We start from the raw sequence: 56,380 nt of genomic DNA, 5'->3' as shown, positions 1-56,380 counted from the left end.
CGGCGGCCATCCCAGTTGTTGAAGTCACCCACCACCGACACCCGCCGGGCGTTGGGTGCCCACACCGAAAAGCACACGCCGGCAATGCCATCGACCTGGACCGGCTGGGCGCCAAAGCGCCCGGACAGGTCGCGATGGTTGCCTTCGGCGAACAGGTGCAGGTCCATGTCACCCAGTTGCGGGCCAAAGCTGTAGGGGTCTTCGGTGACTTGCTCGCCACCCGCCCAGCCGACCTGCAGCAGGTATGCCTGTGCATCATCCAGGTGCGCGGTGAACAAGCCCGGTACACCCCCCTGCACCATTTCGGCCAGCACGCGCCCATCATGGCGCGCCAGCACCCGGGCACTCAGCGCATCGGGCAGGAAGGCGCGGATGAACACCCCGCCCGCCCCGTCGCCATGAGGGCCTAGCACTGCAAAGGGATCGGCGTGCTCGGCGCGGGCCAGGGCATCCAGGTCCCGTTCCCGAAGGCCGCCGTTTTCACGCGTTGTAGCATTCATCTATGACTCTCCCCAGGTACTGATCAGTCCATGCAGGCCATGCAAAGGCACGGCCAGCCAGCTTGGACGGTTCTCGGCTTCGTATGTAATTTCGTAGGCGGCTTTTTCCAGGCAGAACAGTTCCAGTGCGGCGCGCTCGCCCTCGGCCTGTTGCCAGGCGTGGGGCATGGCGGCGGTGGCCAGGCCATAGGCTTCGACGAAGGCGTGGCGCGACTGGTGCAGGTACTGCCGGGCAACCCGCTGACGTGCCTGGCGCGCCGGGCCGGAAAGGTCGACCGCAGACGCGCTGCGCAGAATCATGGCAGCAGCATAGTCGAAGGATCGCAGCACGCCGCTCACATCCTTGTACGGGCTGTGTTTTGCCCGGCGCTCTTGGAGTGGCCGGGACGGTTCGCCTTCGAAATCGATCAGGTAGGCGTCGCCCTGCACCACCAGCACCTGGCCCAGGTGGAGGTCGCCGTGCACGCGCATCAGCAGGCCGCCCTGGGCCTGCCCGGCAAGGTGGCTGATGTGCTGGGCCAGGCCGTCGCGCTGTTGCTGCAAGTCGTCGACCAGGGCCTGGCTGTCACTGTCGAGGTTGTCGCGGTGCTGGGCCAGCAGATCGAGGGCATGGGTCAGTTCGGCGCTGATCTGCGTGGCCCAGCGCTGGCTGTCGTCGGCATCGCTGGGGCGCGGCCGGAACGCTTCATCGTCGGTAGGCGCCGCCAACAGCAGGTGCATCTCGCCCAGGCGCTGGCCAAGCAAGGCGGCGAAACCGCTGAGTTCGGCCAGCGCATCGGTGTGCACTTCGGCATCCTCGGCGGTGGCTTCCATCTGGTCGCGGATGGCCCGCTCCAGGGTGTTCTGGGTCCAGGCCCAGGCGTCGCCCTGGTTGTTCAGGTAGCCCTGGGCAATCATCAGCAGGTGTGGCGCGTGTTGTTCGTCCACCCGGCTGACCCAGGCCAGCAATGGCGAGATATTGGCAAAGCCGGCGGCGGTCAGGTAGGCGCTCATTTCAAGCTCGGGGTGGATGCCCGGGTTGACCCGGCGGATCAGCTTGAGCACCACCCGGTCGGCGATCACCACCGAGCTGTTGGACTGCTCGGCGCTGAGGTAGCGCACTGTGCTTTCATCATTGAGCGCAAGGGCTGCCAATTGCCCGGTGCTTTCGAAACGCAGTTCTCCTTCGCCGTTACCGCATGGCAGGCGCATACCCTCCTGGCAGGCACGCAGCACTGCACGAATGAAGGGTTCCAGAACGAAGGCGTCGGTGATCAGGCCCACCTGATGGGCACGGCGCACCCGCGACAGGGCCAGTTGCTGCGGCAGCGCGGTGTTGATGTCTTCCTCGCGCAGCAGGCCGAACGGCAACTGGTAGCGGTTGGCCGTGCCATCGCTGAGCACTTCGATTTCGCTGAGCAGAACCGGTGTGGTGGCGGTGCCGAAGCGCACGCCGTAGCACAACCGCACGGCGTCGATCGGCCCTTCTTTGCCAGCGAACCAGCGCCGCTTTGGCAAGTACTGCGGCAGGATGCCGGTTTCCAGGATATCGCTGGACGGTGCTTCCAGCAGTTCTTCCATGCGTTTGCGCAACACCAGCGTAGTCAATTCGGGTAACCCCTCGGTGGCCTGGACGTGCCAACTGGGCATGCGGTCGTGCGAAGCCAGCAGGAACCAGTAGAAGGCATAAGGTGGCAAGGTGAGCAGGAACGGCAACTGGCCAATTGGCGGGAAGGCGCTGCCGCCGAGCATCTCAACCGGTACTTTGTCGGCGTAGTGTGACAATTCCAGTTCTGCGGCCTGGGCAGCGCGGGAAACGTTGGCCACGCAGAGGATGACCTCGGTATTACCGTCGGCATCGGTGTACTCGCGGATGTAGGCGAGGATGCGCCGGTTGCTGGGTGTGAGGGTGCGCAGGCTGCCGCGGCCAAAGGCCTTCTGCTGCTTGCGCACCGCCAGCATGCGCCGGGTCCAGTTGAGCAGCGAGTGCGGGTCGTGGCTTTGGGCTTCGACGTTGACGGTCTGGAAGCCGTACAGCGGGTCCATGATCGGCGGCAGCACCAGGCGCTGCGGATCGGCGCGGGAAAAGCCGCCGTTGCGGTCCGGCGACCATTGCATGGGCGTGCGTACGCCGTCGCGGTCGCCCAGGTAGATGTTGTCGCCCATGCCCAACTCGTCGCCGTAGTAGAGGGTTGGCGTGCCGGGCATCGACAGCAGCAGGCTGGTGAGCAGCTCGATACGCCGACGGTCACGCTGCAGCAGCGGCGCCAGGCGCCGGCGGATGCCTAGGTTGATGCGGGCGCGGCGGTCTTCGGCGTAGTAGTTCCACAGGTAGTCGCGCTCGCGGTCGGTGACCATTTCCAGGGTTAGCTCATCGTGGTTGCGCAAGAAGATCGCCCATTGGCAGTTGGCCGGAATTTCCGGCGTCTGGCGCAGGATGTCGGTGATCGGGAAGCGGTCCTCCATGGCCAGGGCCATGTACATGCGCGGCATCAGCGGGAAGTGGAAGGCCATGTGGCATTCGTCGCCCTCGCCTTCGCCAAAATAGGGACGGGTGTCTTCGGGCCACTGGTTGGCCTCGGCCAGCAACATGCGGTCGGGGTAGTTGGCATCGATTTCGGCGCGAATCGCCTTGAGCACCTCGTGGGTTTCGGCGAGGTTTTCGTTGTTGGTGCCGTCGCGTTCGATCAGGTAGGGGATGGCGTCCAGGCGCAGGCCATCGACGCCCAGGTCGAGCCAGAAACGCATCACATCGATCACCGCCTTGAGCACCTGCGGGTTGTCGAAGTTGAGGTCGGGCTGGTGCGAATAGAAGCGGTGCCAGAAGTACTGGCCGGCGACCGGGTCCCAGGTCCAGTTGGACTTTTCAGTGTCGAGGAAGATGATGCGCGTGCCGTCGTATTTCTGGTCGTCGTCCGACCACACGTAGAAGTCCCTTGCCTTGCTGCCACGCTTGGCATGGCGGGCGCGCTGGAACCACGGGTGCTGGTCGCTGGTGTGGTTGATGACCAGCTCGGTGATGACACGCAGGCCGCGCTTGTGAGCCTCGGCGATGAAGCGTCTGGCGTCGGCCAGGCTGCCGTAGTCAGTGTGCACGGCCTTGTATTCGGCGATGTCGTAGCCGTCGTCGCGCCGTGGCGAGGGGTAGAACGGCAGCAGCCACAGGGTGTTGACGCCCAGCTCGGCAATGTAGTCGAGCTTGCTGATAAGGCCGGCGAAGTCGCCGATGCCATCGTTGTTCGAATCGAAGAACGACTTGATGTGCAGCTGGTAGATAACGGCGTCCTTGTACCACAGCGGGTCGTCGATGAAGGCTGCCGGGCGGGAACGCTTGGCCATGGGTGACTCCTTTCTGTGCTCGGTTCAGCGCGGTCACCTGTAGGAGCGGCCTTGCGTCGCGAAAGGGTCGCAGAGCGACCCCGGCAATCATGCGTGATACGCAAATCCTGGGGCCGCTTCGCAGCCCTTTCGCGACACAAGGCCGCTCCTACAGGGGATCGCGCCGCGTTAACGGGCCTTTTCGATACGCCAGATACCAAACGGCAGGTGCCAGGGCTCGATGCGCATGAACTGGGTCTTGCCGTACCACGACCAGCGGTGGCCGTTCATCAGGTCTTCGCCGTGGGTTTCGGCATTGTCGTCCAGCCCAAGCTCCCACAGCGGCAACTCGAAATGCGCCTCCTGGGCGTTGTGCGGATCGAGGCTGATCGCCACCAATATGAAGTTGTCGCGCTCGGGCGTGCGCTTGGCGAAGTACAGGATGTTGTCGTTCCAGCAATTGAAGAACGCCACCCCCAAGTGGGTTTGCAAAGCACGGTTCTGCCGGCGAATGCGGTTGAGCTGGGCGATCTCGGCAATGATGTTGCCGGGCTGGGTGAAGTCCCGTGGGCGGATTTCGTACTTTTCCGAATCCAGGTATTCCTCCTTGCCCGGCAGCGGCGTGCCTTCGCACAGCTCGAAGCCCGAATACATGCCCCACAGGCCCGAGCCCATGGTGGCCAGCGCGGCGCGAATAAGGAAGCCGGCGCGGCCAGAGGTGTGCAGGAAAAACGGGTTGATATCCGGCGTATTGACGAAGAAGTTGGGCCGGTAGCACTGGCTCCACGGCGGCTGGTTGAGTTGCTCGTAGAATTCGCGCAGTTCCTGCTTGGTGTTGCGCCAGGTGAAGTAGGTATAGCTTTGCGCGTAGCCGACCTTGCCCAGGCGCGCCATCATCGCGGGCTTGGTGAATGCCTCGGCCAGGAAGATCACATCCGGGTAGCGAGCGCGCACATCGGCGATCATCCATTGCCAGAACGGCAGTGGCTTGGTGTGCGGGTTGTCGACGCGGAAGGTTCTGACGCCCTCCTCCACCCAGCCAATGATCACATCGCGCAGGGCCAGCCACAGGCTGGGCACCGCGTCGGGGGCGTAGAAGTCGACGTTGACGATGTCCTGGTACTTTTTTGGCGGGTTCTCGGCATAACGGATGGTGCCGTCGGGGCGCCAGCTGAACCAGCCCGGGTGCTCCTTGAGCCAGGGGTGGTCTTGGGAGCACTGGATGGCAAAGTCGAGGGCGATTTCCAGGCCATGCTCGGCGGCGGCGGCCACCAGCCGGCGAAAATCGTCGCGGCTGCCCAGTTGCGGGTGGATCGCGTCATGGCCACCTTCGGCACTGCCGATGGCATAAGGGCTGCCTGGGTCGCCCGCCTCGGCCGTGAGCGCGTTGTTGCGGCCCTTGCGGTGCTGCATGCCAATGGGGTGGATAGGCGGGAAGTACAGCACGTCGAAGCCCATGTCACGGATCATCGGCAGGCGTTCGTGTACATCGTTGAAAGTGCCATGACGTTTGGGGTCGTCAGTGATCGAACGCGGGAACAGTTCGTACCAACTGGCGAACTGCGCAGCCGGGCGATCGACATCGACGGGGAATTCGCGGCTGCGGGCCAGGTAGCTACGGTGCTCGGCTTCGCTCATCAGGCGCGCCGTAGTGGGGTCGAGGAACAGCGCCACCTGGTCGTCTGTGCCCAGCGTGGCAAGGCGTTGCTGCGTGGCCTGCAACTCTTCGCGCAGGGCGCCGTGGCACAGGTCGATCCCCTTGCCCAGCATCAACCGGCCCTCTTCCAGCTCCAGCGTCACCTCGACACCGGCGTGGTACTTTTTCTCCAGGTCATGGCAGTAGGTAGCGTAGGGGTCGACCCAGGCTTCGATGCTGAACAGGTGTGGGCCCAGCTCGGTCGGGGTGAAGTCGGCCAGCCACAGGTCGTTACCCGGCGACTGCATGGGCACGCAATGCCAGCGCCGGCTGTTGGCCTGGCGCCAGTTGAGCATCACGGCCAGGCGGTCGTGGCCATCGCAATAGACCTTGCTGCTGACGGCCACCGGCTGGCCGCTGATGGCCTTGGCGGCGAAGGTGCCGGCTTCGAGTACAGGTTGGGTGTCTTCGATCACGATACGCGGCGCCAGCAGCGCCTGGGACAGACCAATGGCCTGGTCTGTGTGATCGTTCGCCATGGGCACGCTTTCAAAGGGCTCGTTACGTGACATCGACCTTGCTCCCTCAGGCTGGTGGCGGTAAGGGTTCAGAGCCGGGCACAGGCGTGGGGTTCAAAAAAATTGAGCGAACGGCAGCTGCCAGCGGTCACAGCCTGCAGCACCTCTTCAATCCACCCACGCGAGGTCAGGCAATGAACATTCCCATTCCACCGGAGACACCCGACCCCAACATCGACGACCCGAGCTTGCCGCCGCCCGTGCCCGAGGAAGACCCGGACGAGCTGCCGATCAAGCCGACTGTGCCGCCGACGGTGGGGGATCCGCCGAGTGATGAACCACCGGTGAATGCTTAAGGGTAGACGACGGCACCTGATATTTTTGCCAGTTGGCAGTTACTTGCTCGCGCGCAACGATTGAGCTCCTTTAATCCCCGGAGTGCGAGCTATGAGCGATACCCTCAAAGACTTCAGCGATGTCGTCAAAGAAATGATGGGCGACCCATCCAAATTCGACCCGTCGAAACCACTGAATGAATTAAAAATCGATCTGACGAAATTTGAAACCTACTGTGACAACAACCTTCAGGACGGGTATGAGAGCGTCATCAATTCCGGAGCAGTGAGGCTGGCAATGATCCGAAAGGTTTTGGAGGAACTTTGGCAACTGAAAGCGTTGCAGGGAAAGACGGTGGCTGAACTGGCGGATGAGGCCAACACATACCTTAAAAACATGTGACCCTGCGTGAGCACCTCACTGCGAGACGTGCTGCGCCGGACGCACATTCGGCGCAGCACGTTGGGGTGCGAGAAGAACCTGCAGAGCAGGCCCCGTCAGCCACCGGAATAAGCTGAAATTTCAGTCGCACCGATCTCCCGCATCCTGAACTTCTGCACCTTACCCGTCACCGTCATCGGGAACTCGTCAACGAAGCGGATATGCCGCGGCACCTTGAAGTGGGCAATGCGTGACTTGCACCAGCCCTGCAACTCTTCGACCGTGGCGCTGTGCCCTGGGTGCAGCTTGATCCAGGCGACGATCTCCTCACCGTAGCGGCTGCACGGAATACCGATTACCTGCGCATCGGCCACGGCCGGGTGGGTGTAGAAGAATTCTTCCAGCTCACGCGGGTAGATGTTCTCGCCGCCGCGAATGATCATGTCTTTGTTGCGCCCGACAATGCGCACGTGGCCATGCTCGTCCATCACCGCCAGATCGCCGGAGTGCATCCACCCTGCCGGGTCGATGGCATCTGCCGTGGCTTGGGGATTGTCCCAGTACCCGAGCATCACGCTGTAGCCGCGGGTACACAGTTCGCCGATCTCGCCGCGCGGGACGATGCAGCCGTCGGTGTCCACCAGTTTGTTTTCCAGCTGTGGCTGGGTGCGGCCGACGGTGGTCACGCGCAATTCCAGCTCGTCGTCCGGCCCTGTTTGCAGCGACACCGGGCTGGTTTCGGTCATGCCGTAGGCAATCTGCACTTCGGCCATGTGCATCTGGTCGATGACCCGGCGCATTACCTCGATCGGGCAAGTGGCACCGGCCATGATGCCGCTGCGCAGGGTCGACAGGTCCATGCCCTGGCGGGCCGGGTGGTCGAGCATGGCAATGAACATGGTCGGCACGCCGTACAGGATGCTGGCGCGCTCCTCGGCGACGGCGCGCAGGGTGAGCTCGGCGTCGAAGGCGTCGTTGGGGTAGATCATGGTGCTGCCGTGGGTGATGCAGCCAAGGTTGGCCATGACCATGCCGAAGCAGTGGTATAGCGGTACGGGGATCACCATGCGGTCGTGTGCGGTCAGGCCCAGGCTTTCGCCGACCATGAAGCCGTTGTTGAGGATGTTGTAGTGGCTGAGCGTGGCGCCCTTGGGCGCCCCGGTGGTGCCTGAGGTGTACTGGATGTTCACCGGCTGGTCGAACTGAAGGCTCTGCTGCCGGGCGGTATAGGCCTCGTTCGAGGTTTGCCCTGCCCGCTCGGCCAGCGCTTGCCAGGGCAGGAAGCCGGCAGGTGGGTTGGCGCCCAGGCTGATCACACCGCGCAGGTCCGGCAGGCGCTCGCAAGCCAGTTCACCTGGCATGGCGCACGCCAGTTCCGGCGCCAGTTCCTGGACCATGGCGTGGTAGTCGGACGTTTTGAACGCATCGGCGCACACCAGCCAGCGGCAGCCGGACTGGCGCAACACGTATTCCAGCTCGCCCACGCGATAGGCGGGGTTGATGTTGACCAAAATGGCGCCGACCTTGGCACTGGCCAGTTGCAGGATGCACCACTGGGCGCAGTTGGGTGACCAGATGCCGACGCGGTCGCCGGTGTTCACGCCCAGGGCCATCAGCGCGCAGGCATGCACTTCGACCTGTTCGGCCAGCTGGCGCCAGCTGTAACGCAAGCCTTGGTGGCGCGACACCAGCGCCTCGCCGTCGGCACAGCGGGCTACGGTGGCATCGAAGGCCTGGCCGATGGTCTGGGTCAGCAAGGCTTGGTCCTGACGACCGCGGGTATAGCTCGGTTGACTCATGGGTGTCCCTTCTTGTGGTTGTTCTGGGCACGGCTGAAGCAGCGGGAATACTCTGGCGCAGATTTACGTTTACGTAAAGGTGACGATTGGATTGACAGTCACTTCACTCAGGTTTACGTTAACGTAAAGGTGATGAACAACACCGACCCTCAGGCATGACGCCGAACCCTGTGGGAGCGGGCGTGCCCGCGAATGCGATCATTCAGGCAATGACGGTGGCCCTGCTGATGCATTCGCGGGCACGCCCGCTCCCACAGGGTCCGGCGACAGCTCCTTGAGCTACGGTGTAACCCAATTTCAAGAACAAGAAGGTGCCCCAGCATGCATTACCCCTCCCTGAACTTCGCCCTGGGCGAAACCATCGACATGCTTCGCGACCAGGTTCGCGCCTTCGTCGCGACCGAACTGGCCCCACGCGCCGCGCAAATCGACCACGACAACCTGTTCCCCGCCGACATGTGGCGCAAGTTCGGCGACATGGGCCTGCTGGGTATCACTGTTTCGGAAGAGTACGGCGGCGCCGGCCTGGGCTACCTGGCCCACGTGGTGTCGATGGAAGAAATCAGCCGTGGCTCGGCCTCGGTGGCACTGTCGTACGGCGCTCACTCCAACCTGTGCGTCAACCAGATAAACCGCAACGGCACCCACGAGCAGAAACTCAAGTACCTGCCGAAGCTGATCAGCGGCGAGCACATCGGCGCGCTGGCCATGAGCGAGCCCAACGCGGGCTCCGATGTGGTGTCGATGAAACTGCGCGCCGAAAAACGCGGTGACCACTACGTGCTCAACGGCAGCAAGACCTGGATCACCAACGGCCCAGACGCCAACACCTATGTCATTTACGCCAAGACCGACCTGGACAAGGGCCCGCACGGCATCACAGCCTTCATCGTCGAACGTGACTGGAAAGGCTTCAGCCGCAGCAACAAGTTCGACAAACTGGGCATGCGCGGGTCCAACACCTGCGAGCTGTTCTTCGACGGCGTGGAAGTGCCGCAGGAGAACATCCTCGGCCAGCTCAACGGTGGCGTACGCGTGCTGATGAGCGGCCTGGACTACGAGCGCGTGGTGCTGTCCGGCGGCCCGACCGGCATCATGCAAAGCTGCATGGACCTGGTGGTGCCCTACATTCATGACCGCAAGCAGTTCGGCCAGAGCATCGGCGAGTTCCAGCTGATCCAGGGCAAGATCGCCGACATGTACACCCAGCTCAATGCCAGCCGTGCCTATCTCTACGCCGTGGCCCAGGCCTGCGACCGAGGCGAAACCACCCGCAAGGACGCCGCCGGGGTCATCCTGTACACCGCCGAGCGTGCCACGCAAATGGCCCTTGAAGCGATCCAGATTCTGGGCGGCAACGGCTACATCAACGAGTTCCCGGCTGGGCGCCTGCTGCGCGACGCCAAGCTATACGAGATCGGTGCCGGCACCAGCGAAATCCGCCGGATGCTGATTGGCCGCGAATTGTTCAACGAAACCCGCTGAGCACAAGGGACGGGCGCACATGGCTACCTTGCACACCCAGATCAACCCGCGTTCGGCAGAGTTCGCCGGCAACAGCGCGGCCATGCTTGAACAGGTCCAGGCCCTGCGCGGCCTGCTGGCCCAGGTGGCCCAGGGCGGCGGCCCCAAGGCCCAGGAGCGGCACACCTCACGGGGCAAGCTGCTGCCACGCGAGCGTATCGACCGCCTGCTGGACCCGGGCTCGCCATTCCTCGAAATCGGCCAGTTGGCCGCCCATGAGGTGTACGGCGAAGACGTGCCGGCTGCAGGCGTGATTGCCGGCATCGGCCGCGTGGAAGGCGTGGAATGCATGATCGTGGCCAACGACGCCACGGTCAAAGGCGGTTCGTACTACCCGTTGACGGTGAAAAAGCACCTGCGCGCACAGACCATCGCCCTGCAAAACCGCCTGCCGTGCATCTACCTGGTGGATTCGGGCGGCGCCAACCTGCCGCGCCAGGACGAAGTGTTCCCCGACCGCGAGCATTTCGGGCGGATCTTCTTCAACCAGGCCAACATGAGCGCGCAAGGCATCCCGCAGATTGCCGTGGTGATGGGCTCGTGCACGGCGGGCGGTGCCTATGTGCCGGCCATGGCCGACGAAGCGATCATGGTGCGCCAGCAGGCGACCATTTTCCTGGCCGGCCCGCCACTGGTAAAAGCCGCGACGGGTGAGGTGGTAAGCGCTGAAGACCTCGGCGGTGCCGATGTGCACTGCCGCACCAGCGGCGTCGCCGACCATTACGCAGACAACGATGAACATGCCCTGGCCATTGCCCGGCGCAGCGTGGCGAACCTCAACTGGCACAAGCTGGGCAAGCTGCAACGCCTGGCCCCGGTGGCGCCGCTGTATGCCGCAGAGGAGCTGTATGGCGTGGTGCCGGCCGATGCCAAGCAACCGTTCGACGTGCGTGAGGTGATTGCGCGCCTGGTCGATGGCTCGGTGTTCGATGAGTTCAAGGCGCTGTTCGGCACCACCCTGGTGTGCGGCTTTGCCCACCTGCATGGCTACCCGGTGGCGATCCTGGCCAACAACGGCATCCTGTTTGCCGAAGCCGCGCAAAAAGGCGCGCACTTCATCGAACTGGCCTGCCAGCGCGGCATTCCGCTGCTGTTTTTGCAGAACATCACCGGTTTCATGGTTGGCAAAAAGTACGAAGAGGGAGGCATCGCCAAGCATGGCGCCAAGCTGGTGACTGCTGTGGCCTGCGCCCAGGTGCCCAAGTTCACGGTGATCATCGGCGGCAGCTTTGGTGCCGGCAACTACGGCATGTGCGGCCGGGCCTACGACCCGCGCTTGCTGTGGATGTGGCCCAACGCGCGCATCGGCGTGATGGGCGCTGAACAGGCCGCCGGGGTGCTGGCCCAGGTCAAGCGCGAGCAAAGCGAGCGCAGCGGCCAGCCCTTCAGTGCCGAGGACGAGGCCCGGCTCAAGCAGCCGATCCTCGACCAGTACGAGCACCAGGGCCACCCCTACTACTCCAGCGCCCGCCTGTGGGACGACGGCGTCATCGACCCGGCGCAAACCCGTGACGTGCTCGGCCTGGCGTTGTCTGCCGCGCTGAACGCACCGATCGAACAGAGCCGCTTCGGCATTTTCCGGATGTGACCCATGAGCGATTTCAGCACCCTTGAAGTGACTCGCGACCCACGCGGCTTTGCCACCCTGTGGCTTAGCCGCGAGGAGAAGAACAACGCCTTCAACGCGCAGATGATCCGCGAGCTGATCGTGGCCATCGACCAGCTGGCCGAAGACACCGGCCTGCGTTTTGTGCTGTTGCGTGGCCGTGGCCGGCACTTCAGCGCCGGTGCCGACCTGGCCTGGATGCAGCAGTCGGCGCAGCTGGACTTCAACACCAACCTGGATGACGCCCACGAACTGGGTGAGCTGATGTACGCCCTGCACCGCCTCAAGGCCCCTACCCTGGCCGTGGTGCAAGGGGCAGCCTTTGGCGGCGCGCTGGGCCTGATCAGCTGCTGCGACATGGCCATTGGTGCCGAAGACGCCCAGCTGTGCCTGTCGGAAGTACGCATCGGCCTGGCCCCGGCGGTGATCAGCCCGTTCGTGGTCAAGGCCATTGGTGAGCGCGCTGCGCGCCGCTACGCCCTCACTGCCGAGCGTTTCAGCGGTGTACGGGCCCGCGAGTTGGGCCTGTTGGCCGAGGTGTACCCGGCCAGCGAACTGGACGCGCAGGTCGAGGCCTGGGTGAACAACCTGCTGCAGAACAGCCCGCAAGCGTTGCGCGCGACCAAGGACCTGCTGCGCGAAGTGGACGACGGCGAACTCAGCCCGGCCCTGCGCCGCTACTGCGAAAACACCATCGCCCGCATCCGCGTCAGCGCCGAAGGCCAGGAGGGCCTGCGCGCCTTCCTGGAAAAACGCCGCCCCGCCTGGCAAACCGATGACAAGAAGGAGCCGCGCCCATGAGCCGCCCCGTTTTGACCACCCTGCTGGTCGCCAACCGCGGCGAAATCGCCTGCCGGGTCATGCGCACCGCCAAGGCCATGGGCCTGACCACCGTCGCCGTGCACAGCGCCACCGACCGTGACGCCCGCCATAGCCGCGAAGCGGACATTCGTGTCGACCTGGGCGGCACCAAGGCTGCCGAAAGCTACCTGCTGGTCGACAAGCTGCTGGCCGCTGCCAACGCCAGTGGTGCCCAGGCCATTCACCCGGGCTATGGTTTCCTGTCCGAGAACGCCGGCTTCGCCCGCGCCATTGAGCAAGCCGGGCTGATCTTCCTCGGCCCACCGGCCAGCGCCATCGACGCCATGGGCAGCAAGTCGGCAGCCAAAGCGCTGATGGAAGCTGCCGGGGTGCCGCTGGTGCCGGGCTACCACGGCGAAGCGCAGGACCTCGACACTTTCCGCGCAGCTGCCGAACGCATTGGCTACCCGGTGCTGCTAAAGGCCAGCGCGGGTGGCGGCGGCAAGGGCATGAAAGTGGTCGAGGACGAGAGCCAACTGGCCGACGCCCTGGCCTCGGCCCAGCGTGAGGCGCAGTCGTCGTTCGGCGATGCGCGCATGCTGGTGGAAAAGTACGTACTCAAGCCGCGTCACGTGGAAATCCAGGTGTTTGCCGATCAGCACGGTAATTGCCTGTACCTCAACGAACGCGACTGTTCCATTCAACGCCGCCACCAGAAAGTGGTTGAAGAAGCCCCTGCCCCGGGCCTGTCGCCTGAACTGCGCCGGGCCATGGGCGAGGCAGCGGTGCGCGCTGCCCAGGCCATCGGCTATGTGGGCGCGGGCACTGTGGAGTTCCTGCTCGATGCCCGTGGCGAGTTCTTCTTCATGGAGATGAACACCCGCCTGCAAGTGGAGCACCCGGTCACCGAGGCCATCACCGGCCTGGACCTGGTGGCCTGGCAGATTCGCGTGGCCTGCGGCGAGGCGCTGCCGATCACCCAGGAGCAGGTGCCATTGATCGGCCATGCCATCGAAGTACGGTTGTATGCCGAAGACCCGGCCAATGAGTTCCTGCCCGCCACTGGCAAGCTGGCGCTGTACCGTGAATCGGCACCTGGCGAAGGCCGGCGGGTGGACAGCGGGGTCAGCGAAGGCGACGTGGTGTCGCCGTTCTACGACCCGATGCTGGGCAAGCTGATTGCCTGGGGTGAAAACCGCGAACAGGCGCGCCTGCGCTTGCTGGCCATGCTGGACGAATTCGCCATTGGCGGGCTGAAGACCAACATCGCCTTCCTGCGGCGCATTCTGGCCCACCCGGCGTTTGCGGCGGCAGAGCTGGATACTGGCTTCATTCCACGCCACCAGGACGTGTTGCTGCCGGCGCCACAAGCGCTACCGGCCGACTTTTGGGAAGCGGCGGCCGAGGCGTGGTTGCAGGGCCAGGCTGGACACCAGCGGGATGACGACCGCAATTCGCCGTGGGGGGAGCGCAATGGCCTACGCCCGGGCCTGCCGGCACGCAGCAGCCTGCATCTGGTGAGCGGCGGGCAGAACCAGGCGGTAGCCCTGGAGCGCAGCGCTGCGCCCACCTGGCAGCTGGCCGACGAGCATCTGGTGCATGACCAGGCAGGTGTGCGCCGCCAGCACTTGGCGATCCGCCGTGGTGGCACGCTATACCTGAACTGGGAGGGTGAAATGCATGCCATCGAGGCTTTCGACCCGATTGCCGAGGCCGAGGCCAGCCATGGCCATCAGGGCGGTTTGGGTGCGCCCATGAACGGCAGCATCGTGCGTGTGCTGGTGGAGCCGGGGCAGGTGGTTGAAGCGGGTGCGGCGCTGGTGGTGCTGGAGGCCATGAAGATGGAGCACAGCATTCGCGCACCGCATGGCGGGACGGTGAAGGCGCTGTTCTGTCAGGAAGGGGATATGGTCAGCGAAGGGACGGTGTTGGTCGAACTGGCCGAGTAAAGTAAACACCAACCCTGTGGGAGCGGGCGTGCCCGCGAAGAAGGCGACGCAGTGCATGGCACCGGCTTTGCCGGTGTTCGCGGGCATGCCCGCTCCCACAGGGACCGCGCAATGTTTGAGGTCTGCGCCGTACCTGTGGGAGCCCGGCTTGCCGGCGATGGGCTGCGCAGCAGCCCCGGCAATCTAGAATGCCCCGTGCATCCGCACGACCACACCCAGAAACTCGCAACCCTCTTCACACAGGATTGTCGGATAGCGCGTATTCAACGGCTTGAGCATCTTGTCGCCACCCTCCTCGACCAACTGCCGCAACACCGCAGGCCGCCCCGGCTGCCGGGCAATTACCAACCTGCCGGGTTCGGCCGGCAGGCCAGTGTCCACCAGTACGCGCATGCCCTCAGGCACACTCTTGCCGCTGGCCGCATTCATCGAATCGTTTTCCACCATCAGCCAGAACGCATTGCCGGCTGGCATGTAGTCCGTCTGTTCGTGGGCTTTGCCCGCCTCGGGTAATGGCCCCTGCAAGTCGGCCCAAGCCAATACCGGGAAACGAAAGCTGGCATAGAGCAGCGCTTCACCTGAAACCGGCTGCTCGACGGCATAGCGGCCAGGTGCCTCACGTACGATGTCACGTTCTACCACCATGACTTGTGCTTCCAGAAACACCAGGCCAAGTTTTTCGAGCTTTTCGTTGATGGTTTCCAGCGTCGGACGCCGCGTGCCGCGCAGCCAATGCCCCACGCCACCCTGAGTCATGCCTAGGCGTTCGGCCAGCTTCAGCTGGCTGAGGTTGTGTTCGCGCTTGTAGCGCTTGAGAAATGCGTTCCAGTTTTCCATGAGCGGCAACAATACGGACTGTATTACCCGCAGCAATACACAATCTGAATTATTTATTTGAGCATAGTCAGTACAGATTGACCTATCCTCTGATTCCAGTGTGTTTGAAGGGAAATCAGAAGGTATCGCGATGAAACCACCGAAAAACGACGAAACAGATCTCGACAGCGAAGCCGCCCGCCGCGCGCTCGACTACTACCTAAACCCCAAGCCCCAACGCCCCACCCTGGACAACAAGATCTGGACCCTGCACGAGAACGTCACGGGCGACCAGGCCCAGGAACATGCCATCGCCCTGTTGCGCTGCGCAGCTGCCACCGCACAGGAAACTGCCGCCCACCAGCACGGCAGCCAGCGCGAGCTGACTTACGCATTGATGCACATGATGGACATGGCCCGCGCCCTGCTGGAGCACAAGCGCGCCGCAGACCCGGATTTCTGAGTAGAAAGAAGGGAGAGAACGTGATGGCCGGGAACGGCAGAGGCCCCGATTGCCGGGACAAGGAAGCGCATCGGTAAAACTTTTTTACCGAATTGACGAAAATTCATTTGACTGGCAAATGATAACGATTATTATTGCACTCAGCTGATCGCGAGATCTGCTGGATAACCTGAAGCTTAGGTCGCTCTCAGATTATCTCCTCATCAGGCTAATCACGGTTTTTGACCCGGCTTTTTGCCGGGTCTTTTTTTTGGCTCTTCAGGCTAATGAAGATCGTGATGGCGCGCATGATAGCAAAGGTGTTTCAGGGCGTGAACGCTCATTACAAAACTTTGCGGAATCAGCACTTGAGAATCAATCTCGTTTCGCCTACGCTGGTCTCGCATCAAGGAAGATGCCCCCACCCCTTCCCCCTTTGTAAGCAAGGAGCTGTCCATGACCCGTCTGCTACTGCCCCTTGAGCACCCGACACCTGCTGCCGAACACGATGCCGAACACGCACTGCTGCATGCCCTGAAGCGGCTGCCCCGGCGCGTGCAACAAGTGTTCCTGCTAAACCGCCTCGACCAACTGGACTTCGCCAGCATCGCTGCTCGCCTGGACCTTCCCCTGGCCAGCATCGAGCGGAACATGGACCAGGCGCTGCAGGCCGGCCGCTCGCGCCGGGATGTACTGGCGAGTGTTGCCGGGCAATGGTATGTGCGCTTGCAAAGCCCCCAGGTGACGGCATGCGAACGGATCGACTTTCGTCGCTGGCTGGATGCGGATACAGCAAACCTTCAAGCGTTTCACGAAACAGAACTGCGCTGGCGCAGCCTGCTTGCACCGGCACGTCAGCTGGGCCATGACGGCTGGTACCGTCAAGGCCGGGCAGCACTGTCGCTGGGCGGATGTTCGATTGCAGTCGGGCTTGGTGTGGCGGCGTTGGTACTGTTTGGTTTCTGGGCCTGATCCCAGCGCGGGGCACTTACGTCAGTTTGACCGCTAGCCAGCAGGGCACCGCGGGCAAAACTGGACCGGTAAGCCGCATTACGCCAACGGATACCGACATTCTTCAACGGGCAGGCGGTGGCAACCCCTCGACGTTCTCGAACTGGAAGGTTCAAACCTTTGTATCAGATGACTGTTGAAGCAACCCCAAACGCTTCCAGTATCCAGTCACGAACCCGAATACAAGCATCATCGTCTTTCTTCTCCTCCCTGAAGGTCAGAAAATGCTGGCTGTCCTTGTGCGTCAACTCCTCCTCAACTGGCCTGACGAGCAAGCCCTGCTGGATAAGCGGTTCCACCAGGTAATGCCAGCCCAGCGCGACCCCCTGGCCAGCGACCGCCAATTGAACAAGCGAGCTGTAGTCGTTGGAGTGATACAACTGCGCGCCATTCACGACGCGCGCATTCAGGTCGACATGGTGATACTCGAACCAGACATACCAATCTACATGCTCTGCGATCTGTGACCTACCGTAGGGGCTGAGGTTGAGCAATGGTTTCTGGCTCATAACCTCAAGGTCTGTCAGGTCAGGATTTTGCTCGAGGTATTCAGGGCTGCATATTGGATAAATCACATCGCAAACAAGTGGGTAGCTGCTATAACCCTCTCGTATCTTTGAGAGCTTATTGACAAATATATCAGGTTGAACGCCTGGCTCCATGGTCAAGAAGTTTTGAGTAACCACCGTATTCAGATCAATATCCGGGTTAGCCGCCAGGAACTCAGGAAGACGAGGCGTAAGCCACAAGCCCGAAAAGGCGGGCGTACAACAAATGGTAACACTACGCTTACCGCTCGTTTGCCTGCGGATACGGCTTGATGCCTGAGAGATATTGCTCAGCGATAATTGCACCGCATCAAAAAAGGCCGCACCTGCCGGCGTCAGCTGCACGGCGCGCCCGTTCCTTATGAACAGTTCCGCGTTCAGGAAATTCTCAAGCTCGCGAATCTGGCGACTGATTGCAGCTTGGGTAACACACAGCGACTCTGCAGCACGCGTAAAATTCAAATACTTCGCCGCGGCTACGAATGCTTTCACGGCGCGCAATGAAGGCATTTGAATCAGGGACAAATCGGGTTCCGTATGCTTTACCATTCGCCTGTACCATTTATCAAACAAAAATACGACATTTGGATCACGGCAGCCTTGATCAAGCCTAACCTCTCATATTTATTCTTCTTGTTTCGTCACGCCGCCAGCCGAGCATGCACCCGACACGCTTTATGCCGACTTCGTAAACACCAACAGCGGCGCGGAATCTGATCTCATGATACTGAAAAAGGGCCTTCATGGAGGCCCCTTTTCATCTTGCTGAACAGCTAAAAACCTTACTCGTCGCCTGCGCGAAGCTCCTTGAACTTCATGTTGGCTTTCGCACCAATGGTCAAGAAAGGCTGTGGCGGTAGCTGCCTGGGCTTGTCATAGCCCTCAAGAATATCCACCAGCTCGCTCTTCACGCCCAAAGCCAAATCCGCTGCCGCAATACCGGCGGCGGTCGATTTGGACGCGCCAAGGCCATTGCAACCACAGGCCGAAATCACACCTAGGGCCACCTCCCCGAACGCAGGAACGCTGTTCCAGGTAAGGGCCATCGGGCCGCCCCAGCGGTACTGCATACGCAGCCCTTTCAACGCCGGGAAACGCGTGATGAATTTCTGGTCGTGAACCCTGCCGGCACTGTTCACCTGGCTATCACCGATGGTCAGGCCTGGATTGTAGGAGTACCGCCAACGCACCAGAATCCGGTCGCTACCGCCATCGCTTATGCGGCGAATGGTTGTCCCCATTGGGAGTGCCGGGGTTGCAGCCCAGGTACGGTGACCTGGAAGGCGCTTGGGATCAAAGCGCTCGGTCAGCGAGGCATAAGTGAAGACGTGCAGCAGCTGCCCTTTAAAGAAGCCGAAGCTCTGCGCATGCCCATTGTTCGCCAGAATGACTTTACCTGCGGTAACAACGCCCTTCGGCGTTTTTACCACCCACGATCCCCCCACGTTCTTGAACGACAGGGCAGGCGTTTGCTCATACACACGAACAGGATCATTAAAGCTATCTGCGATTCGGCGTACATAGTCCGCTGGCTGAATCATCACCGTACCAGGCATGAACATACCGGACGTGTATGCAGGGCTCCCTGTTACATCGCCGATTTCCCGGGTGTTGAGCAATTCGTACTTTTCACCCAGCGCGTCGAGCTGCTTGCCGTACGACAGGATGTGCTCATCACCGTGGGTACCCCGGGCAACGCTGTATCGGCCACATGGGGCAAAGACCTCTTTGCCCCAGCCGTGCTCGCCAGCCAACTCCATGCCCAGCGCAATCGCGGTACGGTAAAGCTTGATGTCGCGACGTGCGCGGTCAAGCGAACCACCGCCCAGCCCTTCTGCAGAAACCTCATGGGGAAGGTCGATGATGAACCCGGAATTACGCCCTGAAGCCCCATCGCCGACCAGGCCGGCTTCGAGCACGACTACCTTGACGGTCGGATCCAGTCGAACGATTTGACGGGCAGCGGACAGCCCGGCGAAGCCACCACCAATGACTACGACGTCTGCCGTAATAGAGCTTTCCAATGCTGGCTTGGCCACGCGGCGGGGCAACATCTCTGCCCAGCCGGAGCTACCGTTATTTGCAGGTAATTTAGAAGCAACAAACATGTCGGCTTCTCCAGCGATCAACAAGCGGTAGCTTCGCGCTCGATCAGCGGCGCCAATGCTTCACGCAGCGCACCCAACTTGGCTTCGGCCAGGCGGGCAAGCGGACGGCGTGGATTACCTGCGCCGTAGCCCATGATTTCTGCACCGGCGTAAACAGACTGGACGTAGTCACCCTGCCAGATCAGGGACATGACCGGAGCCAGCGACTTCCAGATCGCTTGCACCTCATCCCACTTGCGTTCAGCAGCAGCGTTCACCAGGGCAACACAGGTTTTCGGTGCCATGTTGGCCCCACCCCAGATCAAACCTGCGGCACCCGCGAACAGGGCGTAGGGCACCAGCGGATCGGCACCATTCATGGTCGGCAGACCGGTGCGCACCAGGGAAGCTTGAGCTGCCAGATCACCGCTGCTGTCCTTCACGGAAACGAAGTTGGGGATTTTGCTCAGTTGCCTGAACAGCGAAGGCGTGACCTCGACGCCTACCGCCTGTGGAACGTTGTAGCCAATGATCGGCAGGCCGGCCTCGGAAACCTCGGCGTAGAAGTCGATGATGCCCTGGTCGTCGGTTGGGCCTTCGAAGAAGGGTGGCAGCACCATGACACCGTCGGCGCCACAGTCCTTCGCATGACGGGTACGCTCGACAACTTCGTCAACCAGCAAGGCGGAGGTCTGCGCGATCATGCGAGCACGACCGTTGATGACTTTAGCGCCGAAAGCAACCAGCTCCCTGGATTCGTCCTTGCTCAGATACACGTGCATTCCGGTTCCGGAGCTCAGCACAAAGCCATGCACACCGGCCGCAATGTAACGCTCGATGAGCGCTTCAAATCGCGAATAGTCGATTTTGCCCTGGGCATCGAACGGCGTGGTGATGGCAAGGTTTACACCGGAAAAATTGAATGCAGACATCGTAAAACCCCTTATTGTTCTCAGCTGGTCGATCCAGCCAAACCATCGAGCGGTGGATGCTCCAGGAAAAGGGTACGGATGAATTCATTCTGTATACAGCGACATTTCCGGGGACGACTTGATGAGAAATTGTTATACGGTTGGCGCGCCCTACAGGGGCGATGGCCCAGAAGACCACACGCCCGCATCAGCGAAAAGCCTGCGACCCGGCCGATCAAAACCGCTCGGCCGGGTCTGTGGTCATGAGCATCTGCTGGAACCGTTCCAGGAAGATCGACTCGGCCCGGGTCAACTTCTGTTCGCGGTTCCAGAGCAGGTATACGTTCACATCGATCACCCCGTCCCACGGCGGCAAACGCCACAGCTCATTGGCCTGCACATCTGCCGCGACGATGTGCTCCGGCAGGCAGCCGATGCCGTAGCCCGCCCCCACCAGCCGCAGGATTTCATCCAGGCTCGGCGATGACGCGACGATGCGCCCGGTAAAGCCCTGCTGATCACGGAAAACCGTGAGCGGCGACAGGTTGCCGCCCATCTGGTCACTGGTAAAGCTTACGAAGTGCTCGCCCTGAAGGTCGGCCACGGTGAGGTTCTTGCGACCAAAAAAGCGATGGCGCTTGCCGCAGAAAAACGCGTAGCGCTGTTCAAGCAGCACCCGTTGTTCCAGCCGGGGCTGGGGCGTGCGGCACAGGCTAAGGCCGAACGAGGCGGTCTTCTGCAACAGGCCACTGACCACATCCGAACTGCGCAGCACATCGATCTCCAGTTCCACCTGCGGGTAGTCACTGTGGAACTGCGCCAGGAAATCGTCGTAGGCACGGGACTGGATGCGGCTGATGCTGAGCAGGCGGATCTTGCCCGTTACCGTTTCGGCCGGGCTGTCCAGCGCAGGCCCCAGCCGCGAGACCGTGCCGTACAGTTCGGCGGCGATCTGCATCACCTCCTGCCCCGCTTGCGACAGGTTGATGCGCGGCCCGCGGCGCACCACCAGGGCACTGTCCAGTTGCTCCTCCAGGCGCCTGAGCGCCTGGCTGACGGCCGGCTGGCTGAGGTGCAGGCGTGCCGCGGCACGGCTGATGCTGCCCTCCTGGCCGATTACCAGAAAGGTGCGCAGCAGGTTCCAGTCGAGGCGGTCGTTGAGAAAACGCTTGGCTTCGGGGTCCCTGGCCAGCGGCGGTGATGTCGGCGTCATTATTTGTTGGTCTTATACTTGAGTATTTAAATTAGAAGCTTTTCCTAGAATAGAACTTGGCTCACCATCAAGCAACGCACCGCCAGAGTGCCTTTGTCCTGCCCGTGCAGGGCTCTCCTTCTCCTGCCTATAACAATGACGCCCAGGAGCCTCAGATGACGAGCAATACCCCCACCCCGCGTCGTGCCGCGGCGGCTGCCTTCATTGGCACCACCATCGAATTCTACGATTTCTACATCTACGCCTTCGCCGCAGCGCTGGTGCTCGGGCAGCTGTTCTTCCCCAGCGAAAACCCGATGCTCAGCACCATGGCTGCGTTCGGCAGCTTTGCCGTGGGCTTTATCGCCCGGCCGTTCGCCGGCATGGTGTTCGGCCACCTGGGCGACCGCCTGGGGCGCAAGAAAATGCTGCTGGTGACCATTGTGCTGATGGGTGTGGCCACCACCTGCATCGGCCTGCTGCCGACCTACGCCCAGGCCGGTATCTGGGCCCCTATTGGCCTGATCTTCCTGCGCCTGCTTCAGGGCATTTCGGTCGGTGGCGAATGGGGTGGCGCGGTGCTGATGGCCAGCGAACACGCGCCCAAGGGGCGTAAGGTGTTCTTTGCCTCGTTCGCCCAATGGGGCAGCCCGGCGGGCCTGCTGCTGGCACTGATCGCGTTCCGCTTCATCACTGCCATGGAGCCGGAAGACCTGATGAGCTGGGGCTGGCGCATTCCGTTCCTGATGAGCGGGCTGCTGATGATCGTGGGCCTGCTGATCCGCTTTGGCGTGCCGGAGTCACCGGAGTTCGCCGAGGTCAAGAACAGCGACCAGACCAGCGACAACCCGGTGCGGGAAGTGCTGCGCAAGCACTGGCGCAACATTGTCTTCGCCGCCCTGGCCGTGACCATTGGTTCTGGCGGGTTCTTCTTCACCAACACGTTCATGATCACCTACGTCACCCAGTACCAGGGCATCGCCAAGACCACCATCCTCGATTGCCTGTTCGTGGTCACCATCCTGCAGTTTCTCTCGCAACCTTGTTCGGCCATGCTCGCCGAGCGCCTGGGTGAAGGGCGCTTCCTGAAGTGGGTTGCGGCGCTGTGCATGGTGGTGCCCTACCCGATGTTCCTGTTGGTGCAGACCGGCAATGTGGTCTACATGACTGCGGGTATCGCCCTGGCCGTGGTCCTGCTGTCGGCGCTGTATGCCGTGATTGCCGGCTACATGGCCGAAGCCTTCCCGGCCCGTGTGCGTTACTCGGGTATTTCCATCGCCTACCAGTTGGGCAGCGGCCTGACCGGTGGCCTTACGCCAATGCTGGGTACCTTCGTTGCCGGCCAGTTCGCCGGGCAATGGGTACCGCTGGCACTGTTCTTCAGCGTGCTGGCCCTGATGTCGCTGGCCGGCGTGCTGGGGCTCTCGCACCTGCGCAGCGCCGCTGCCAGGCCGGCCGCCCTCTCCCCTTCGCAAGGAATCGCCTGATGAGCAACAAGCCTCACGCCATGTCGGAAACCGAATGGCAAGCACGCTGCGAGCTGGCTGCGCTGTATCGCCTGATCGCCTATTACCGCATGACCGACCTGATCGATACGCACATCACCCTGCGTGTACCCGGGCCTGACCGGCACTTTTTGATCAACCGCTATGGCGTGGCATTCGAGAAGATGCGCGCCAGCGACCTGGTGCTGATCGACCTGGACGGCAACGTGGTCGACAGCCATTTCAACGGGGGCAAGGTCAATGCGGCCGGATTCGTGATCCACTCGGCTATCCACGAGGCGCGCCCGGACCTGCACTGCATCATCCATACCCACACCGCGGCGGGCATGGCGGTGGCTGCACAACGTGACGGCCTGTTGCCGCTGACCCAGCACGCGCTGAAGTTCTACGGCAACCTGGCCTACCACACGTATGAAGGCATCGCGCTGTCGCTTGAAGAGCGCGAACGGCTGGTCGCCGACCTTGGCCCGCACAAGGCGATGATCCTGCGCAACCACGGCCTGTTGGCAGCCGGCAGCAACGTGGCCGCCGCGTTCCACGAGATCTATTTCCTGGAGCGCGCCTGCCAGGCACAAATCCAGGCAATGTCTGCCGGTGTGGCGTTGAACATTCCCAGTGAGGACGTGTGCCGGCACACCGCCGCACAGTTCGGGCGCGATGGCATCGACGGCATCATCGACATGGCCTGGCAGGCCGCGCTGAGCCTGATCGACGAGCAGCGCAGCGCGTGGTGCAGCTGACATGGCCAGCCTCGTACTGCTTTGCCAGAACCCCGCGTTGACTGACTGGTTGGCCACGCTGTTCGCCGAACATGCCCCACAGCTCGACATACTGCGCCCAGACGATGCGCGCGCCCGGCATGCCGAAGTGGCCGTGTGCTGGTTCCCGCCCGAAGGCAGCCTGGGCCGCTTGCCCAACCTGCGCCTGGTGCACTCGATCGGCTCGGGCGTCGACCACCTGGCCCAGGACAGTTCACGCGATGCGTCGCTGCCCGTGTGCCGGGTGGTCGACCCTGACCACACGCAGGGCATGAGCGAGTACGTGCACTGGGGCGTACTGCACTTTCACCGGGGCTTCGATCAGGTGATTGCCGGCAACCCTGGCCAGCACTGGCAGCGCCCGGTGCAGCGCAAGGCCGGGGACGTGCGCGTCGGCGTGATGGGCCTGGGCGCTATCGGTGCACCAGTGGCGCAACGGCTGGCAGCGGCGGGTTATGACGTGCGCGGCTGGGCACGCACCCCGCGCCAGATTGACGGCGTAACGACCTTCGCCGGCGCAGGTTCACAGCAGGCCTTTCTCACCGAACTGGACGTGCTGGTCAACCTGCTGCCGCTTACCGCCAGCACCCACGGCCTACTGAACCACGCGGTGTTCCGGCACATGGCAAAAGGCAGTGCCCTGATCAACTGTGGCCGTGGCCAGCACCTTGACCCGGATAACCTGCGCGAGGCGCTGGCCAGCGGGCAGTTGCGCGGCGCCCTGCTCGATGTGTTCGAACAGGAACCCCTGCCAGCCGATTCACCGCTATGGCACACGCCGGGTGTGTGGGTGACACCACACATGGCGTCAGCCGCATCCGACCTGTGCATCGCCCGGCAAGTGGCCGACAACGTGTCGCGCCTGAGCGCCGGGCTGGAACTGAACAACCTGGTCGACCCCGAACTGGGCTATTGACCGCACGCGTTACCAAGAGGTGATCCATGAAAACGTTTTTCCATCCTGCCCAACGCCTGCACCACCCCCGCTCCTACCTGTCGCGGGGGCAGATGCGCCAGCCGCAGGAAATACCGGCACGCATCGACCCGCTGCTGGCCGTGGTCGAAAAGCTCGGCTACCCGCTGTTCGAACCCGCCGACCACGGCATGGCGCCGCTGGCGGCGGTGCATGGCCAGGCGTACCTGGACTACCTGGGCAGCGCCTACCAGCAGTGGCATGAAGTGCCGGAAGACTGGGGCGATGAGGTGATGTCCAACATCTACATCCGTGAAGGCAATCCGCTGCGTGGCATCCTCGGCAAGACCGCCCGCTACCTGGCCGATGGCAGTTGCCCGATCGGCGAGCACACCTGGCAGGCTGCCTACTGGTCGGCGCAAAGCGCGGTGGCCGCAGCACATGCGCTGATCGAAGGCGACCAGGCCGCCTATGCCCTGTGCCGGCCACCAGGGCACCATGCCCGCGCCGAGGCCGCAGGTGGGTTCTGCTTCCTGAACAACGCCGCAATCGCCGCCCAGGTGCTGCGTGGCAAGTTCGCCAAGGTGGCGGTGCTCGACACCGACATGCACCACGGCCAGGGTATCCAGGAAATCTTCTACGACCGCGACGACGTGCTGTACGTGTCGATCCATGGCGACCCAACCAACTTCTACCCGGTGGTCGCCGGTTTCGATGATGAGACCGGGACGGGTGCCGGTACAGGCTTCAACCTGAACCTGCCCATGGCCCACGGCGCCAGCGAAGCGGACTTCTTTGCCTGCATGGACCAGGCAGCAGCGGCACTGCGCGCCTTCGCCCCGGATGTACTGGTGCTGTCGCTGGGCTTTGACATCTACGAAAACGACCCGCAGTCCAAGGTTTCCGTCAGCCACGAAGGGTTCCGCCTGCTGGGGCAGCGGATCAAGCAGTTGGGCCTGCCCTGCGTTGTAGTCCAGGAAGGTGGCTATGACATTGCGACCCTGGATGAAAACGCCTCGCGCTTCTTTGCCGGCATGACCGCCTGAGGCAAACCTGAAGTACTCCGGGTTGCCCTGGGCAACCCGGCTTATCGAGCAATAGAACAATAAAGAACGCAACTTGCCTCGCCCGCATGTTAGCGCTCAGGCTCCCGGCTGCCCGTCGCAGACGCCGGGGCAATAACAATAAATCTTCACGCTGCCGTTCTTGAACCTGGCAATAAGGAAGTATCCATGTGGCTTAAAACGTTCACCTTGGGGATGGCCGGCGCTAGCGTCTGCCTGTACGGCTCGATCGCCTGCGCGGCCGAATCGGACCATGGCTTTATTGAAGACAGCACCACCACTGTCGGCTTGCGAAACTTCTACTGGAACGCCGACAACCGTAACGGCAGCTACCTCAACCCGGCCGGCGAGCGGCAAAGTTATCGCCAGGAATGGGCACAAGGCGTGCTGGCCAAGTTCAATTCCGGCTACACCCAAGGGTTTGTAGGGTTCGGCCTCGACCTGCACTACATGGGCGCGGTGAAGCTGGACGGTGGCAAGGGCCGGGTTGGCGACGGTATCGGCAATGGCGGCATCGTCTCGCGCGATAACCAGGGCGACCCCAAGGCTGAATATTCCAAAGCCGGTGGCTCGGTGAAGATGCGCGTAGGCAGCACCGAATTTGCCTATGGCGACCTGTTCCCCGATTCGCCGGTGCTCAAGTACGGCGATATCCGCCTGCTGCCGCAAACGCTCAGGGGCTGGAACATCACCGACCATTCCTTTGCCGGGCTGGCCCTGAACGCAGGGCGCTTCACCTCCAGCAGTGACCGGGCAGAAACCAATCACGGCGGCAAGTTGGGTACCGCCTACGGCGGCCGCCAGGCTGACAGTGACTTTGTCAGTTACTACGGTGGCATTTACACCGGCCTTGAAAATGTGAAGATCAAGCTGTTCGGATCCGAGCTGGACAATATCTGGAACCAGCAGTTTGCCTCCATCGAGTACCGGGTACCTTTGAACGTGGGTGGTGTGATCAACACCGGTGCCAACTACTACCGCACCCGTGACACCGGCAGCGCTCTGCTAGGCGACATTCGCAACGATGCCTGGAGTGCCCGGGTGGGGTATGCACGGGGCGGTCACAAGTTCGAAGTGGCCTACACCCGCATTGATGGCGACCAGCCGTTCGACTATGTGTGGAACAGCTTCGACATCGAGCTGGATGCAGCGTCACAGGCCAGCGACTTCAACAGCCCCAATGAAAGGGCCTGGAGCGCACGTTACGACCTGGACGCGGCCATCTTTGGCGTGCCCGGGCTGACCTTCACGGCGCGCTACATACGTGGCACCGATATTGATGGCCGCGACGCTCGCGGTGCCTATTCACGATTCCAGGCGGTGCGCGACGGATCGCAATGGGAGCGGGACTTGTGGGTGAAGTACGTGGTGCAGTCCGGGCCTGCGAAGAACCTGTCGCTGCGCCTGCTGCATGCGTCGATGCGCACGGGTGGCGATTACGGGGCAATTGCCAATGACCTGGACCAGACACGGATCATTCTGGACTACCCGCTGGACCTGAACTTTCTGAAATAACCGGTAAATCTGCGCGGGGCTTTTGAAACAACTGTGCTGCTCAAACGCTGAGGGCCCGCGCCATCCGTGGGTGCGGGCTTGCCCCGCGAAGCGCCGCACGGGCGGCGCTCGATGTCAGCAGCCCCACGCGACCCAAGTCAGACACCTGCCAACCCTTGGTACGCGCGAAAAAACAAATAAATGACCCCATGCACCGACACGCCCCCAGAAACTCGCAACCCCATCGCACAACAGCGCCGGGTAGTGACTGTTTAATGCCTTCAAATAAAGCTGGCCACCTTCCTCGGCCAACTTGCGAAAAATTTTCCAACTGAAGCGAGTTCAAGACACGTAATCAGCTCCCTTCCTCGAAATGACATCAACAATGAGCGAAAAGTGATAGATATCAGCCCTAATTCCAGTACATTTATCGGGCCGGTCGCACGGGCTCAAAAATCAATAACTGCACCTAAACACTTGATTATCGAAACAGCCTAGGTTTCTCACAACCAGCCCCTAAATGCACCGCCACCACTGGACAACTACCCACAAAACAATAATGGAATCCACAATTGGAAAGCGTTTTTAGTACAATCACCACTCAACGCCCACCCTCTCTCACAGAAGCGACAACAGGGAGCAAGATTCCTGCCAACGTATTCGCCAACACCTCAACGGTATCGGATCAAGAAGAAACCCACCTGAATGACATCGCCACATTACTTATATTCGGAAAAAAAGTGGAGCTTAGCAACAACCTAAAACACTTAAACATAACCGATAGCCCTCCAGCCTTCTATATAAACCACACCGTGGCAAACACCTTGATTCGCAAAAATATCAACCCGCCTCCCCCAAAAAAATACGAAGGATATGACCGTTTAACCCAAGCATTGCGACACATATCACTCGCAGTGAACACTGCAATGAACCTAAAACTAAATAGTAATCCACTTGAAGTTCAGGCAAGTGTATTTTGCAATGTGCTTCATCTCTCATCCAACTTTCACGCAGACAAGATCCAAGAGGCTCTCCGTAGTGCACTGACAGACAGCGACGCATTTAAATCTGGCCACGAACGAGTCCAGACCGCTGAAAGAGAAAACTGGGATAAAGTGATAAGCGCCAGGCGCATCCGACACCACAGAAAACTTATGGAGACTTTCGCCTCAATCGGCTCCGTGCTCAGGGCAGTAGGCAAGGCTCACACAGAAATCATTCACGACAGAGGAGTCCCAACTGGCACCAACTTGAACAAGTCAATTATCGCACTGCAATGCGAAGCCGGGTTCTTTACCATTTTCAACGCTTTAGAAGACATTAAACGTTTCGGCACCTCCAACCATATCATGGTTCATTCGTCTCCCCTCAATATGGAATCAAAGCCCTACCTACCGAAAGGTGTAACCGAGACGATGCATGCAGAACAGAATATAGAAGAATACCTGGCCAAGTTTTCCGACATGATTTACGATCAAGCCATTGCAAAATTGGGATTGCAAAAGGGGCAGCACATAATCGTAAACATGGCAGGAAGATTTGTTCCCTGCGCCGTATGCAAAGAAGTTGAGCATGCCAGTACCAGCGGTGGAGTTTTTGACCCAAAAAACAACAAATTTGTATTATGGCGCAGTTCCGACCGAATTGGCATGGCCTTTAAAAACGAAGTACAACACCTGGCAATTCATGCATTGCGCCGTAACGACTCAGATGAAGCACTGGAACAGGCATTAAAAATCAGAGATGGCTTTATACTACACCAAGAATCACTTCAGTCTTATGGAGCACCGGTAGTAACCTGCTTTTCGCTGGACACAGACAGCGAAAGCTCAGATGACCAAAGGGACGACTGAAATCATCACCAGCAGAAAACAATCATGTTTTTTTGGGGGGGGGCTGGCATGACTCCGGATCACGCCAGTTGTCTCCTAAACTAGGCGGCGCCCCTTAAAACACTGGTTAATATTTCACTCCCGATGGAGGTTGACTTCAGGTCATCGTAGTTCAATTTATTGCCATACCCAAGCGCCGCCTCACCATCAAAGACACCGACAGAAGCGAGCATGATCTCATGGTAAGAATGATGATTCTTCGGAGGAAGTAGATTACCTAACATCACCAGCCGAGCTTCTTCAAGTGTTGGAAGCTGACTTGTATCGGCCTGCTTGTCATAGCTCAACATCTCTCGACACATGGCGTAGTGATTCAAATATCGCAGGGTATGCCCGCTAGGTCCGGAGATGACAGGCTTGCCGTGTGCGATTGCGTCAAGCACCCACTGGTTAACATTCTTGTCCTCAGCATCTGACCACCTGACCACATTGGACAACCCCCCCGTAGTATGTTGGCGATACTGGCTTCCCAAGGGGTTACTGTCTCTGGAGTTAGCCTCATCATTGGTGAATGTCTCTGTACTCCACCTAATATTCAGAGTTTCAAACAACGCCTTGCGCGCGGACGGCTCCATGCCCTGTAAAATATGAAGAACACCGTCACGATGATCCGCAATACCGAACGTATCCTGGAAGTAATTTGGTTCATCGCTTTTACCGGCAACCAACTCATTCCATCTATCCGCTATCAAGTTGGCTACATCTGCCGGATACTGAATGGGATTATTGACCTGCCAGATCTCCAAATCAAATCGATGCGAATTCCAGGGAAAGATCGGATTATCCGGGGTTCGGACATGATTGAACATGCACTGCCGCCTTTCCATACCCGGAACATTATATATTGCATCCTCAGCCTTTATAAGTGTCGCTAGCACGTGGGCATCCAAATTGTCTTTATCAGCAATGAGTTCCTTCGCACCACCAATATTCTTACTTTCATGCCGAATTTTTTCTTGCTGTTCAGGTGTAAAGTCTGAAAACTTCATAGGCGCACCTGTACACAGCCTAATATTCCTGGCTATCGCGTTAAGCTTACTACTGGTCGCCAACCCCTTACCAATGGCCACTTCAATTGTCCTATTTTTTTTCGCGGCTGCTTTATAGGGCTCTTGGTCAAAAACATTCGCATGCACATCAACCTTACCACGCCCAGCTATCTCCTCCATACTTTTAGATGACAACACGCTATCGAAGGGAACAGGCTGTAATAATGCATGCTTTTCCTCACGAAGATTTGAAGTATGCAAATTTAACCTATCCATCACTTCACTCAACTCTCCGGCTTGAGCTGGCGTTGTCAAGGTAGCATTCTTTAGAATACCCTTATCTTCCGCATCGAAATTTTTAGCGGAAAGCACACACAAAACAGATGCAGACCTACCAATAGCAAGCATAGACACCACCTCGAATTAAATTCTAACCTTAACGGCGACCAAGACAAGAATTCAAACTCATATACCCCTTTAACAGGGCTATGAACGTCGCCTCCAGCAGACCACTAACAATATCTTTTGAACCCATAACCTTGTAATACACCAGCACATTATCCTCAAGAGACAACATATCACCATTTGAGTTTATATCGGCATAACAAGGCAATTCAGCGAGCTCATTCAACTCATTATCAGTAAGCGGTGCCGGCAGTAATTTTTTGAAGAAAAATACCAGCTTCTCCAAATCACACTCATACTTCAAACAAAAAAAATCCCCGCTGCGTAAGCGCAGCGCAATCTCACTGGGATCATCAAAATGAATATCACTCAATTGATACTGCTCTTTCAAAACATCCAATAACTTACTGATTTCGCACTCTACCTCAGCCCTCAAAGGATTAGACACAGCTGTTAAATGATACATCGACCACCTATCATTGCCTTTATACTTACAAAAAGAACGGCCACCACTTCACCGGACGAAGCCTTCACGTTTTGTTAATCACTTCCCAAAACACGTCGGGGGGGGCCTGCGATGACTTTTGACTCGCTCTATTTTACACCACAATAACAAATCATTTAGACATGCCGTGTTAGCGCAGGATATCGCACAAAGATAATCACTTCTTGCACATTCAGCTCATTCCCCCACCCTGCCAAATAGCACGACCAGCTGGACCGTGTTTATCATCAGCCACGAAAGCGTACTTTCTCGCAACCCAGTTACCAACTGATATTTTCGCGGCTGTCTTCATCCTCAGATGGTTTGAACACATCCTGCATGAACTCCTTGAAGAACATATTGGCCGATGAAACCGACACCAGCGCAGTTCTTATCTCCTTATAAGCCTCACTGTCTTCCAAACCTTGCTCTTTCATCCGCACCATCACCTGCGTCAACGCATCCATTTGCTTCTGCGTCGTTTTATAGGGCAGTTCGCCACCGGTATTCGCGTATTGTTTCATGTAATCCTGAATGCTGCCCGGCGAGGGTGTCGTGGACGCTATCCACTTCATGAACTCATCGTAGAACTCAGCAAACTCCGGATCCGGATCGGAACGGGTTTCCCCAACCTGAAGCTCCATGCGCTGGTCCAGGGGCACAACCGTCTCAGTGCCTTGTGGCACGGCTTGGCCGCGACCTACGACCGAATAGATATCAATGGTCATCACTGTTACCCGATTCAAAACTATGATTCGGGCTTTCCCCCTCCTTGTTCAGCTCGGCGGCCCAACTGATAAACAAGCGCCTCGACGCTTCATCAAGTTGACGAACGCTTTCCGGTAACTGCTTGAGTTGGGCCATCAGGCGCGGCGACAGGCGCTCCTGGGTGGCGCCGATGTCGAGCTCGACCACCTGATCCGCCAGGCGAAACAGGAAACGTTCCTGGTCATGGAATTGGATATCCACACGCTCGACACCCAAGCCCTGCAACTTGCTTTTCAGCGCCACCTGCTGGGCCTTGCAGCGCAGCGGCAAGATAATCTGCAGCGGCTCCCGGCCTCGATCTACCCATCCATCCTGCCATCGCTGTAGCAGCTCATCGAGCAGTCGGTCCTCCATCAGCACACCCCCCAGCAATGACCGGGCAGCCTGTACCAGTTCGGCCTGCAGCGCGCTCGCCATCAGCCGCGACCGTAGCAAAAGCCCGCTGATGTCAGCTGCGACTTGCAGCACTCCCTGGGAATACCCGTCCTGAAAGGCGTTCGCCCGAACAATGTCAGCCTCTTGTTGCGCTTGCGCCATACACGACTTGGCCCGCTCGCGGGCTTGCTGCATCAACAACCGGCGATCGCGCTCAGCTGCCCGCTCTTCATGCCTCAGCAGGAGGGCATCCGTGGCCGGAACATCAACAAGCGTTCTGATGGATTCGAGCATGTTGTACCGCCAGGGTAAAAAGTGATGGGTTCGGCGCCAGTCGCGGCATGGCTTGCTGCAACTCGACCACGCGTGGCGAGAACTGCAAGAACAGACGCTGCATGAGCGCCTTCGGGATGTGTTGATGCCAGGCTGCCAAAGCAGCAAGCCCCAGGGCGCCGAGCGATTGCTCAAGCCCATCTGCTTCGCTGACCGCAACCGCTGGCCGAGTACCCAGATCGATACGGGCGAAGGCTCTTGCCGGCACATCGAGCTCACGCATACACGCCCCGCGAGCCAGCTGCGGCCACAGCAGGTGCGCCCCCATGAGGTGGGCGACAGCGGGCAACTGTTGCCAATGTGCAACCCAGTAATCAGTCCACGGATTGCGCCTGAGCTGCTGCGGATCGGGGCAGCTGAGCGCCAACCCCCTCAGCAACGCTTGGTTGAGCAACACCCGGGCGGCCGGCTCTTCCAACAGCGCTGGCACAACACCCCGATGCGGGTGCAGATAGTCCAGCGGCTGATGCAGGATGGCGCGCAGCGCTTCAGTTCCGCGGAGCATGTTCGACCTCTTTCGGCTGGCGGTACAGCATGACCGCGTACGCTACCGCAGCCAGAACCCCCAGGACGAAAACCCCATAGAGCCAGGTGAACGCGGAAGCGCGAGGTTCCACGTACGGGGCAGCATGCTGAATTGAAGCCCGCTTGGACAAGACCACCGAAATGTGGTCGTAGTCCACGGCCGAGAAACTGTTCTTGAGAAAACGCTTGATATCGTTGACCAGCAACTGTGGCTCGCTATCACGCTCATACACCGCCAACGCCGAGAGATGGATGGGCGCAGCCTTGCGACCGCTTTCTCCGGTTTCCAGGTCATAACTCACATGCACCCGCGCCGAAACCACACCCTCCAGGGTGTTCAACGACTGCTCCAGGCGCTGCTCCAGCGCACTGTACAGCCGCGCCTTTTCGGCTCGCGGCGAAGCGACCAGGGAGTCGGCAGGAAACATCTGAGCAATTTCGACACGCGGCCTGGAGGGCAGTGAATACAAGGCCAACAGATCGACCGCCGCCGCAAAGTCCGCTGGTGCGATAAGCACCGAGTAGCCGGTCTTGCCTTTATCCACCTTGGTCGCAGTAATGTTGTTGCGCTGCAGCACCGAAATCACTTCATTGACCTGCTGCTGGTCAAGGCCCTCAAGCAAACTCGGCTGGCGACAGCCGACCAGCAGTAGACAGAACAGCACAAGACAGCCATATAACCTCATGACGAACGTAACAAGGTTTCGGCCGTGGTCACCGTTTTACGGACCAGGACGTTGAGTAAGGAGACATCGATGTTGTACTGCGCCGTGAGCAACTGCAATTCGCTCAAAACTTCGGGGTTGGTGATATCCGGGCGCGTCAGCATGGCATTGATCCTTGCGTGATCACGCTCGGTATCCACAGCGGTACTGGCGAAATGCTCGATCAAACGGCCCTCCAGGGAAACCACCGCGCCAGGCTCGGGGCGCGCCAATTCGGCCATGCGAAGCGAACTCAGGTTCACTGAAGCCAAAGAAGAAACAGACATGGGAACACTCGCAAAAAGTACCCGACAGGCTTACCTGCCCGCCGAGAAGGACCACGGGACTTAACGTGCGGCGGACACTATCGCCGTATCAATTTCCTTGAAGCCCTTGATCGTATTGGTCGCAACGTTACGGAAAACGTTGTACGAAGAGAACGCAGCCTGATAGGCCGCCAAAAGCGTGGGGTCGGAGGCATCTTCATGCAATGCGGCCAGTGCCTCATCAAGTTTGGTTTTGAGGCCAGTGGCGCCGTCTTCGAAGTTCTGAGCCTGCCGACCCAGGAAATCATCATGAAACTCAATGGGATTTGAAACTCCACTCATATAGCACCCGTCATTATCAAAGGGGTTTAGGAAAGTACCAGGATGACGGCGTCATCTTGATGTAGCCCTGAGGGCCATACTGGAAGGACTTGCCCTTGCGCCAGTCATCCTTGAGCTCGATTGCGAAATGAACGTATCGCTCACCCCACTGGCGACCGAATGCCGTAACAAAGTCGCCCAGGGCCTGCAACTCGGCGTCCTCGAGCGTGCCATCGACCGTAAAGGTCACGCCGTCAGCATGCTTGTGCCGAGTAAAGAGCAGTGCCAAGCGTTGCAAGCCTTGCTCGGCCAGATGCAAGAGTTCGTCGTCGTCACTACGCACGATCTTTATTTCGCGAGCGTAGGGCGCGACTGCGCCCAGCGCACCCTCCAGGCGGCGCTGCAACTCGGGTGTCAGCACGCTGCGTTGGCGACTGATCAACAATCGCGGAACAAGCGGATCACTGAGATCCATACGGTGATAGGCAAGTTGCGGCGCCAGGCTCGACACCAGACTCTCCAGGCGCCGGCGCTCGTCGTACAGGGTCATCACCTGAGTCGCCGAGTACCCATTGCGCACCAACACCTGTCTTCCCCACCCGGCATCGCGCTCGGAGTCGGCGAAAACGTAAATCGCCTGGTCGCGACCATGCACCACGATCATGCTGTGATTGCCCCCGGCAATCAGCGCCTCGACATTCGATACTGGCGTGGGGCGCGAGGCGTACCAACCGAATATCGCCACACCGACCACCATCGCCAACACGGCTCCAATAGCCACTCGCCGCGAGACAGTACTTGGCGCCCGAGCCGGCTCGGGCTCTGCAAGCACAGCCGGCCCTCGTACCAACAACTCGCTCTGCCACGCCTCATGGAACGGGCGCACGGCGATTAGCAACCCCGATAGATTTTCCAGTGACTGGAATGCAAGGGGGCGCTCAACCACACCTTTGTCGCCCAGGATACGCACCACACACCCCGAGCCGTCATTGTCGCCAAGCAATACCTCGAAGTTGCCCCCACCGCACTCCAGCGGAATGTAGATCGCATCTGCCGGAACACTCAGCGGATGCTCGATGGAGCAAAACTTTGCCTCGGAGCCCACGACGAAAAGAGTACGCTGCTGCGCCAGATCAAACTCGCAACCCTGTAGCGGACCACTGAACACCCTCAGGACGTATTGCGTTGCAGGGGAGTCCTGCATGCTGTTCACCCCCGGTATAACAATAGGAAAAGCGCCTAACGCTTCGACGTGCAATCAATGATAGGGAGTGGCCGGCAATCAATCCTGATCAAACTATGAGGAAAAACCGGTACCCATGATGAGTGTCCGGCTATAAGCGCCCACAAACCAAGCTGGCTGTGATCAACCCGACGGCAAACCCAGGGACCAGAGCCATGATGAGTTACACCACTTTTTGGGACTCGATCGCAGCCGCTGCGCCACCAGCGAAACCAGGCGCTGCAATGCTTGTTCCCAGCCGCCGCATGCCACCAGCGTTTCACCATGCAGCAGCGCATGGTTGCGACCTCGAGCCAACTCGACGGACAACACCCCACAGCCCGCCTGAGAAATACAGCGGATACAGAGATAAAAATCAGGCGTCATTCGCTCAACTATCGACAGCCAATCTTCTGAAACTTGCGCATTGGCGGTCAGCCCAGCCGGCATCACACACAGGCTTTCACCGAACGCGGCGGCCAGCCGGCGAACCACTTCGCACTGGATTTCCAGGCCGCACGCCTGATCCTGCGCCCACAACGGCAAGACCAATAACGAGGGCACCGACGACGGCGAGGATGACGAAGCGACTGTTTCAACGACCCGCCCTGCAAATCGATAGCCTTTGCCATAGACCGTCTTGATATAGTCATTCTCACGCCCCAGCAACTTGCGCAGCGCGTAAATACAGCGGGTAAGCGACTCCTCGGCTACATCGCAGTGGGGCCACACCTGGTCAAGCAGCCAGCCCTTGGGAACCAGCGAACCCGCAGCCTCCAAGAGTAGCCGCAACACATGCAATTCCTTGGGTGGAAGGTGTAGTCCGTTACCGTCATGCAGAAGCAATCCATCTCCCTGCAAAATCCATCGGTCAAAAACAAACGACCGGCTTGACGATTGATCAGAGCCCCATCCCATAACGCAACTTGCCCCCCTGTACATTAAGCAGGCCGCGGTATTGTCTAAGTGAGCCCGCGCCCCGACTTGAGAGCTCAACTATAGGGAAACATACACTTACAATATTTGGGAATTTTCCTTAATAGCACAGAGATTAATCCGTCCGAAGGGCATTACCTTTTAGTACTGAGTCGTCGACGTATGCCACGCGGCGTATACCCTGAATTTTCCCCGCAAAAAAACTGCGCGCCCTGATGGGCGCGCAGTTTTGACAGAGAGATCAGACCGTTGCCTGAGCGACTGTCTGATGAACCAGGCGATGTAGATCGTCGACCTTGCGAATACGTACCACCCCTTCTGAAGGCAGTTCAATCGCCAGGACTTGGTTGATATCCAGCGTGATTTCCAGAAAATTCAACGAATCCGCACCGAGGTCCTCCACCAAGCGGGCATTTGGGGTAACGGCCTCGACGTCGACCACGAGTTTATCGGCGAGGATCGCGATGATGACGGCTTCTATTTCAAGATTCATCATTTCCCCCACTTCGAAGTGCCGCTCACATATGAACTGCTACCGGCAGAAAAGTACACTCTGGGAGCAGGTACGACTAAATACTTAGAGCGATCAGTGCTCACATCTTCTAAGACTGAATCAGCCTTATCGCCATCTTCCGACTTATCGGCAGCCTCTGTGTCAGAAGGAGAAGTCTCAACCTTATCCAATATTTCACTCGAAGATGCGCTTGATAACCGATTGTCGTTTGCCACACCCCCAACTTGAGCGGCACTCGCACGCTTGAGGCTCATGTCGCTTCCGGGATCTAAGATCTGGCTGCTACCCGAGGACAAATCAGTAGTCACGGGGTTTTGATTCGGGTTAGTCACCCTCAGCAGTTCACGCTTGAGGTCAACGTTTTGGTTTTGCAAGAGCCGGTTTTGCTCGCCGATGATATCAAGCGCCTTGAGCAGCACGCCCTGCCCTCCGGAGGAAGCATCCGGCTTGACAATGATGTCGCCAATTCTGGCTCCGCCACCTGTCTGAACGATATCCCGAGCCAAACGCCCGACATCGCCTCTCTCGCTTCGAGCCTTTGTAGTAGGTTCCTTCAATGGCTTCGAGCGAACTGCCACTGGCTCACGCCCCAGGTCCAGCTGGCTCAGCATGGCTCTGACAAAATGGGCCAGGCCAATACCGCCTCCCTTTCGCATATGGCCGTCCAACTGGGACACCAGATGACTATTGGCTACCTCAGTAGCGTTTCCACAAAAGCTGCTATTGACCGCAGACTGCTCAATAAGATTCAAGCCCAAACTGAACCCTTGCGCCTTCGGAAGCCCGTCACGCAGGTACATGTCATGCATCAGGCCCGCCGCGGTATCAAAGACGCCACGCAGCTTGCTGACAAGCGTATCAATCGCTTTCTCTATATCGATGTTGGCTTGATACGCAGAAGTCGAACCTACATTGCATGTCGATGAGTAACCCTCCTCCCCCTTGTCACGATAAGACTGAACTGCACCAATGAGTTGCTCGATCGCTTTTTCCAACGATCCCCCCTCACGGCCACCGCTCTCTTTCTTGAGCACAAAAAGATTGATCGCATGCTCTGTCAACCGTGCGCCATGGTTAGTTTCGTCCCGCAGTACAACACGCGCGTTGTCACCAAGAATGTCTTTGCACGCTTGCTTTGCAAGATCCCGATACGCTGCATCCTGTGTATGCGGCGTGTCCGGATGGTAAACCTTGGCCAGGTTCACCTCAGCATTGTTCTTGCTTGACAGCAGCGCCCCCGTAATACTTCTCTCATTACGACCCCCTCCCTGAAAGGTCATCACCGGAATTACACTTGAAGCTACATTGACCCTTGGCATTTCAAACCACCCTGGTGCGGCAACCACGAAAACTACATCAGCCAATTCCGCTGGCGATCGCTTTGAGCAATTCTGCGTATTGGCTCAATTGCGAGGACAGAATCTTGTTGAAATTTTCGTGGTACGAGTTGGCATTACCATACTTGGTAGTGAACAACTGCAACTGATTCTTCAAATCACCTTCCAGGCTGTTGAATCCGGTTTGCCAGGCTTGAAATTTCGCGGTATCCCACGTCGCCCCTAATATGGGAGCCGCGGCAATCATTGCCTCCAGCGGTGACAAGTCCATCATCACGCGATAGCCACCCTTGCCGTCAGGCTGCACACATGAAGCAGGCAACCCCATGGCCTTGGCCCACTTCTGCGCCTCTTCCTCAGTCGCAGATCCCTGATCGGAAACCGGGTAGAGGGCACCATCCGGGGCTTGCGAATACTTTCGACGCAATGCGTCTAAAGCAGCGCGCAACTCCCAGCTTACTTCGACTTCCTTGCCGTCCGACTTGCCTTTTATCCAGTCCCCCATCTTCGCCATGATGGTTTCGTTGAATTCTTTGTAGAATTCCGAGTACTTGGTCAGCAGCGCCTCGTAGATCGCCAGGTATTCGCCCTTGATGAAACCAATCATCGCCAGCAACTGCTCAAAAAAATCGGCGCTGCCACTAAGCGAGTTCAAGAAATTGCGAACGCCTTCTGGCGCATGTGGTAAATCGCCTATCTTCCTGAGCGTTTCATCCTTCCACTGTTGGATGCTGGGGGTAGCAGGCTGGGCAAGGGCCGCCAACTTACGTACCTCGGCTTCCAGCAAATGCCACTGAGCCTTACTGGCCTCTACTGTTTCGAGCATCTTTCGTAAGGCCTTCTCCGTTTTGACGCCCTCAGCAAGACGCTTGCTGAAGTACTCACGCACCCCCTCCTCCCCGGCCGCGAAATCAACAGGGCCGGCAATAGAAGGCAAACAGAACGCCTTCACTGCACGACCTATATCGGCGAGGCGGGTATTCAGGGCAACTAACCGGGACACCACCGACTGCGCCAGCCGTTCAGCTGCCGACGGGAGTGGATGATGTTCAACCTCATGGGTGCGAACCTCTTCATTCGCCAGCTGAGCAACAAGCCGCGAAATGGTGGAGGAGGAACTGATAACAATCGGCATGAATCAACTCCTGATCAGGCGCGCGCAGAGGCAATGCTGTTGAGGGTGGAACCGCGGCTGTCGACCAACTGCTGGATGGCGTCGAGCATCTTGCCTACCAGTGCCGTATCTTCATTGACACTCTGGTTGGCAGCATCACTGACCGCTTTGTTCAGGCTCTGCCCGGACTGGTGCAGCACCTCGCTCTGGCGCTGTGAATACTCTTGCAAACGCAGGATGGCGGACAACCCGGAGCTGGTCATCATCGCCATGGAACTGATGGCACCGCCAACCGTCAGGTTGCGCTCGTAGGTTTTCGCCTGCAGCGCACTTTTCATGCGCGCTTCCTTGGCTTGGGCAACCGCCTCACGGATGTTCGACTCAAGGGCTGCCCGCTCGCTCGGGTCAAGCTTGCCGCTGCCGCCTTGCAGCTCCAGCGTTGTGAGCTCGCCCTTGGCATTGATGCCCGTCACCTGTTTTGGACCCGACGCAGTCATGGCGGCCGGCCGGGTTTTCAAGTCAACGCGCATCTGCTGGGCTTGCGCATCAAACTTAGCCGCATCCATTTTGTTGGTCTTGATATCAGTGTGTTTCTGGCTCTGCCCACGCAAGGACAACGTGGCACCGGCGACGGACATGGTGGCGGCCACGACCGCGCCACTGACCGCGGCCCACATCGCGGCCTGGCCACCTGCCATGATTGCAACGCCTTGCGCGACGGCGGCTTCATAGGCCATCTGGGTGAATTTGCCGCTGAGTTCAGCACTCGATTTGCGTGCAATGTTGACCGCGACGATTGCCGCCACCAACACACCAATGTGCTTTTCCCACGCGCCGGGGTCGAACGACATCAGGTCCCTCACCGAGTCTTCTTCTGCGCCCTCGGGCCATGCTTTCTCCTGCTGGACCACCGTGGCCAGAAACAACGCCATCATCGCCTGGCTTTCGCTCTCACTGAACCCTGAGGTGTCCAGGTGCCGGTTCAACTGCTGAGGCGTCATCGCTTCGACAGCCTGCGTGGGCCGCGACATCAACACCTGTGCATCGAGCCGCCCACTGATACCACTGACCGACATCGGCTGCTTGTGTTCGACGATGACCTTGCCTGCCACTTCTGCAACCTGACGGTTGATCCCCGACGTGGCGCGACTATTGATCGAAATATCCATGAGTTCCAACCCTGTTGAATTGAACTAAATGTTGCGTGCCATGCTCAGGTTGCTGCTGTTGATACTGTCCTGGATGCTGAAGGCTTTCTTGATGGCGTCATCCTTGGCCTTCATGGACTGGTCGAAGAGCTGAACCATATCGCTCAGATAATTTTTCAGCTCTTCGGAAATAACCTTGGCGAACTCGAGATCGGCCAGGTGTTGCGCCGCGTTGCGCTGGTGAATGCCGGACTTGATTTCCATCGCGGACTGGGCAGCGATACCGCCCGCCTCCACGACCGCCACCGAAGCCGCCAGGCGTGATGCATACATACCCAGGGAGTTGGGATCCGACTTGAGACCGATGCTGGTACGGGCCTTGGTCATGACACTGGAAAAACCATTGCTGACCGCCCGCGCAGCCTGCTTGAGCATCTGTGGCGCCATCTTGTTGGCCAATTTGCCGAACATATTGCCCATCGCACTGGCGACCCGCCCCGCAGCGGACTTGCCAACGACCGCGACAACCACCAGTACCGCGACCATGGCCACGGCGCCAACGATCGCGCCCATGATCATGCCGGCCATCTCGGCCGACGCCGCATCAATGCCGGCCTTTTTCAGAAGGTCCGTAATCCCCTTACCGATGGCCTGAATCATCGGGCTGAGGAGGTTGTCCATCAGCGGCTTCATCGCCTGCTCCATGAACGACACCCCGGTCAACTGCTTGACCAGCATGTCTGCGGCCATCAACCCCACACCGACAGCTGCCAATGCCAGGCTGGCGCCCCCCGTGAAGGCAGCCCCGACAACACTGACCACGGTCAGCACCGCGCCCAGAATCTTGCCGATACACCCCGCCGTCTTGCTGGCAGCTTCGGCTTTACGCACTTGCTCCAGGTACTCTTCAGACTTCTTCTCCATGTACTCCTGACGCGCCGCCTGCATGCTGCGGAACAGCTCCTGCTCCGCTTCAATCTTGTTTTCTGCGCTTTCGCCCATCAACGCTGCAAAACGTGCCATCAGCAGCACCATGGTCGCAGCCGCGTTCAGCTGATTCTTGATGCCATCGAGCACCGGCGTGTCGCCCAGCCCCGCGTTTTCCACCAACCTGGCCTGAGCCTCGACCTTTTTGCCAGCCTCACCCGCCACCTTGACTGCGGCCTGATGCGCCAGATTGGCTTGGTTCAGTTGTTGCTGGGCGCCGGTCAACTTGCCCTGCGCCTGGTCGCGGGCCGCCAGGGCTTTGGCATGCTCGGGAGTACCCGGTTCGGTTTTCTCCAGCGCCGCTTCAGCATCGGCCAGCGCCCTTTGTGCGCTGTCAACGTTAGCCTTGGCCTTCGCAAGTTCTTCTTCGGAGCTGCTCGCAGAAGCGACAGCCGCTTCCAGCTCCGCCAGCGCACTCAGATAACTGTCTGACAACGCCTTGTTGCCATCAGCACTGGCCTTGGCTGCCGACCTGAGAATTTCCATGCGTGACTTGAGCGACTCCAGGCTGACGTCACCCAGCAAGTTGATGAGCGAGGCCATCAGCAAGGTGAACGTGTCTGCGGAACCCTGCTTCGCACGCTCGGCACCTGGCGATGGCACAGCCAGAATCGGCCTACCCGGCGCAGCAACCTCACCACCTTGCGACTGGGCGACGTAGCTCACACCTTGCAGGTTGGCCAGCGCCGTATCGGCGGCGCGCTGATAGGCCTTGGTGTTGGCGGCTTTGCTCGCCGCAGCGGCGTAATTTTCCTTACCAGCCTGCCGGGCCAGCGTTTCTGGGGATACGCGTGAGTACAAGGCCCTGATATCCATTACAACTCTTCCTCCGAATGGTCGGCTTCGACACTGCTTAACGCAGCCAGGTAAGCCTGGGCCTGCTGTCGCATACCCGGCTCCTGAACGCGCTCGATGACATACTCAAAGCACAGCTTGGCCTTGCCGGCTTTCCCCAGCGCAAGCTGGCATTGGCCGGTATAGAGCATCGGGCGGTAATCGTGCTTACCCTGGGCGAAAGCCACGGCATACAGATCAACCGCTTTCTGATAGTTCTGCTTGAGCTGATGCACCGCCGCCAAACCCATCCAGTACTGCGCGTTATAGAAGTCGTAGATGCAGAGGAAATGGAAAAATTTTTCCGCATCGTCCAGGCGCCCCTGCTCATAGAACTCATAGGCAAAGGCATACAGGCTATCCATCTGCTCGTCAGTGACGCCGCGCAAATCCTTGAGTGATGCACCGTCAAGTACGGCCTGCATCACCTGCTCGGCCATCCGGTCCTGTTCCTGCTCTGGGCGTTCTCGACTGCTCATGACTATTTACTCCTGAATGTTTCTTCAGCGGTGCTGACAGGGCCATTGAGCCAGCTGAAGGCATGAGGCGCCGTCACAAAACGCTCATCGTGGTGCTGGTGAGTCGTTCATACGGGCAAGCGGTTTCGCAAGGCGCCCATCAAGCCTGCTCGACCTGTTCGAGCCAGACCAGCAGACGCAAAACGCTTTCGATTTCCTGCATCTGGATGAAGGTGTAGCGCTGATGGGTCTTGAAAATGCGCCGGGCCAGGGCAATGTCACTGATCACCGGCACGCCTACTTCAGCCGCGTACTTGCGCACGGCCAATGCCCGCTGGTTGGTTTCCATCAGCGAGATAAACGGCATCACCGTGACTTCCGGCCGGAAGTAAATGCCCACGGCGATGTGTGTGGGATTGGCGACAATCACCCGCGAACCACGAATGTCGGATTTGACCTGTTCGGATAACAGCTCCTGATGCAGCTCGCGTCGCCGACCCTTGATTTCCGGGTTGCCTTCCTGCTCCTTGTGCTCGCGCTTGACCGACTGCTTGTCCATCTTCAGGTCCTTGATGTACAGCCAGTACTCACACAGGGCATCAAGCATGACGACCAGCAATATGCAGCCCAGAAATGCCAGCACCAGCACCAGCAGCAAATGCGCCCAGATCGGAAACAGGTCGACAGGTTGCGCATAAAGTTGCGCAAACAGTAAATGCCGCTGTGTCAGCCAGACCATCCAGAATGCGATCACGAAACTACCCAGATACAACAGGGCTTTAATGGAGTCCTTCAGTGTTCTGAGGCTGAACAGCTTTTTGAAACCGTTAACCGGGTTCAGTGCGCCGAAGTTTAGCTTCAGGGCCTCGCTGGCAATGGCCAGGCCGGTCTGCAACAACGTCGGCAAGGCGCTGGCGAGAAAGCACACAACGATCAGCGGGGCCACGACCTTGAGCATCAGCACCCCGAGTTCGGCAGCATAACGCTGCTGATCGGCGGCGAAGCCTGAAGCGATGATGCGTCGATAAACCTCCATCACCTCCAGCAAGCTGCCGTTGCTCGTCAGATAGATGATCGCGCATAGCATCAGGCAGGAACTGGAGAGATCCTTGGCCTTGAAGGTCTGGCCCTTTTTCGCCGCGTCGCGACGCTTCTTGGCCGTGGGTTTTTCGGTTTTCGAGGCACTGGACATTTCAGCGGGCCTCCGGCAGGAAGACCCAGTCCACAAACTGATCCGGCTTGGTGGCCATGCGCAGGATTTCGTCCGGCAGGTGTGCACTGAAATACAGGATCAACACCAGTAACGCGATGGCGCCCTTGATGGTGAGCGACACCGAAAACGCGTTCATTTGCGGCGCAAAACGCGCCAGCAGGCCGAGCAGCGCCTCGGTCAGCAACAAGGTCGCCACCACGGGTGCGCTGATCATCAACGTTTTGCTGATCAACGGATCAAGCAGCCCGAGCAACGGCTGGATCGCCATTTCGCAGCCGAGTACCGGCGAGCAGAGTTGGTAGCTGCGGCTCAGGGTTTCCACCAGCAACTTCATGCCCCCGCCCTCCAGGTAGATCACCGCCGCGAACAGCTGGAGAAAATTGGCCAACTCCGAGGTGTCGTCGCCGTTGGCCGGGTCGACCGTGCTGCTGAGCATCGCGCCGCGCTGGTTATCGATCAGGTTGCCCATGGCGTGCAACACCCAGAACGGCCAGGACAACAGGCAACCGAGAATCACGCCCACACCGGCCTCTCGCATCAACAACCCGTAGAAGCCAAGCGAGTCCAGACGAGGCAAGGTTTCGGCGGTATAAGGCCAGAGCGCCATGCCAACCAGCACGATCACGGCGTTTCGCGGTGCCCCGGTGAGCGCGCGACTGTTAAGAAACGGCAACAAGAAAAACACCGGTGCCAGGCGAGCGAAGCAAATCACCGCACCGGCCAGCCAGCCATGCAGGTCGAAAAAAAGGCTTACGTTCATCGCGATTCACTTCAGGGCCAGACGCATCACTTCCCGGCTGAAACCCAGCAACGTCTCGCCGTACCAGCCAGAAAGCAGGAACAGGCAGATGGACACCGCCAGCAGTTTGAAGCCGAAAGGCAAGGTTTGCTCCTGAAGCTGGGTCACGGTTTGAAACAGACCGATGAGCAAGCCCACCAGCGTGGCGACGATGATCGGCCAGGCCACCAGGATCAGTATCAGGTACAAGGTTTTGTTGCCGGCAAACACCAGGTCATTCATCGCGGCGTCTCATTGAGCCAGGGACAGGTATTGCCCAACCAGCCCGGTAGAAAGCAGGGACCAGCCATCCAGCGCAACGAACAGCACCAGCTTGATCGGTACGGAGATGATCACCGGGCTCATCATCATCATGCCCAGGGCAAGCAAGATACTGGAGACCACCAGGTCGACGATGACGAAGGGCAGATACAGGTAGAAACCAATCTTGAAAGCGGCCTTGATTTCACTCAGCGCATAGGCTGGCAGCAACGCGAACAACGACGGCTCCAGCGTCTCATCGGGCTCGAAATCGAAGGCCCTGGGGTCTTCGCGTGCGATCTGTGCCCGCTCGAAGAACTGTGCCAGGTCCGGGTCGGTGTACCTGGCCAGGTATTCGCGATAGCTGCCCAGCCCATTATCGAGGAAATCCACCACCGCATCGATGTTGGTGAACGCCACACGGTTTTCCTTGTAGTAGTCATAGCCTTGATGCACCACGGGGCTCATGACGAACATCGCCAGCAACAGCGCAACGGCATTGAGGGTCATGTTCGAGGGTACCTGCTGCAAGCCCAGGGCGTTACGCACGATGACGAACACGATCGAGAACTTGATGTAACAGGTGCCCGCGGCAATCAGGAATGGCAGCAACGAAGCCACTGCCAACAGCCCGATCATTGAAATGTCATTCATGCCCCATGCCCCGGCCAACCTCACGCAGTTCGACGCCCAGGCGATCACCAAGCTGGACCAGCTCACCCAGGGCAATACACTGGCCACCGACACGCACTTCCACGTTACTTGCGGCCGTAAGCTCCAGGGGCAGCACCTGGCGCTCGATGAACTCGTTGAGCGCCGCCATGCTCAGGGTGAGTTCGCCCAGCACGAATTCAAGTTTGACCGGCAGCTCCGGCAGTACGCAGGGAGCGCTTGGCGAAAGGTTATCCGGGGGAGTGAGTTGCATGTGCAGACCTTCCTTGCCAAAGGTGAACTGGCCGACACACAGGTCGGCCATGAAGAGTTGTCGGGTTTGCGCGGCGATGACCAGCACATCGCCCCTCGCCAGTTGCAGGGATGGCAATCGAGCCAGTTCGCTGTTGCCGAGCACGACTCGCAGAACTTGCGGCACTGCCTGCAACCAGGCCTGTAATGGGCGCGGCGGCGCATTGCGTTGGCTCGGCCCTTCGATGACCCACAGGTCGCTCTGGGGCGTTGAAATGCAGGGCAGGCAAGCCCCTTGCAGGGCCGCTCCTTGAATGAGCCTCAAGTCAACCAGGCGCTGGTAGTCCAGCAGGTCGGCCGCGACTTCGACGGGCCGGCTCACCGCCGAGAACAGATCCAGAATCGCCTGGTCCGCGCCCTCCTGATGCAGCCATTGGAACCATTGCGGGCCCACCGCTTGCAGCCACGCATGGGCCCCGATCATGCCTTGCCAGATACCGTGGCAACCTTGTGCCCGGAAGGCGATGTAACGTGTCTGTGGCGACGGCTGGCTCAACCGCACCAGGTGCCCCTCACGCTGCCAGCGGGCCACCGCAAGGCGCCGCTCATGATCCAGGGGCACAACGCGTCGCAACAACAGAGTGGAGGTCACGTCTGCTGGCCTCCCCGCTTACCTCTGTCTCGAAACGCCTGACCGCTCTGCCCTTCGGCCTCCTCATCCGGGCGCCCCTGCTCATGACCGTGACGGGTGTCATGCCCCTGCTGATCAGTCAAACGCCAGCGCGGGTCCGGCGCTTGCGCCAGGTTGTCGCTCAAATGACTGAAAACCAAGGCACTGCTTGGGTTGAGCAGCAACTGTTCGGGGCGATCGGGCCCCGCCTTGCTGACCGTGATCAGGCCTACAGCATCACCTTTGCTGAACGGCACCTGAAGGTAGTTCCTGGCCTGGCTGGCCGTGCTGGCTTCAGGCGCCGGCTTCGGTTCAGGGGTCGCTTTGGCAGGCACCGACAATTGCGTTGCGTGGTGCAACTGCAATGACTTTTCAAGCACAGGCAACGGTTGCGCCGGTAATGCTTGAGGGGCTTCCTGCTTGGCCAGCACGTCGGCGACAGCTTGATCGGCGGCCCGAAGCACACTGGCAGCAGCGGCCTGATCAGCCACTTGTGCCGGCATCGCGGCCGGTGATCGGGTGGACGACAAAGGCGCTTGCTGCCGGGGCGCCCCATCGACGACAGCCTGGCCGGGTGTGGCGACCGGAAAACGGGTAGCTGGCGGTAGCCGAGCGTCAACCTGTGCCGGCGAGGACGGCCCAGGCGGCTGCTTGCTGGGTGAATACATCATCTGATCCACAGGTACTTTGGCCAACCTGGACTCAGCCTCCGCGTGCAGCGCTGCCAGCGACAGCTTCAGCGGGGGCTCGCGCAGTGGCTGCAATTGCGTCAACAACACAAGCGCCCCCTGCGGCAACTCGTCCAGTGCATGACGGTCTTCGGTAACTTGCGTAAGGTCTTGGTCGCCGGGTTCATCGCTGGGTAAAAGATCTCTGTCCAGACGAACCGCCGCTGCAGGAGGTCTCACTGTGCTCATTTCCAATTCACCAATAGTTCTTCAATGTCATTTTCTTCCTGGCGCCACTGACGTGAACGGCGCTCGCCCAGCAAGCGTTGCTCCAGAGTCCGGTACTTCAAATGCCTGCGCTGCAAAGCCTTGCGGTGCCGTTGCAAACGCTCGACTCTTTTAGCCGCCTCCTGGTGCTGGTCCATCACGCGGGTGCGCTCCAACGCCAGGTTGCCGATCTGCCGCCGAATCACCGCCTGACGCCGCAACAGCGCCAGTAACTGCGCATGGCTCAATCGTTGATTCTCGGGACGCTGACTGATCAAAAGCTCATTGAGCCCATGAGCCTGCTGCTCTATCGCTTGCAGCTCCTGCTCAAGCGGAACCAATGCGCGCAAGGCCTTATCAAGCGCTCGCTGACACTCACGCTGGCGGTGATCGCTGAACGCCAGCAGGCGCCGGGCATCAGCCAAGCAGACCATGCAGGCTCTCAAGCGCGACCTGAGGTGCACAGCCCTCACTCAAGTCCTGGCAAAGCCACGCCATCAACGCTTCGCGACAGGCCATGGCCTGATCGTTAGCGGCATTTTCCCCTGCCCGGTATTCCCCCAGATCAAGCAATACCTGCAGTTCTTCGATGCGGGCCAAGACCTTGCGGGCCCTGGCGGCCAGTTGCTGAACATCGTGCCCGGTGACCTGATGCGCCACCCGGCTGGCGCTGCGCAGCACATCGATTGCCGGGAAATGACCGCTGGCGGCCAACGTGCGGCTCAGGTAGATATGCCCGTCGAGAATGGAGCGAATCTCCTCGGCAATGGGGTCAGGTTCATCGTCGCTTTCCAGCAATACGGTGTAGAACGCGGTAATGCTCCCGTTGGAGGTCACACCAGGGCGCTCCAGCAAACGCGGCAGGGAGTCGAACACCGAAGCGGGATAACCGCGCCGCGCCGGTGCTTCCCCGGCCGCTAGCGCGAGGTCGCGGCGGGCGCGGGCATAGCGGGTCATGGAGTCAAGCATCAGCACCACTTGCCGGCCTTGATCACGGAAATACTCAGCGATTGCCGTTGCCTGTAACGCTGCATTGCAGCGGTCGATCGAAGAGAAGTCCGACGTCGCGTACACCACCACGCACCGGGTGCATTTTTCCGAATGGCGCAACGTTTCGACAAACTCGGTAACCTCCCGCCCCCGCTCACCGATCAACCCGATCACGAACACATCCGCTTCGCTGTGGGCGATCAGCATGTTCATCAATGAAGTCTTGCCTGATCCCGCCGCAGCAAAGATGCCGATGCGTTGGCCTATGCCACACGTGAGCAGGCCATCGATCGCCCTTACGCCGGTGGCCATCGGCTGGCTCACCGGACGACGCTGGTTGTAGGTGGGAGGCGCAGCATCCACCGGGCAGTCGCGACCATCGAATGCATCGCCGGGCGCCAACCGTTCGACTATGCGCCCCTGCGGGTCGATCACGCTGCCGAGCATGGCAGCGCTGCAATGCAGGCTGAGCAAGGCACCGGTCGGCACGACCAGCGATTCACGGGACAACCCTCGCGCTTCACCCAACAAGCTGAGCAATACTGCATCGGGGCTGAAGCCGATCACTTGTGCTCGAGCGCTCACGGCAGTGTCCCGCCAGTCGCCTCGCACCTCGCACACTTCGCCGATGACCACGCCGTGCAGTGCCGCTTCAAGCAGTGGGCCATTCAACCGCAGCGGGTGGGCAGCACGGCGCTCCAACAATGCCCGGTTCATTGGCGAACGAGATCGCAAAGCGTGGCCAATGCACCCAGGTACGCGTCCACCGTATCCGCCAACGACTCTGCACTCGCATAGGACGAGGCGGCCAACAGCACCCGCACCTCCAGCATCCCGTTGGCCTCGACCAACTGCATCTGCCCGGTACGGGCGAATGCGCAACCGCGCATCAAGAAGCGCAACAAGTCCTCGGATCGATGTGCCAGCAGCATGTTGCTGCTCTCTAGCAACCCACTCCAGAACCACAGGCCGTTATCGACGACACCCAGGTTGATAGCGGGCAGATTGGCCAATTCCAGCTCAATCGTACCGTGGCCATCAAAGTTGCCCATCTGCTTGTCGCTGCAACCGCTGAGTGCCAGCGCCTCCCTCAACAACAAAGCGATATCGATGTGTTGCATGGAGCGCTCTCCTAAAGGGTCTTGATCACACTCACTGAAATGGCCTCGGAAAGTTCGCCATACGAAACCACGTCCAGCTCCCGAAAACGGCCTTCAATCAGTTTCTTGATGTAGCGCCGCACATCCACCGAGGCCAGGATGACCATGTCTTTCTGAGGAATGTGCAGGCTGTCGAGCCCGACGGCCAGGCGGTCCATAAGCTCTTCGCTGGCCGAGGGCTCCAGGTTTAGGAAGCTGCCGGCAGAGGTCTGACGTATGCCCTTGCGCACCACGTCCTCGAACTCCGGCGAGAGCAGCAACACGCGCAGATCGTTGCCGTTGGCGAATTTATTGCTGATGTAGCGCGCCAGGCCGCCGCGCACGTGCTCGACCAAGGCAATCACGTCTTTCTCGCGCATGGCCCAGTGGGCAAACGTTTCAAGAATGAGTTTCATATTGCGCACCGAAATGCGCTCGGCAACCAGGCGCTGCAGCAGCTCGGAGACTTTCTGCACCGTGGCATGGCGATAGACTTCCTTGACCAGGTCCGGGTAGCGCGCTTCCATTTCGTCAAGCAGGGCCTTGGTCTCCTGCACCCCGAAAAATTCCGAAATATTGCGCGCCAGCAGGGTCACCAGGCAGCGGTAGAATTCGTCATACGCCGGACGCAACTGATGCCCCAGCTGCTGCAGTTTTTCGCGCTCGGTGCTGCGCACCCATACGCTGGTTTGCTTGTTGCTATCGACACCTGTGGTCAGATCCAGACCAAGATGCTCAAGCTCCGGCTTGTAGTCGACAACACGTAGCAGATCGAAGTGAATATCGAACTGGTCGGCACGGACCTCATTGATCAACACCGCGACTTGCCCCGATGGCAGTGCGTCTGCACCGCGCAACCGGGGTTCGGGGATCCGGATGCCGTAATCGATGAAGAACTGGCTACGAAAGCGCTCACATAATTTGGCCGTGCGCAGTTCTTCAACGCGCGTGGTTGGCACCAGCAGCATCAATGCGACGGTTTCGGTGGCCATGTCGTCGACGTTCTCGATCAGGCCCAATTCGCTTTCGGCACTTCCCTCTTCACCCGCCACCGGCGCAACGGAGGCAGCACCCAAGGTTTTTTTCTCCAGCCGGTGGCGAAAGAACAGCAACGTCACCAGCGCGCTGGCGATGATCAGAAACACCACAGCCGGGAACCCTGGCAGCATCGCCACACCGATGGCCAGAAAGGCAGTAATACCCAACACAAAAGGATGCCCCAGCAGTTGGGTCATCATGTTGCGCCCCAGGTTGGCCTCGTCTCCGTTGACACGGGTCACGATGAAGCCCGCACCGATGGCGATCAACAGCGCGGGAATCTGCGCTACCAGGCCGTCGCCGATTGTCAGCAACGTGTAGGTCGACAGCGCCTCGGACATGTCCATTCCCAGTTGCCCGACACCGATTGCGATCCCCCCGAGGAAGTTGACGAAAATGATGATGATCCCGGCGATCGCATCGCCCTTGATGAACTTCATGGCGCCATCGAAAGATCCATACAACTGGCTTTCGCGCTCTAGCGTACTGCGCCGCTCTCGAGCCTCCTTGGCATCGATGACACCGGCCTTGAGATCGCCGTCGATACTCATCTGCTTGCCCGGCATGCCATCGAGGGAGAAGCGCGCAGCCACTTCCGCAACGCGCTCGGACCCCTTGGTTATGACGATGAACTGCACGATGGTGACGATCGCGAAGATCACGAAGCCCACCACCAGGCTGTCGCCAATCACAAACTCACCGAAAGACGCGATGATCTCACCGGCATCTGCCTGCACCAGGATAAGCCGACTGGTACTGATCGATAACGCCAGACGGAACAATGTGGTGATCAACAACAGCGCCGGAAATGTGGAAAAACTCAGGATCCGCTCGATGTAGAACGAGCCCATGAAGACCAGGATCGCAATGACGATGTTCAGACCGATCAGAAAATCCACCAGCGGCGTCGGCAATGGAATGATCAGCATGGCGATGATCATCACCATCAGCGTCAGGATCAGCAGCTCCGGTCGAGAAATGACACTGCGCAAGAATTTGTCGAGCATGGTAAGTACAGGCCTTGAAAACTAGGGGGTACAACGAGCCACCAACGCTGCATGCCGCCCGATGGTTTCATGGGCAAACACCAGGTCGGCCAGGTGCGTGAATTGCTCAGCGATCCGCTCCAATGCCGCGTCATCGCCAAACAGCTCCAGCGGCAATGTCAGGCAGAGCAGTCGCAACAATTGCAGCAGTTGGGCGCGTTCGTGGTGCGCAACCAGCAACAATCGCTCCCCCAACAGGCCTGACAGCAACTGGTCGAGCTCGTCCGGGAATTGCAACAGCCCCAGCAGGAACACCAACCAGTCCGGCTCGCTGGCGTTGTGCCGGCAAACCAGCTCGTCAGCGAGCAAGCCCCGAATGAACACGACATCGACCGAACGCAGGCGCTTGATATCACCCAGTTTTCTTAGCAACTGCCCAAACTCGTCGCGTGAGCAACTGGGGTCTTGGGCATCGATGTCAGTCAGTAACGCAGCTTCGATGAACTCCAGGACCGAGCCACGATGCTGATAGCCGTAAATGGCTACCCAGTCTTCGTAGGACTCGACCGCACCGCCTTCGGACTCCAGGAACGAGCGATAGGTGTCACGCAGCAAGGCCGCTCGCAACGCCAGCGCCTTGCCGAACATCTTGGCTTTGAGTGCCGAATTGATACCGGCCTTCAAACGCCTGGGTGGCGATTGAACGAGCACCTGTTCCAGTAGCGCCTCCAGACGCAGGCGGGTCGCCTCGGCCATTACCTTTTCGCGCAACAGTTCGCGCAGTACCAGCACCAGGTCGCTGTCGTCGGGGAACAGCGCCCGGGCCTGCGCCAGCAACCATTCGATGCTGCGCTCGGCAAGCCTGGCCAGCGCCTGGATTTGCCGGGCCTTGGGAATCACATCTTCATCCAGGACCCGCTCGAAGCTTTCTGCCAAACCTTCGAACTTGCTGCCGAAGTCGCCTCTACGGCGAAACTGCGAACGCAGGGAAGCCGCCATCTCATCGCTGTTCTCGACGAATCGCTGGACGCTGGCTGCCGGAGTAGCATCGTCCTCTGGTGCTTCAGCGACCTTTGCCTGGGGCTCGCTACCCTGATGCGGGCGCGCCATCTGCATGCGCGCCGGCACTTGGCCGATAACGGCCATGTCAGCGCTCCAGCGCGCGAAGCACCGCGCGGTCGGCCGGGTCACGGGCCACGTTGCCGATCACCTGCGCACCAATCTGCATGGCGCCTGGTTCAAGCGCGCTATCGAGCTCTTTAGGTTGAATCAGGAACACCCGGACGGTGTTGGAGGTACGAGTCTGTCGATAGCTGAACATCCTCCCCAGGTACGGAATATGCCCAAGCACCGGGACACGCTTGATCACCTCTCCACTCTCGTCACGGGTGAACCCACCTACCAGCAGACTTTTACCCCGCGGCACCCGGGCAACAGTGCTGATACGCGTTCGGCCAACCGTCGGCAGGGTGTCGGGCCCTGGCGCCCCTTCCCTCGCCGACTCGACCACACTGCCATCCTCGATATTGAGTGCCATCTCGACTTCTCCGGATGCTGAAATCCGCGGCAAGACGCTGACCAAGGTGCCGTAAGTGACGTGCTCGAGCTCAACACTGCGTTCACCGATCAATCGCGCATAGAACGTACGGTTATTGTCGAAAATCGCCGGCACGTTTTCTTGAGTCAGGACCACCGGCCGCGAAACCACCCGTGCGCGGTTTTCGGTTTCCAGCGCTGAAATGGCAGCCATGAACGAATCGCTATCCAGCGTGCTCAGCGAGCCGCCATTGAGCGATGCCGCCACCTTCGAGCCGACCTTGAACGATCCCTTCCAGTCGACGCCCAACTCATTGAGATCATCTTTATGCAGATCGATGATCCACAGGGAGAGCTCGACATGACGCTTTGGCTCATCGAGCGCAGCAACCAGGTTCTCGATGAAATGCACCTGCTCCGGGAGGCCCTTGACCAACAGGCTGTTGGTATCGGGGTAGGCCACTACGCGGATATTGCCGGCAGCCAGATCGCGAGCGATGATCCGCGGCGCCGTCATGTCAGTGGATGCGGATTCGGGGCTACCCAACCCCTCCAATGGAAAGCCCGGCATGCCACCCGCAGGCCCTTCACCGCCCTTGTTGATCGCTGAGTGGACACCCCGGCTTTCACCCTTGAGCAGTGTCTCGATAGCTGTCGCAATGCCGGGTACCGTGATGCTTTGGTCGCGCAACTCGTACTTGCGATCTGTAACGAATGTGTTGCGCAGATTGATAACACCGATGCGCTGTTGTCCGAGTTGCAAGCCGGCACTTTGGTTGTCCATGAATTGCGCGGCCTGCGCCACCAGGTCGACATAGATCGGCGGGCCAGAAATGTAAAAGGTCCGCAAGCCATCATGGCGCAGAGGGTATCGGGCATCACGCAAACCTGAGCTGCGCAGGAAAGCCTCCAGCTTCTGGACAGTGATGGTGTTCAACGAGATAACGGCGCTCTTCGCCTCGGCCGCCTCATAGACATACAGCGTGTGACCATCGCTGTACCAGATCAGCGCCATTTGCCGAACGATGCGCTCCAGCGTCTGCTGCGGTGCGGCCAGCGAAAATTCGCCGCTGATGGTGCGGCGGGCAGCTGCCTTGCTCAAAATGACCGGCTTGTCCAAAGCGGCTGACAGTGCATCGAAGAATGTACGCAGGCCCTCCTGACGCGCTACATAGCCCTCTCCCGCAACAGCAGCAACCGATGAAGCCATAAGCCACACGCAGCAAAGCGCCAGCATGAGCGCTCGGGAACACATACTTTTTACCATCATGGGTTCATTCGCTCGAAAGGCGGGTTATATCAATCAAACTGCTCGGCGCAACGCCGACCAGCTCTCGAATCTCTTTGGAAAAATGCGAGGAGGAGGCATAACCAAACTCCAGGGCGACGTCAGTCAGTGACGCAGTACCGTCAGCCATGCTCAGAAGCGCTTGGGCTGTACGCCACCCACGCAACTCGGACTTGGCCGCACCACCCAGCGCTTGACGGCAAAGCCTTCTGAAGTGCGACACAGATACGCCATAGCGACCTGCAAGGTCCTGGAGCTTTTCACTGCCCGAGCCTTGCTCCAACAAAAAACCGAGCAGCCTGTAGCTCTCACTGTTGCGCAAATGACAGGCGAAGGCTCGATAGGCCGCATCACCTTGCAGCGCAAGGGTGAGATACCAAGGCTCCAGTCCCGCAGCCGCTCGCCCCTGACCAAGCCCTTCGCTCAGCACCGCCCAGGGTTCGCTTCGAGCAGGTTGCACCCCAGGCATGCCCCCCTGATCGATAAAGAACTGCAATTTGAAAAGACTGGTTTGCGACAAAGGGAGCACCCAGGCACTGCCACTGAGCACTCGCAACCCCGGGCGCAAAACCAGCAAGCCCTGCCAGCCAGGCGCCAGCGACAACAAGGCTGGATTCTCGCGATGCGCCAGACACAACATGTCACGGCCATTGCGAATACGAAGGACGTGCTCACCCGACTTCGCGAGGGCACACCAATGCCTCAAGGTTACAGCCGAGTCCGGTCTTGCGCCCGCGCCCACATCAGCTTCCACCATCACAATCACCCGGAATACATTCCTGGCCACTATGAGCAAGAACCACCGGACAATCTTGATGAGAAACTGATGGCAACCGCCAACGCGGTGGGCAGCAGCCCGCTCGGTCATATGGGAGCGCGTGGCGGATTGACGCACTTCGCACCAGCATTATACCATCTGTATACAGACTGTATTTAATGGCTGGGATGATGCTGTACGTTGATTTGCCTTAAGCGGTCCTGCCGGTTTTGCTGATCCTAGATGTACGTTTTCACGCTTGGCCGTTTCATCAACAACCCTCGAACGAGATGCTTTGAAATGGCAGTTTCACGAAGAAATGTCCTGATCGGCGCTGGCGTTGGCGCCGGTGTCATCGCCGCTGGTGGCTCGGCTTCCCTGCTGAGCGACGGCCTGCCGAAAGACCCGGATTCGCTGGTGCGCGTCGATGCGCTGCCACGTGACGATTCGTCCCCAGGCTGGTTCCACACCAGCCGCGTGCGCCAGCCTAAAGCGCCACTGATCGGTGATGACCAGGCCCCATGGGTAGTGATCGGCGCCGGCTTCACCGGCCTGGCGGCAGCCCGCCAGCTGGCTCTGAACTTCCCGCAGGACCGGGTGATCCTGGTCGAAGCGCAGCAGGTCGGCTTCGGCACCTCTGGCCGCAACGCGGGCTTTCTGATCGACGTCCCCCACGACATCGGCGCGCCGGACTACATCGGCGACAAGACCATTGCCAAGAGCATCCTGCAGCTTAACCAGCGCGGCCAGGGCATCCTTCGCGACCTGGTGGCCGAGCACAACATCGTGGACGCCCACCTGCGCCACTCCGGCAAATACCAGGCCGCCATCGAGGACAAGGGCATTGCGGTGCTCAACGCCTACCGTGGTGGCCTCGAAGCCTTGGGCGAAAAGGTTGAGCTGATCGAAGGCAACGAGCTGAAGGACCACATCGGCACCTCGTACTACCGCAAGGCGCTGTTCACCCCGGGTACCATGCTGGTTCAGCCGTCGGCACTGGTAAAAGGCCTGGCCGACAGCCTGCCCGAAAACGTCGTGCTGTACGAAGACACGGTGATCACCGCAGTCGACTACGGCCAGAAGACCGTGTTGCACCACCCGACCGGCCGCATCACGGCCGACAAGCTGATCCTCGGCAATAACCACTTCGGCCAGCATTTCGGCTTCCTGGAAAACCGCATGCTGC

The 56,380-nt window shown here is 59.6% G+C and carries 53 protein-coding genes and 1 pseudogene (2 of these 54 only partly in view); 15 read left to right on the top strand and 39 right to left on the bottom strand.

Annotation, left to right across the window (positions count from 1 at the left end; all coding sequences use genetic code 11):
- From glgB to ACQKPZ_RS05365, 3 genes are all read right to left on the bottom strand, one after another.
- Positions 1-500, bottom strand: the 5' portion of a protein-coding gene (gene glgB / locus ACQKPZ_RS05375; RefSeq protein WP_427535945.1) for a 1,4-alpha-glucan branching protein GlgB. It extends 1,711 nt beyond the left edge of the window; only the first 500 of its 2,211 coding nucleotides appear in the window; its start codon is at positions 498-500; the stop codon falls past the left edge of the window.
- Positions 501-3,818, bottom strand: a complete 3,318-nt coding sequence (treS, locus tag ACQKPZ_RS05370; protein WP_427535944.1) for a maltose alpha-D-glucosyltransferase — start codon at positions 3,816-3,818, stop codon at positions 501-503.
- A 168-nt stretch (positions 3,819-3,986) separates the two neighbouring features.
- On the bottom strand, positions 3,987-6,005 hold the full coding sequence (locus ACQKPZ_RS05365) for an alpha-1,4-glucan--maltose-1-phosphate maltosyltransferase (RefSeq protein ID WP_427535943.1): 2,019 nt from the start codon (positions 6,003-6,005) through the stop codon (positions 3,987-3,989).
- A 140-nt stretch (positions 6,006-6,145) separates the two neighbouring features.
- Between ACQKPZ_RS05365 and ACQKPZ_RS05360 the strand changes: the two genes are divergently transcribed.
- Together ACQKPZ_RS05360 and ACQKPZ_RS05355 are read left to right on the top strand one after the other, a co-directional pair.
- Entirely contained in the window at positions 6,146-6,307 is a 162-nt protein-coding gene (locus ACQKPZ_RS05360; RefSeq protein ID WP_427535942.1) for a hypothetical protein, read from the top strand.
- Positions 6,308-6,398: 91 nt separating this feature from the next.
- The gene (locus tag ACQKPZ_RS05355) at positions 6,399-6,689 is read left to right on the top strand and encodes a hypothetical protein (RefSeq protein WP_427535941.1); all 291 of its coding nucleotides are present in this window, start codon (positions 6,399-6,401) and stop codon (positions 6,687-6,689) included.
- 95 nt (positions 6,690-6,784) lie between these two features.
- Here ACQKPZ_RS05355 and ACQKPZ_RS05350 read toward each other — a convergent pair whose 3' ends face one another.
- Positions 6,785-8,467, bottom strand: a complete 1,683-nt coding sequence (locus tag ACQKPZ_RS05350; protein ID WP_427535940.1) for an AMP-binding protein — start codon at positions 8,465-8,467, stop codon at positions 6,785-6,787.
- 321 nt (positions 8,468-8,788) lie between these two features.
- Here ACQKPZ_RS05350 and ACQKPZ_RS05345 point away from each other — a divergent pair, with 321 nt between their 5' ends.
- The 4 genes from ACQKPZ_RS05345 to ACQKPZ_RS05330 are packed head-to-tail and all read left to right on the top strand — an operon-like array spanning position 8,789 to position 14,347.
- On the top strand, positions 8,789-9,952 hold the full coding sequence (locus tag ACQKPZ_RS05345; protein ID WP_016711544.1) for an isovaleryl-CoA dehydrogenase: 1,164 nt from the start codon (positions 8,789-8,791) through the stop codon (positions 9,950-9,952).
- 19 nt (positions 9,953-9,971) lie between these two features.
- A complete protein-coding gene (locus ACQKPZ_RS05340; RefSeq protein ID WP_427535939.1) occupies positions 9,972-11,579 on the top strand; it encodes a carboxyl transferase domain-containing protein in 1,608 nt (535 codons plus the stop codon).
- Positions 11,580-11,582: 3 nt separating this feature from the next.
- Positions 11,583-12,398, top strand: a complete 816-nt coding sequence (locus tag ACQKPZ_RS05335; RefSeq protein WP_427535938.1) for a gamma-carboxygeranoyl-CoA hydratase — start codon at positions 11,583-11,585, stop codon at positions 12,396-12,398.
- Positions 12,395-14,347, top strand: a complete 1,953-nt coding sequence (locus ACQKPZ_RS05330) for an acetyl/propionyl/methylcrotonyl-CoA carboxylase subunit alpha (protein ID WP_427535937.1) — start codon at positions 12,395-12,397, stop codon at positions 14,345-14,347. The genes ACQKPZ_RS05335 and ACQKPZ_RS05330 overlap by 4 nt, the downstream gene beginning before the upstream one ends.
- A gap of 183 nt (positions 14,348-14,530) precedes the next feature.
- Here ACQKPZ_RS05330 and ACQKPZ_RS05325 read toward each other — a convergent pair whose 3' ends face one another.
- On the bottom strand, positions 14,531-15,184 hold the full coding sequence (locus ACQKPZ_RS05325) for a LexA family protein (RefSeq protein WP_427535936.1): 654 nt from the start codon (positions 15,182-15,184) through the stop codon (positions 14,531-14,533).
- A gap of 130 nt (positions 15,185-15,314) precedes the next feature.
- On the opposite strand from ACQKPZ_RS05325, the gene ACQKPZ_RS05320 reads away from it, so the two are divergent.
- Both ACQKPZ_RS05320 and ACQKPZ_RS05315 read left to right on the top strand, forming a co-directional pair.
- A complete protein-coding gene (locus ACQKPZ_RS05320; protein WP_391135204.1) occupies positions 15,315-15,626 on the top strand; it encodes a DUF6124 family protein in 312 nt (103 codons plus the stop codon).
- 435 nt (positions 15,627-16,061) lie between these two features.
- Positions 16,062-16,577: a DUF4880 domain-containing protein gene (locus tag ACQKPZ_RS05315; protein ID WP_391135207.1), complete on the top strand. Its 516-nt coding sequence runs from the start codon at positions 16,062-16,064 to the stop codon at positions 16,575-16,577.
- A 164-nt stretch (positions 16,578-16,741) separates the two neighbouring features.
- On the opposite strand, the gene ACQKPZ_RS05310 is transcribed toward ACQKPZ_RS05315, so the two are convergent.
- From ACQKPZ_RS05310 to ACQKPZ_RS05295, 4 genes are all read right to left on the bottom strand, one after another.
- Positions 16,742-17,713, bottom strand: a complete 972-nt coding sequence (locus ACQKPZ_RS05310) for a LysR family transcriptional regulator (RefSeq protein ID WP_427535935.1) — start codon at positions 17,711-17,713, stop codon at positions 16,742-16,744.
- 233 nt (positions 17,714-17,946) lie between these two features.
- The gene (locus ACQKPZ_RS05305; RefSeq protein ID WP_427535934.1) at positions 17,947-19,272 is read right to left on the bottom strand and encodes an NAD(P)/FAD-dependent oxidoreductase; all 1,326 of its coding nucleotides are present in this window, start codon (positions 19,270-19,272) and stop codon (positions 17,947-17,949) included.
- 17 nt (positions 19,273-19,289) lie between these two features.
- Complete coding sequence (locus ACQKPZ_RS05300) at positions 19,290-20,183, bottom strand: dihydrodipicolinate synthase family protein (protein WP_427535933.1); 894 nt, start codon at positions 20,181-20,183, stop codon at positions 19,290-19,292.
- A 214-nt stretch (positions 20,184-20,397) separates the two neighbouring features.
- Complete coding sequence (locus ACQKPZ_RS05295; protein WP_403196521.1) at positions 20,398-21,375, bottom strand: LysR family transcriptional regulator; 978 nt, start codon at positions 21,373-21,375, stop codon at positions 20,398-20,400.
- Positions 21,376-21,530: 155 nt separating this feature from the next.
- On the opposite strand from ACQKPZ_RS05295, the gene ACQKPZ_RS05290 reads away from it, so the two are divergent.
- The 5 genes from ACQKPZ_RS05290 (at position 21,531) to ACQKPZ_RS05270 (ending at position 27,109) form a co-directional block, all read left to right on the top strand.
- A complete protein-coding gene (locus ACQKPZ_RS05290) occupies positions 21,531-22,841 on the top strand; it encodes an MFS transporter (protein WP_427535932.1) in 1,311 nt (436 codons plus the stop codon).
- Positions 22,841-23,599, top strand: coding sequence for a class II aldolase/adducin family protein (locus ACQKPZ_RS05285; protein WP_427535931.1), 759 nt, complete (start codon positions 22,841-22,843; stop codon positions 23,597-23,599). Before ACQKPZ_RS05290 ends, ACQKPZ_RS05285 begins: the two co-directional genes overlap by 1 nt.
- A gap of 1 nt (position 23,600) precedes the next feature.
- On the top strand, positions 23,601-24,533 hold the full coding sequence (locus tag ACQKPZ_RS05280; protein WP_427535930.1) for a 2-hydroxyacid dehydrogenase: 933 nt from the start codon (positions 23,601-23,603) through the stop codon (positions 24,531-24,533).
- A gap of 26 nt (positions 24,534-24,559) precedes the next feature.
- The gene (locus ACQKPZ_RS05275; RefSeq protein ID WP_427535929.1) at positions 24,560-25,576 is read left to right on the top strand and encodes a histone deacetylase family protein; all 1,017 of its coding nucleotides are present in this window, start codon (positions 24,560-24,562) and stop codon (positions 25,574-25,576) included.
- Positions 25,577-25,789: 213 nt separating this feature from the next.
- A complete protein-coding gene (locus ACQKPZ_RS05270; protein WP_427536080.1) occupies positions 25,790-27,109 on the top strand; it encodes an OprD family porin in 1,320 nt (439 codons plus the stop codon).
- Positions 27,110-27,287: 178 nt separating this feature from the next.
- Here ACQKPZ_RS05270 and ACQKPZ_RS05265 read toward each other — a convergent pair.
- A pseudogene (locus ACQKPZ_RS05265) lies at positions 27,288-27,412 on the bottom strand (Cro/Cl family transcriptional regulator); the annotation flags it as partial.
- A gap of 248 nt (positions 27,413-27,660) precedes the next feature.
- Between ACQKPZ_RS05265 and ACQKPZ_RS05260 the strand changes: the two are divergent.
- A complete protein-coding gene (locus tag ACQKPZ_RS05260) occupies positions 27,661-28,941 on the top strand; it encodes a hypothetical protein (protein ID WP_427535928.1) in 1,281 nt (426 codons plus the stop codon).
- Positions 28,942-29,021: 80 nt separating this feature from the next.
- Here the strand turns inward: ACQKPZ_RS05260 and ACQKPZ_RS05255 are convergent, their stop codons facing one another.
- The 29 genes from ACQKPZ_RS05255 to ACQKPZ_RS05115 all read right to left on the bottom strand — a co-directional run bounded on the left by ACQKPZ_RS05255 (position 29,022) and on the right by ACQKPZ_RS05115 (position 55,305).
- Complete coding sequence (locus tag ACQKPZ_RS05255) at positions 29,022-30,377, bottom strand: hypothetical protein (protein WP_427535927.1); 1,356 nt, start codon at positions 30,375-30,377, stop codon at positions 29,022-29,024.
- Positions 30,378-30,405: 28 nt separating this feature from the next.
- A complete protein-coding gene (locus ACQKPZ_RS05250) occupies positions 30,406-30,840 on the bottom strand; it encodes a hypothetical protein (RefSeq protein ID WP_427535926.1) in 435 nt (144 codons plus the stop codon).
- Positions 30,841-31,139: 299 nt separating this feature from the next.
- Entirely contained in the window at positions 31,140-31,586 is a 447-nt protein-coding gene (locus ACQKPZ_RS05245) for a hypothetical protein (RefSeq protein ID WP_427535925.1), read from the bottom strand.
- Entirely contained in the window at positions 31,576-32,295 is a 720-nt protein-coding gene (locus tag ACQKPZ_RS05240) for an oxygen-regulated invasion protein OrgB (protein WP_427535924.1), read from the bottom strand. Before ACQKPZ_RS05240 ends, ACQKPZ_RS05245 begins: the two co-directional genes overlap by 11 nt.
- A complete protein-coding gene (locus ACQKPZ_RS05235) occupies positions 32,267-32,839 on the bottom strand; it encodes a hypothetical protein (protein ID WP_427535923.1) in 573 nt (190 codons plus the stop codon). The genes ACQKPZ_RS05240 and ACQKPZ_RS05235 overlap by 29 nt, the downstream gene beginning before the upstream one ends.
- Positions 32,823-33,545, bottom strand: a complete 723-nt coding sequence (locus tag ACQKPZ_RS05230; protein WP_427535922.1) for an EscJ/YscJ/HrcJ family type III secretion inner membrane ring protein — start codon at positions 33,543-33,545, stop codon at positions 32,823-32,825. Before ACQKPZ_RS05230 ends, ACQKPZ_RS05235 begins: the two co-directional genes overlap by 17 nt.
- Entirely contained in the window at positions 33,542-33,850 is a 309-nt protein-coding gene (gene sctI / locus ACQKPZ_RS05225; RefSeq protein ID WP_391128191.1) for a type III secretion system inner rod subunit SctI, read from the bottom strand. The genes ACQKPZ_RS05230 and sctI overlap by 4 nt, the downstream gene beginning before the upstream one ends.
- Positions 33,851-33,910: 60 nt before the next feature.
- Positions 33,911-34,171, bottom strand: coding sequence for an EscF/YscF/HrpA family type III secretion system needle major subunit (locus ACQKPZ_RS05220; RefSeq protein ID WP_427535921.1), 261 nt, complete (start codon positions 34,169-34,171; stop codon positions 33,911-33,913).
- A 16-nt stretch (positions 34,172-34,187) separates the two neighbouring features.
- Positions 34,188-35,354, bottom strand: coding sequence for a PrgH/EprH family type III secretion apparatus protein (locus tag ACQKPZ_RS05215; protein WP_427535920.1), 1,167 nt, complete (start codon positions 35,352-35,354; stop codon positions 34,188-34,190).
- 162 nt (positions 35,355-35,516) lie between these two features.
- Positions 35,517-36,218, bottom strand: coding sequence for a winged helix-turn-helix domain-containing protein (locus tag ACQKPZ_RS05210; protein WP_427535919.1), 702 nt, complete (start codon positions 36,216-36,218; stop codon positions 35,517-35,519).
- Positions 36,219-36,549: 331 nt separating this feature from the next.
- Positions 36,550-36,804, bottom strand: coding sequence for an acyl carrier protein (locus ACQKPZ_RS05205; RefSeq protein ID WP_427535918.1), 255 nt, complete (start codon positions 36,802-36,804; stop codon positions 36,550-36,552).
- A complete protein-coding gene (locus tag ACQKPZ_RS05200; protein WP_427535917.1) occupies positions 36,801-38,141 on the bottom strand; it encodes a hypothetical protein in 1,341 nt (446 codons plus the stop codon). Before ACQKPZ_RS05200 ends, ACQKPZ_RS05205 begins: the two co-directional genes overlap by 4 nt.
- 37 nt (positions 38,142-38,178) lie before the next feature.
- Positions 38,179-39,294 (bottom strand): IpaD/SipD/SspD family type III secretion system needle tip protein, encoded by a 1,116-nt coding sequence (locus ACQKPZ_RS05195; protein ID WP_427535916.1) that lies wholly within the window; start codon positions 39,292-39,294, stop codon positions 38,179-38,181.
- 14 nt (positions 39,295-39,308) lie between these two features.
- The gene (locus ACQKPZ_RS05190) at positions 39,309-40,442 is read right to left on the bottom strand and encodes an IpaC/SipC family type III secretion system effector (protein ID WP_427535915.1); all 1,134 of its coding nucleotides are present in this window, start codon (positions 40,440-40,442) and stop codon (positions 39,309-39,311) included.
- A gap of 24 nt (positions 40,443-40,466) precedes the next feature.
- The gene (gene sctE / locus ACQKPZ_RS05185; RefSeq protein WP_427535914.1) at positions 40,467-42,224 is read right to left on the bottom strand and encodes a type III secretion system translocon subunit SctE; all 1,758 of its coding nucleotides are present in this window, start codon (positions 42,222-42,224) and stop codon (positions 40,467-40,469) included.
- Entirely contained in the window at positions 42,224-42,721 is a 498-nt protein-coding gene (gene sicA / locus ACQKPZ_RS05180) for a type III secretion system translocator chaperone SicA (RefSeq protein ID WP_427535913.1), read from the bottom strand. Before sicA ends, sctE begins: the two co-directional genes overlap by 1 nt.
- A gap of 139 nt (positions 42,722-42,860) precedes the next feature.
- Positions 42,861-43,892 carry an EscU/YscU/HrcU family type III secretion system export apparatus switch protein gene (locus ACQKPZ_RS05175; RefSeq protein ID WP_427535912.1) on the bottom strand — a complete coding sequence of 344 codons (1,032 nt, stop codon included), beginning with the start codon at positions 43,890-43,892 and terminating at the stop codon, positions 42,861-42,863.
- Between the two features lies 1 nt (position 43,893).
- Positions 43,894-44,673 carry a type III secretion system export apparatus subunit SctT gene (sctT, locus tag ACQKPZ_RS05170; protein ID WP_427535911.1) on the bottom strand — a complete coding sequence of 260 codons (780 nt, stop codon included), beginning with the start codon at positions 44,671-44,673 and terminating at the stop codon, positions 43,894-43,896.
- A gap of 6 nt (positions 44,674-44,679) precedes the next feature.
- A complete protein-coding gene (locus ACQKPZ_RS05165) occupies positions 44,680-44,934 on the bottom strand; it encodes an EscS/YscS/HrcS family type III secretion system export apparatus protein (RefSeq protein ID WP_016711568.1) in 255 nt (84 codons plus the stop codon).
- 9 nt (positions 44,935-44,943) lie between these two features.
- Positions 44,944-45,606, bottom strand: a complete 663-nt coding sequence (locus tag ACQKPZ_RS05160; RefSeq protein ID WP_427535910.1) for an EscR/YscR/HrcR family type III secretion system export apparatus protein — start codon at positions 45,604-45,606, stop codon at positions 44,944-44,946.
- A complete protein-coding gene (locus ACQKPZ_RS05155) occupies positions 45,599-46,507 on the bottom strand; it encodes a FliM/FliN family flagellar motor switch protein (RefSeq protein WP_427535909.1) in 909 nt (302 codons plus the stop codon). The genes ACQKPZ_RS05160 and ACQKPZ_RS05155 overlap by 8 nt, the downstream gene beginning before the upstream one ends.
- On the bottom strand, positions 46,504-47,016 hold the full coding sequence (locus tag ACQKPZ_RS05150) for a hypothetical protein (RefSeq protein ID WP_427535908.1): 513 nt from the start codon (positions 47,014-47,016) through the stop codon (positions 46,504-46,506). Before ACQKPZ_RS05150 ends, ACQKPZ_RS05155 begins: the two co-directional genes overlap by 4 nt.
- A 422-nt stretch (positions 47,017-47,438) precedes the next feature.
- Entirely contained in the window at positions 47,439-47,894 is a 456-nt protein-coding gene (locus ACQKPZ_RS05145) for a hypothetical protein (protein WP_427535907.1), read from the bottom strand.
- Positions 47,878-49,167 (bottom strand): type III secretion system ATPase SctN, encoded by a 1,290-nt coding sequence (gene sctN, locus ACQKPZ_RS05140; RefSeq protein WP_427535906.1) that lies wholly within the window; start codon positions 49,165-49,167, stop codon positions 47,878-47,880. Before sctN ends, ACQKPZ_RS05145 begins: the two co-directional genes overlap by 17 nt.
- Complete coding sequence (locus tag ACQKPZ_RS05135) at positions 49,164-49,571, bottom strand: Invasion protein B family (RefSeq protein ID WP_427535905.1); 408 nt, start codon at positions 49,569-49,571, stop codon at positions 49,164-49,166. Before ACQKPZ_RS05135 ends, sctN begins: the two co-directional genes overlap by 4 nt.
- An 11-nt stretch (positions 49,572-49,582) precedes the next feature.
- Positions 49,583-51,634 carry an EscV/YscV/HrcV family type III secretion system export apparatus protein gene (locus ACQKPZ_RS05130; RefSeq protein ID WP_427535904.1) on the bottom strand — a complete coding sequence of 684 codons (2,052 nt, stop codon included), beginning with the start codon at positions 51,632-51,634 and terminating at the stop codon, positions 49,583-49,585.
- A 21-nt stretch (positions 51,635-51,655) separates the two neighbouring features.
- Entirely contained in the window at positions 51,656-52,759 is a 1,104-nt protein-coding gene (gene sctW / locus ACQKPZ_RS05125) for a type III secretion system gatekeeper subunit SctW (protein ID WP_427535903.1), read from the bottom strand.
- A gap of 1 nt (position 52,760) precedes the next feature.
- Positions 52,761-54,419 carry a type III secretion system outer membrane ring subunit SctC gene (gene sctC, locus ACQKPZ_RS05120; protein ID WP_427535902.1) on the bottom strand — a complete coding sequence of 553 codons (1,659 nt, stop codon included), beginning with the start codon at positions 54,417-54,419 and terminating at the stop codon, positions 52,761-52,763.
- A 4-nt stretch (positions 54,420-54,423) separates the two neighbouring features.
- Positions 54,424-55,305: a helix-turn-helix domain-containing protein gene (locus ACQKPZ_RS05115; RefSeq protein WP_427535901.1), complete on the bottom strand. Its 882-nt coding sequence runs from the start codon at positions 55,303-55,305 to the stop codon at positions 54,424-54,426.
- A gap of 303 nt (positions 55,306-55,608) precedes the next feature.
- On the opposite strand from ACQKPZ_RS05115, the gene ACQKPZ_RS05110 reads away from it, so the two are divergent.
- Positions 55,609-56,380 carry the 5' portion of an NAD(P)/FAD-dependent oxidoreductase gene (locus tag ACQKPZ_RS05110; RefSeq protein ID WP_391128256.1) on the top strand. 551 nt of this gene lie beyond the right edge of the window, so only the first 772 of its 1,323 coding nucleotides appear in the window; its start codon is at positions 55,609-55,611; its stop codon lies off the right edge, out of view.

Origin of the sequence: Pseudomonas sp. NPDC089547 (assembly GCF_050280665.1) — a bacterium.
Lineage (GTDB): Bacteria > Pseudomonadota > Gammaproteobacteria > Pseudomonadales > Pseudomonadaceae > Aquipseudomonas.
Note: the sequence above shows the minus strand (reverse complement) of the source record. Positions and strands in the feature narration are given on the sequence as shown.

What these genes read in the sequence shown, in the direction of transcription:
- ACQKPZ_RS05215 (WP_427535920.1), bottom strand. Translation starts at nt 35,354, where the DNA reads ATGCAGGACTCCCCTGCAACGCAATACGTCCTGAGGGTGTTCAGTGGT.
- ACQKPZ_RS05235 (WP_427535923.1), bottom strand. Translation starts at nt 32,839, where the DNA reads ATGCTCCGCGGAACTGAAGCGCTGCGCGCCATCCTGCATCAGCCGCTG.
- ACQKPZ_RS05160 (WP_427535910.1), bottom strand. Translation starts at nt 45,606, where the DNA reads ATGAATGACATTTCAATGATCGGGCTGTTGGCAGTGGCTTCGTTGCTG.
- ACQKPZ_RS05175 (WP_427535912.1), bottom strand. Translation starts at nt 43,892, where the DNA reads ATGTCCAGTGCCTCGAAAACCGAAAAACCCACGGCCAAGAAGCGTCGC.
- sctC (WP_427535902.1), bottom strand. Translation starts at nt 54,419, where the DNA reads ATGATGGTAAAAAGTATGTGTTCCCGAGCGCTCATGCTGGCGCTTTGC.
- ACQKPZ_RS05320 (WP_391135204.1), top strand. Translation starts at nt 15,315, where the DNA reads ATGAAACCACCGAAAAACGACGAAACAGATCTCGACAGCGAAGCCGCC.
- ACQKPZ_RS05130 (WP_427535904.1), bottom strand. Translation starts at nt 51,634, where the DNA reads ATGCTCGACAAATTCTTGCGCAGTGTCATTTCTCGACCGGAGCTGCTG.
- ACQKPZ_RS05345 (WP_016711544.1), top strand. Translation starts at nt 8,789, where the DNA reads ATGCATTACCCCTCCCTGAACTTCGCCCTGGGCGAAACCATCGACATG.
- ACQKPZ_RS05270 (WP_427536080.1), top strand. Translation starts at nt 25,790, where the DNA reads ATGGCCGGCGCTAGCGTCTGCCTGTACGGCTCGATCGCCTGCGCGGCC.
- ACQKPZ_RS05355 (WP_427535941.1), top strand. Translation starts at nt 6,399, where the DNA reads ATGAGCGATACCCTCAAAGACTTCAGCGATGTCGTCAAAGAAATGATG.
- ACQKPZ_RS05205 (WP_427535918.1), bottom strand. Translation starts at nt 36,804, where the DNA reads ATGATGAATCTTGAAATAGAAGCCGTCATCATCGCGATCCTCGCCGAT.
- ACQKPZ_RS05240 (WP_427535924.1), bottom strand. Translation starts at nt 32,295, where the DNA reads ATGCTCGAATCCATCAGAACGCTTGTTGATGTTCCGGCCACGGATGCC.
- ACQKPZ_RS05280 (WP_427535930.1), top strand. Translation starts at nt 23,601, where the DNA reads ATGGCCAGCCTCGTACTGCTTTGCCAGAACCCCGCGTTGACTGACTGG.
- ACQKPZ_RS05250 (WP_427535926.1), bottom strand. Translation starts at nt 30,840, where the DNA reads ATGTATCATTTAACAGCTGTGTCTAATCCTTTGAGGGCTGAGGTAGAG.
- treS (WP_427535944.1), bottom strand. Translation starts at nt 3,818, where the DNA reads ATGGCCAAGCGTTCCCGCCCGGCAGCCTTCATCGACGACCCGCTGTGG.
- ACQKPZ_RS05165 (WP_016711568.1), bottom strand. Translation starts at nt 44,934, where the DNA reads ATGAATGACCTGGTGTTTGCCGGCAACAAAACCTTGTACCTGATACTG.
- ACQKPZ_RS05135 (WP_427535905.1), bottom strand. Translation starts at nt 49,571, where the DNA reads ATGCAACACATCGATATCGCTTTGTTGTTGAGGGAGGCGCTGGCACTC.
- ACQKPZ_RS05220 (WP_427535921.1), bottom strand. Translation starts at nt 34,171, where the DNA reads ATGAGTGGAGTTTCAAATCCCATTGAGTTTCATGATGATTTCCTGGGT.
- ACQKPZ_RS05295 (WP_403196521.1), bottom strand. Translation starts at nt 21,375, where the DNA reads ATGACGCCGACATCACCGCCGCTGGCCAGGGACCCCGAAGCCAAGCGT.
- ACQKPZ_RS05290 (WP_427535932.1), top strand. Translation starts at nt 21,531, where the DNA reads ATGACGAGCAATACCCCCACCCCGCGTCGTGCCGCGGCGGCTGCCTTC.
- ACQKPZ_RS05255 (WP_427535927.1), bottom strand. Translation starts at nt 30,377, where the DNA reads ATGCTTGCTATTGGTAGGTCTGCATCTGTTTTGTGTGTGCTTTCCGCT.
- ACQKPZ_RS05335 (WP_427535938.1), top strand. Translation starts at nt 11,583, where the DNA reads ATGAGCGATTTCAGCACCCTTGAAGTGACTCGCGACCCACGCGGCTTT.
- ACQKPZ_RS05230 (WP_427535922.1), bottom strand. Translation starts at nt 33,545, where the DNA reads ATGAGGTTATATGGCTGTCTTGTGCTGTTCTGTCTACTGCTGGTCGGC.
- sctW (WP_427535903.1), bottom strand. Translation starts at nt 52,759, where the DNA reads ATGGCCGTTATCGGCCAAGTGCCGGCGCGCATGCAGATGGCGCGCCCG.
- ACQKPZ_RS05300 (WP_427535933.1), bottom strand. Translation starts at nt 20,183, where the DNA reads ATGTCTGCATTCAATTTTTCCGGTGTAAACCTTGCCATCACCACGCCG.
- ACQKPZ_RS05190 (WP_427535915.1), bottom strand. Translation starts at nt 40,442, where the DNA reads ATGGATATTTCGATCAATAGTCGCGCCACGTCGGGGATCAACCGTCAG.
- sicA (WP_427535913.1), bottom strand. Translation starts at nt 42,721, where the DNA reads ATGAGCAGTCGAGAACGCCCAGAGCAGGAACAGGACCGGATGGCCGAG.
- ACQKPZ_RS05325 (WP_427535936.1), bottom strand. Translation starts at nt 15,184, where the DNA reads ATGGAAAACTGGAACGCATTTCTCAAGCGCTACAAGCGCGAACACAAC.
- ACQKPZ_RS05285 (WP_427535931.1), top strand. Translation starts at nt 22,841, where the DNA reads ATGAGCAACAAGCCTCACGCCATGTCGGAAACCGAATGGCAAGCACGC.
- ACQKPZ_RS05340 (WP_427535939.1), top strand. Translation starts at nt 9,972, where the DNA reads ATGGCTACCTTGCACACCCAGATCAACCCGCGTTCGGCAGAGTTCGCC.
- sctT (WP_427535911.1), bottom strand. Translation starts at nt 44,673, where the DNA reads ATGAACGTAAGCCTTTTTTTCGACCTGCATGGCTGGCTGGCCGGTGCG.
- sctN (WP_427535906.1), bottom strand. Translation starts at nt 49,167, where the DNA reads ATGAACCGGGCATTGTTGGAGCGCCGTGCTGCCCACCCGCTGCGGTTG.
- ACQKPZ_RS05195 (WP_427535916.1), bottom strand. Translation starts at nt 39,294, where the DNA reads ATGCCGATTGTTATCAGTTCCTCCTCCACCATTTCGCGGCTTGTTGCT.
- ACQKPZ_RS05315 (WP_391135207.1), top strand. Translation starts at nt 16,062, where the DNA reads ATGACCCGTCTGCTACTGCCCCTTGAGCACCCGACACCTGCTGCCGAA.
- ACQKPZ_RS05365 (WP_427535943.1), bottom strand. Translation starts at nt 6,005, where the DNA reads ATGTCACGTAACGAGCCCTTTGAAAGCGTGCCCATGGCGAACGATCAC.
- ACQKPZ_RS05275 (WP_427535929.1), top strand. Translation starts at nt 24,560, where the DNA reads ATGAAAACGTTTTTCCATCCTGCCCAACGCCTGCACCACCCCCGCTCC.
- ACQKPZ_RS05360 (WP_427535942.1), top strand. Translation starts at nt 6,146, where the DNA reads ATGAACATTCCCATTCCACCGGAGACACCCGACCCCAACATCGACGAC.
- ACQKPZ_RS05145 (WP_427535907.1), bottom strand. Translation starts at nt 47,894, where the DNA reads ATGGTCTGCTTGGCTGATGCCCGGCGCCTGCTGGCGTTCAGCGATCAC.
- sctI (WP_391128191.1), bottom strand. Translation starts at nt 33,850, where the DNA reads ATGTCTGTTTCTTCTTTGGCTTCAGTGAACCTGAGTTCGCTTCGCATG.
- sctE (WP_427535914.1), bottom strand. Translation starts at nt 42,224, where the DNA reads ATGGATATCAGGGCCTTGTACTCACGCGTATCCCCAGAAACGCTGGCC.
- ACQKPZ_RS05115 (WP_427535901.1), bottom strand. Translation starts at nt 55,305, where the DNA reads ATGACCGAGCGGGCTGCTGCCCACCGCGTTGGCGGTTGCCATCAGTTT.
- ACQKPZ_RS05350 (WP_427535940.1), bottom strand. Translation starts at nt 8,467, where the DNA reads ATGAGTCAACCGAGCTATACCCGCGGTCGTCAGGACCAAGCCTTGCTG.
- ACQKPZ_RS05305 (WP_427535934.1), bottom strand. Translation starts at nt 19,272, where the DNA reads ATGTTTGTTGCTTCTAAATTACCTGCAAATAACGGTAGCTCCGGCTGG.
- ACQKPZ_RS05310 (WP_427535935.1), bottom strand. Translation starts at nt 17,713, where the DNA reads ATGGTAAAGCATACGGAACCCGATTTGTCCCTGATTCAAATGCCTTCA.
- ACQKPZ_RS05245 (WP_427535925.1), bottom strand. Translation starts at nt 31,586, where the DNA reads ATGACCATTGATATCTATTCGGTCGTAGGTCGCGGCCAAGCCGTGCCA.
- ACQKPZ_RS05330 (WP_427535937.1), top strand. Translation starts at nt 12,395, where the DNA reads ATGAGCCGCCCCGTTTTGACCACCCTGCTGGTCGCCAACCGCGGCGAA.
- ACQKPZ_RS05200 (WP_427535917.1), bottom strand. Translation starts at nt 38,141, where the DNA reads ATGCCAAGGGTCAATGTAGCTTCAAGTGTAATTCCGGTGATGACCTTT.